The organism is Aequorivita sublithincola DSM 14238 (assembly GCF_000265385.1).
Lineage (GTDB): Bacteria > Bacteroidota > Bacteroidia > Flavobacteriales > Flavobacteriaceae > Aequorivita > Aequorivita sublithincola.
On the sequence record NC_018013.1, the window covers coordinates 3,082,501 to 3,140,171 of the forward strand.

A 57,671-nucleotide genomic window follows, 5' to 3' on the forward strand; every position below is an offset into this window, starting at 1 on the left:
AATCCGATTTCGCTCGCCGCTACTATCGGAATCACTATTGTTTTCTCTTCCTCCGGGTACTTAGATGTTTCAGTTCCCCGGGTTTGCCTCCTTGCGGATAATACATCTTCAATGTACTGGGTTGCCCCATTCGGATACCTGCGGATCAATTTGTATGTGCCAATCCCCGCAGCTTTTCGCAGCTTATCACGTCCTTCTTCGCCTCTGAGAGCCTAGGCATTCCCCATACGCCCTTATTTTGCTTATTGTACTTTTTGCTCTTTTAATGAGTTATTCAAATTTTCAGTATTCAGTATTCAGTGGTCAGTATTCAGTTTAAAAACTGCGTACTAATTACTTCGTACTGCGTACTTCTTTAATTATTACTTTTCTCGTATTCTTTGTTTCCAATATGTCAATGAACTGTCTGGACCTCCGCAATATTCACCGCAAGTATTATGAAATAACTCTTTGGTACTCGTATGTTGGATTCTGTCCGTGGTGGAGAATATCGGAGTCGAACCGATGACCTCCTGCGTGCAAGGCAGGCGCTCTAGCCAGCTGAGCTAATCCCCCATTTCTTTAGTTATGAGTTATTAGTTATGAGTTATGAGTATTTAAACTCGCAACAAACCCAACTTCTAAAATTTCCTTCAATATGTATTTAATGAACGTGTTTTGAATGTTTAAAGTGTAATGATTAATGTATAATACTGCTATTATTCATTCGACATTATTCCTTATTCATTCTTTTGTAGTCCCAGGCAGACTCGAACTGCCGACCTCTACATTATCAGTGTAGCGCTCTAACCAGCTGAGCTATGGGACTCTGTGAAAGTCTCCAATGTTCAGTGTTCAGTAATCAGTTTTGATATACCGAAGACTTAACCTGTTGACCATAATATTATAAAATTGACAGCTAAACCAAGCAAGACTCCTTTAATCCTTTATAAGAGTCTTCTCTTTGTTGAATATTCGGTCGTCTTTCTCTAGAAAGGAGGTGTTCCAGCCGCACCTTCCGGTACGGCTACCTTGTTACGACTTAGCCCTAGTTACCAGCTTCACCCTAGGCCGCTCCTTGCGGTGACGGACTTCAGGTGCTTCCAGCTTCCATGGCTTGACGGGCGGTGTGTACAAGGCCCGGGAACGTATTCACCGGATCATGGCTGATATCCGATTACTAGCGATTCCAGCTTCACGGAGTCGAGTTGCAGACTCCGATCCGAACTGAGACAGGTTTTGTGGATTCGCTCCTGCTCACGCAGTGGCTGCCCATTGTACCTGCCATTGTAGCACGTGTGTGGCCCAGGACGTAAGGGCCGTGATGATTTGACGTCATCCCCACCTTCCTCACAGTTTGCACTGGCAGTCTTGTTAGAGTTCCCGACATGACTCGCTGGCAACTAACAACAGGGGTTGCGCTCGTTATAGGACTTAACCTGACACCTCACGGCACGAGCTGACGACAACCATGCAGCACCTTGTAATCTGTCCGAAGAAAAGACTGTTTCCAATCCTGTCAGACTACATTTAAGCCCTGGTAAGGTTCCTCGCGTATCATCGAATTAAACCACATGCTCCACCGCTTGTGCGGGCCCCCGTCAATTCCTTTGAGTTTCATTCTTGCGAACGTACTCCCCAGGTGGGATACTTATCACTTTCGCTTGGCCACCCAGCACACCAATGTGTGCCGGACAGCTAGTATCCATCGTTTACGGCGTGGACTACCAGGGTATCTAATCCTGTTCGCTCCCCACGCTTTCGTCCATCAGCGTCAATACGTTGTTAGTGACCTGCCTTCGCAATCGGTATTCTATGTGATATCTAAGCATTTCACCGCTACACCACATATTCTAGCCACTTCACAACGATTCAAGACGACCAGTATCAATGGCAGTTCTACAGTTGAGCTGCAGAATTTCACCACTGACTTAGACGTCCGCCTACGGACCCTTTAAACCCAATGATTCCGGATAACGCTTGGATCCTCCGTATTACCGCGGCTGCTGGCACGGAGTTAGCCGATCCTTATTCGTACGGTACCGTCAAGCCGCTACACGTAGCGGTGTTTCTTCCCGTAAAAAAGCAGTTTACAACCCATAGGGCAGTCTTCCTGCACGCGGCATGGCTGGATCAGGCTCTCGCCCATTGTCCAATATTCCTCACTGCTGCCTCCCGTAGGAGTCTGGTCCGTGTCTCAGTACCAGTGTGGGGGATCCCCCTCTCAGGGCCCCTAACCATCGTTGCCTTGGTGTGCCGTTACCACACCAACTAGCTAATGGTACGCATGCTCATCTTATACCGATAAATCTTTACTATATATCAAATGCTCTCAATATAGACTATGGGGCATTAATCCAAGTTTCCCTGGGCTATTCCCCTGTATAAGGTAGATTGCATACGCGTTACTCACCCGTGCGCCGGTCTCAAAAGTGCAAGCACTTTCTACCCCTCGACTTGCATGTGTTAGGCCTGCCGCTAGCGTTCATCCTGAGCCAGGATCAAACTCTTCATCGTATAATCTTCAATAATATTGCGACCATACTTCAGTAAGAGCTCGACTCCCTCAAAAAAATCTCAGAAAATCTTACTTAGTTTAGTTTCTTTGTTGATCAACATTCTTTCGAATGTTAATCTACGCTGTCAATTTCAATATCTCAATGAACTTTTCCCTATACTAATACAGAGAGTCAATTTGTCGGTGCTACGGACTCGAACCGCTTCTATCACTACCATTTCACCATTTTTATGAACGCGCCTATCGCTAAGCGGGTGCAAATATAAAACTCTTTTTTAATCCCACAATACTTTTTGTGAAAATAATTGAAAATAATTTTAAAAGAACTTTTTCGCTTCCCTACAAACCATAGCTCGTATTCTAAGCGGGTGCAAATATAGAACCCTTTTCTATTCCAACAAACTTAATTTGAAGTTTTTTTCGTTGGATGTTATCAACACTAAAAAAATCAAAGTGAGTTGCTTTATTACCAGTAAAATAAGCTGAAAAAAATATTTAAAGCAGCTTTTACTTTTTGACTAAGCAATGAGTAAAGCTAAGCCTACAGTATATTAAGCATTTCAATAAATATTCTAGAAAATAAAAGAGCGAACTACAAACATACCATGTTTTGAACTACTCTGCAATAGAATTCGAACTTAGTTATTAACACGTTTCTTATTCCAACGGGCAACTAAGTCTAAATAATTAATTGGAGATGCAGGCGCTTGACGCTCAAGAATGTTGTCACGAAAGGATCTTTCAAGGATATCCTCTATTAAATAGTCTTCTATCACCTCAAAAGGTTTGTATTCTTCTTTCAATGAAATTTCAAAAAGACTGGCGGTAGTGTTGTACCAAAAGGCGCGCCAACCAGTACGTAGTTCCTTTACCAAGTCATAAGTTGTGCGACCAGTTTGCCTATCTATAAGTTTTACTAATATTTGACCTTCAGTATGGGTTAACTTTTTCAGCTTTTCAGAAAATTCTCCTTCAATATAGTTTTGTACTAATTTGGTATATCTTCTTTTATCACTATTCTTCTCTATGGTTTTCAATCTTTCGGTCATTGTCGTCAATCTTTCAGCAGCAAGTTTGGCGTATGGATAAACTTTACGGGTTTTTCGGCGAAGTATTAAATAACGGCGCTGATCCTCTTCCGTCATAAACTTTACTTTCTTCATCAAATAAACTTCGTCCAGATTTATCATTTCGCGCGCAATGGTATCGCCTTCAACAATATAATACATAATTTGGGTGGAGTCTTTTTGCTTTTCCAAAGATCCAGTTTCTACTTGACCATAAATTGCGGCGCTACTAAATAGTAAGACGCCTATATATATAGGTATGATAATTTTCATTAGGCTACTATTTGTTTTCTAAAGTTCAAACGGAACATCATAGTGATCTGGTTACTTTCTTAAAAAATAATTGTGGATGTTTCATTAAAATGATTTATTTAAAGAAAGTTATCCATTATCCAAAAAACGTTCCAAAAATAAGCAAATTGCCTTGTTAGGCTTAATAAGAAATTGCTAATTTTACCGAACATATATCTTTTCAAAATAAATAATTTATGACTACTTCAATTCTGACTGACAATTCCCTTAAATTTTTAGAAGAATACTTAAACAACGCCTCTCCTACTGGCTACGAATGGGACGGACAAAAATTGTGGATGAATTATCTGAAGCCTTACGTTGATGAGTTTTTCACAGATACCTACGGAACCGCAGTAGGTGTTATAAATCCCAAAGCCAAATTTAAGGTTGTAATTGAAGGTCACGCAGATGAAATTTCCTGGTACGTAAACTATATCTGCGACAGCGGACTGCTTTACGTTATTAGAAACGGAGGAAGCGATCACCAAATTGCTCCTTCAAAAATTGTGAATATTCATACCAAAAATGGTATTATAAAAGGTGTTTTTGGATGGCCGGCGATTCACACCCGTAATAAAGCAAAGGAAGAAGCTCCAAAACCCGATAACATTTTTATAGATGTGGGCGCGAAGGATAAAGAAGAAGTGGAAAAAATGGGCATACACGTGGGTTGTGTAATTACCTATCCAGATCAATTCCATATTTTGAACGGTGATAAATTTGTGTGCCGAGCATTAGACAACAGAATGGGTGGGTTTATGATTGCTGAAGTTGCACGATTGCTTCACGAAAACAAAACAAAACTTCCTTTTGGACTTTATATTACGAATTCGGTTCAAGAAGAAATCGGACTTCGTGGTGCCGAAATGATTGCCGAACGCATAAAGCCAAACGTTGCAATCGTTACGGACGTTACCCACGATACCACAACGCCAATGATTGATAAAAAGAAACAAGGACTGGCAGAAATTGGCTGTGGCCCTGTAATTGCCTACGCTCCAGCAGTACAACAAAAACTTCGCGATTTGATAGTTAATACTGCTGAAAAGAAACTGATTCCATTCCAAAGAGCGGCACTTTCTAGAGCTACTGGTACGGATACAGATGCTTTTGCTTATAGTAACGGTGGCGTAGCAAGCGCCTTAATTTCGCTACCATTAAGATATATGCACACTACTGTGGAAATGGTTCATCGTGATGATGTGGAAAATGTAATAAAACTTATTTATGAAACGCTTTTAAACATAAAAGACGGAGAAACTTTCAGTTATTTCGATTAATAAAAAATTCGTTTCTTTTTAATAACAAACCTTTACAATTCTTGAATTGTAAAGGTTTGTTTTTTGTTATGTTCGCCTAAAAATCTAGCATTCTCTGTTATTCAGCACCTTTTTCTTTGGATTGTTTCTTCTCATTAGCTTCCTAAAATATTGGGGTGTCAGGTTTGAAATTTATGACGACTTTTCGAGTTAATCAGACATTGCAATTGGTACCGCACAGCCTTTGGGTTTTAAGCTTAAGGAGAATTTCAACATACCTTATTTAGCTAAAATATTACAGATTTTTTGGCAACGCAGGTACATTAAACTCAACTCTAGTGAAGGTTTAATGAGAATTTTTATTTCCATCTATAATTTCTCTCTCTTCAACTTTTCAAAATAAATCTTCGCTTCCTTTATAACTTTTGGTGCTAAAAGAATGGTCGCTGTCATCGTAGGAATGGCCATTAGCGCAAAGAAAGTATCTATCAAATTAATCATCATACTAAGTGAAGTTGTTGCTCCAACAATAATACTGGCGATATAAAAATAATTATAGATTCCTTTGTTTTTTGCGCCAAATAGAAACGACATACACTTACTGCCGTAATACGAATAGGAAAACAACGAAGAAATACTGAAAACGGCGATACAAACCAATAAGCCATATTTTCCATACACTGGAATACTTTCCTCAAAAGCTGAAGCTGTCAAGCTCACACCATTTGCATCGCTACTTTGCCAAACGCCCGTAACCAAAATTGCCAAAGCCGTGAGCGTACAAATTATCAAAGTATCAATTGCTGGCCCCAACATTGCCACAAGCCCTTCACGAATAGGTTCGTTAGTTTTTGCTGCGCCGTGAGCCATAGGCGCCGTGCCTATCCCCGCTTCGTTGGAAAAAGCACCACGACGAATTCCCAAAAGAATTATTCCGCCAATTGCACCGCCTAAGAAAGCATCACCTTTATAAAAATTTGCGGAGAAAGCATCTGTAAAAATCATTCCCAGATATTTTGGAACTACATCAATATGAGTTCCTAATATAATCAAAACCAAAACGAAATAAAGCGCCACCATTCCAGGAACCATTTTGGAAGCCGTTTTACTAATGCGTCCCAAACCGCCCAAAATAACTATTGATGTGATTACAGCTAAAATCAAACCGATTACTAAATCTGTTTTAAAACCGTAGTACATTCCAGCCGGTTTTAGAAGTATATCGTTTATTGCCTGCGTAAGTTGGTTTACATTGAAAACTGGTAAAGCACCCACCAATCCAGCAACACTAAACATAATTGCCAAAGGCATCCATTTTTTGCCCAAGCCTTCGGTTATAAAATACATTGGTCCACCCTGAATTTTTCCTTCGGAATCTTTTCCTCTGTAAAGAATTGCTAAAGTTGCTGTGAAAAACTTGGTAGACATTCCAATAACGGCGCTCACCCACATCCAAAAAACGGCGCCTGGACCACCAATGGCTATGGCTACGGCTACTCCCGCAATATTCCCCATTCCAACTGTCGCTGAAAGCGCGGTGGTTAAAGCTTGAAAGTGTGTGATTTCGCCAGCATCGCTTTCGTTATCATATTTTCCGCGAAGTACTGCAAGGGCGTGACCTAAATAACGAAAAGGTAAAAATTTAATTCGGATTAAAAGATACAATCCACCGCCAATCAAAAGTATCAAAAGCGGTAAACCCCAAGCTACGGAGGCCATTGCTGCAATAAATTTATCTACTTTTTCCAAGTTTAGTTTTTAAAAGTTTATAATAAATGTAGACAAGTCAAAATCATATTTAGCTAAAAAGGGTGTTACGTTATTTTTCGCCACGAATTCACGAGTCCAGAAAAACCATTGGTTTTTCAATTAAAAAATTAAACATTCGTGAATTCGTGGCAACAATCATAAAAATAAATTTATGCGTTTGCCTTACGAATGTAGTGTTAAAATTTTTAAAATTAACAGGGAAATTGTTACTTGCAACACCAAATGAAAAAACAACTAACCATTTTCTTTCTTTTTGTGTCGTTTTTAAGTTTTGCCCAGTCAGAGCGAGAGTGGAAAAAAAGCGCGCTTACATTTACTCCTGAAATTCTTTTAGGTAAAACGATGGAGGCTAATGGAGGCTTTCCTGAAACGAAACTTCAAAAGCAACTTCTTTTTAATATTGGTCGTTATCACACCAACAATCCACAGGAATGGGCGCAGCGTTTGAAAGGACCAAAAACCGGACTTACCATTGGTGTCACCGATTTTGGAAGTTTGGACAGTTTGGGACTCGGTATTACCGCAATGCCTTTTATTGAATTTCAAGCTTTTGGAAGCCATCGTTGGAAAGTATTGTCGGGGTTGGGCGCTTCCTATTTTACCAAAAAATATGACGAAATATCGAATCCAAGAAACCAAGCGGTAACTACAGATGTAACTTGGGCCTTTAGAACCTATCTCTATTACCAATTTCTTTCAACAAAAAATATCGATTGGCGAGCTGGTTTGGGTTATTCGCACCATTCTAATGGTCATACGCATTTGCTGAACCAGGGTTATAATTCATTTTTGGTAAGTGTTTCCGCAGATATAAAAAATCCTTTAAAACGTGCCGAAATTGTTTCAGATGGAACGATTCCGCAGTATAAAAGAACAGTTTACGATTATTATGCAATTCGCGGCGGACTTGGGCAAAATGTATTTGCCCTGGCATTCAACGATCGAAAAAATGTTTACACCATTGCCGGGGAATACGGACGGGTTTACAACAATACTTTTAAAGTTGGACTTGGGTTTTATTACCGATTTTACCAGCATTACTACGATTATATTAAAAGAAATGAATCCTTAGTTCAGGACGAAAGAGAGTTTGATTATTTTAAGGAGAATCCGTGGTCCAACGCTACCAATTTTGGAGTTAGTCTTCACGGCGAAGTGTTTTTGAACCACGTTGGTATTGATTTGCAAGTGGGCTATAACTTTCACAAACCTGCTTACAAAATGGAGTGGCGCATAAATGAAGGCTGGGACAATACTCCAAAAGATATTCCAGATTATTGGATGCTTGGCGAACTAGATTCAAGTTATAAAAAGAAGAACCGCATTTCTACACGATTGGGTATAAAATATTATTTAATTGGAATGGAAAACGCGCCCAAAAATAATATTTACTTGGGTGCTAACCTCAACTCTAACTTGGGTCAAGCAGATTTTACAGAGCTTAGTATTGGTTATGTTCACAGATTTAAAAAACGTGATAGATAGTGAAAAGAATGAATTTAAACTTTTATAAATAGTATGCATATTGACAATTACTGAACCAAATGAAATTACTTTTTGGTTCTTTATTTATGCTGTGTACGTTACTTTCACAAGGTCAAACTATAAATTGGGTGGAAGATGCGCTTCTCTTCAATCCTGAAATTCTGATTGGAAAAACACTAGAAGCCAACGTTAATTTTCCACAGACAAAACCTCAAAAGCAGCTTATTTTTAATATTGGAAGGTATCAATCCTCAAACAAACAGGAATGGGCGATGCGATTAAAAAGCCCAAAAACAGGGTATTCTTTTGGGATTACAGATTTTGGAAATATAGATAGCTTGGGGCTGGCTTTTTCGCTTATGCCTTTTATAGAATTTAAAGCGTTTAGAAGTAACAGATTCAGTATACTCGCTGGAATGGGGGCTTCATTCGTTACCAAAACATATAATGCTAAAACAAACCCAAGAAATCAAGCTGTAACTACGCACATTACTTGGGCGACTAGAACTTACTTATATTACCAATTTCTTTCCACGAAAAATATAGATTTGCGTTTGGGAGTTGGTTATTCTCATCATTCCAATGGGCACACTCGTTTGCATAACAAGGGCTATAATTCATATTTGTTAAGTTTATCGACAGCTATTAAAAATCCTCAAAATAATCGAGAAATAAAAGATAGCGTAGCTCTTACTGAACCACCAAAAAGTGTTTTTACATACTTTTCAGCACGCGCGGGATTAGGGCAAAATTCGTTTTCCACAGCATTTAACAAAACCAAAGGAGTTTACAGTATTTCAGGGGAATATGGCAAGGTTTATAACAATACCTTAAAAATTGGCTTTGGATTTTACTTTCGATATTACGATCATTATTACGATTATATAAAAGGAAAGGAATGGATGGTGCGAAATGGAAAGGAGTTTGATTATTTCAAAAGTGCGCCAGTTTATTATTCCACAAATCTTGGCGTTAATTTTAATGCTGAAGTGCTAATGAACCACGTTAGCATTGATTTACAAATCGGTTTAAATCTTCACAAACCAGCGTATAAACTTGATTGGCGTATAAATACTGGCTGGGAAAACACTCCAAAAGAAATTCCAGCTGATTGGGTAATGGGGGAATATAATAGACCCTATAAAATAAAACAACTCATTTCAGGACGGTTGGGATTAAAATATTATCTGTTAGGTTTAGAGAAAAAACCTAAAAACAATTTTTACGTCGGTGCTCACATAAATTCAAATGCCGGGCAAGCTGATTTCTCTGAGATTAGTTTGGGATATGTTCACAGCTTTAATTTTCGGGAACGGATATAAAAAAACCCCTTCCGAAGAAGAGGTTTTAGCATTTAGAATTATTTCCGGAGAATTATTTCGCCAAAATCAACCTATGAGTTGAACTTGAAATTTCAGAAACTATTTTGATAACATAAACTCCGTTAGAATAACTGCTGAAGTCCATATCGTTTTCGCCATTTGTGGCTCTGTAATTACGAACTATTTTCCCTGAACCTAATTCAATAATCGTTATTTGCAGATCGTTTCCAAAAGTTTCAGGAATCTTTGCTGTTGCAAAACCTCTTGATGGGTTTGGATAGATTACAATTCCGCTTCCACCTTCCGTAATATCATCAATTGATAATAAAATGGTTTGTGCTTCATAAGCTCCAATGTCGCGAATTCCTTCAAAAACAGCTTGTTCAATTTGATCGTTAAACAAATCTGTAGGATCTCCAGCATTGTATGCTAATGAGCCAAATAAAAGTTCGTGAGTTTCAGTTACACCTCCGTTATTTTGAAGTGGCCCAACTATTGGATCTACTCCTTCAATATCATTAGCTTGCACTGGGAAAGCGTTTGCATCATCATTACCTATTAAATTATAATTGTTTGACGCAAAATTTCCGTTTACATCTGTACCAATACTTCCTGAGTTTACGGCAACTAGCGTGTTTTTCAGTGAAGTACTTGTCATACTTTCAATACCGCCACCTGTAGCTAAAGCATCGTTCATTACAACTGTAACAGCGTTTAAATCAAAACTTGCTCCGTTGTTGTAAATTCCTCCACCAGCACCGTTGGCTGTATTTGTGGAAATAGTACTTCTCAGAACAGTTACATCACCGCCTGCAGCATTGTGGATTCCTCCTCCTGAACTAGTTGCACCACTAGATGTATTGTTTGAAATAGTTGAAGTAAGAACTTCTAACATTCCACCATTGTTGAAAATACCAGCACCACCATCGTCGGCTGCACTTCCAAAAGAACTATTACCATCAATGGTCGAAGAGTCAATACTCATAACCGTTCCGCTTTGGTTCCATAGTCCACCACCTTCTCGGGCAGCTTCATTTCCTGAAACTATACTTCCTGAAATAGTAATCAAACCACTGTTTCCAGTTACGTGAAGACCACCACCGTTTCCTGGAGCAGCTGTTCCAGCTGTTCCATTTACATCGTTATTAGTCATATCAGAATTTGTAAAAGTAAACGTACCATCAATCAATTCAATAGCTCCACCTGCTCTGTTTGCAGAATTTCCATTCAATGAAGAATCTGTAATTGTAACATCACCCGCAGTACTCAACAAACCACCACCAGAACCTGAAGCTCCAGTTGAAAGATTGTTTGTGATTGAAGTTCCGTTTACAACATTTAATGTTCCGCCATTATTGAAAACTCCACCTCCACCGTTATCGGCAGCGGCTCCTTGTGCTGTGTTTCCATCTATCGTCATTCCATCTAATGTCATGATTCCAGCACCATTCCAAAGCGCACCACCTTCAGCAGCAGCAATGTTTCCTGTTGCAGAACCACCTGTGATGTTTGAATCACCAGCGCCAGTAATGTGAAGTCCTCCTCCGTTTCCTGGAGCTGCGGAAGTTGTATTTGAAGTGAAAATTACATTAGTAAGATTCAACTCACTTCCTGCAATTGAATTTTCTTCAATCGCACCACCAGCTCTCATTGACGTGTTTCCAGTTAAATCAGAATCTGAAACAGTTAATGAACCAAGATTATTCAAAATACCTCCACCAGAACCAGAAGCTCCATCAGCCGTGTTATTCAAAATGGTAGCATTCATAACAACTAATGTTCCCATTTCGTTAAAAATACCTCCACCACCTTGATCAGCATCAACGCCACTTGCATTGTTCCCATCAACGGTTGTTCCGTCAATAGTCATCGTTCCTGCGCCATTCCAATATGCACCACCTTCAGCTGAAGCAGTATTTCCACTTGCAGTTCCACCAGTTATATTCGAATCTCCAGCACCTGAAATGTGAAGTCCACCTCCGTTTCCAGGAGCAGAAGCTGTGCTGTTGTTCATCAGATTAACATTTGTCAAAGTCAAAAGACTTCCTGCAACTGATTTTTCTTCAATAGCACCACCGGCACGCATTGAAGTGTTTCCAGTTAAATCTGAATCTGTAACGGTAAGAGTTCCTTCATTGTTAAAAATTCCACCACCAGAACCAGCGGCTCCGTCAGCGATGTTATTCGAAATTATAGCATTTAATACATTTAAAGTACCACCATTGTTGAAAACTCCTGCACCACCATCATCGGCCAAAGGTCCACTAGCAATGTTAGCATCTATTGTAGTTCCATCAACTGTCATAACTCCGGCACCGTTCCAAAGTCCACCACCTTCTCTGGATGCAGTGTTTCCACTTACGTTTCCACCAGTAATGTTTGAATCACCAGCACCAGATATGTGAAGTCCACCACCGTTTCCTGGAGCGGAAGCTGTGCTGTTATTCATTAAATCAGTATTGATTAAAGAAAGAAGGCTTCCTGCAATTGAATTTTCTTCAATAGCACCACCTGCTCTCATTGACGTATTTCCTGATAATTCAGAATCGGTAACCGTCAAAGTTCCGAGGTTATTCAAAATAGCGCCTCCAGAACCCGAAGTTCCGTTTGCAATGTTATTGCTTATTGTGGTTCCGTTTTGAACTATTAAAGTTCCGCCTTCATTAAAAATACCACCACCACCTTGGTCTGCATCATTTCCGCTTGCGGTGTTTCCATCTATTGTAACATTATCAACGGTCATTGTTCCGCCGCCGTTCCACAAACCTCCACCTTCTGCTATGGCTGTATTTCCGTTTACGGTACCATTTGTTAATGTGGCAATTCCAGGACCTGTTATATGAAATCCACCACCGTTTCCAGGGGCATTTCCAACAGTATTGTTATCTAAGTTTGTATTCAAAAGTGTAACAGTTCCAGGAGTTACTGAAGAATTGTCTTCAATACCACCACCTGCTCTTTTAGCTGAATTATTCGAAATATTAGAATCGTTCACAGTTAAAGAACCTCCATCTACATTTTGAATTCCACCACCAGAACCAGCAGTTCCAGTTGCAACATTGTTAGATATAGTTGAAGTATTCTGAACTATTAATGTACCTCCATTATTAAAGATACCTCCACCACCATTTGTGGCGTCATTACCTCTAGCGTTATTACTATCTAATAAAGTACCATCAACAGTCATTGTACTTCCTACTTGGTTCCAAAGACCTCCACCTTCGCTTGCTGCGTCGTTATTAGTTATGGTGCTTCCAGAGATATTTACTGTTGCAACAGCCGTAACGTGTACTCCACCACCGTTTCCAGGGTTTGGTGTACCAGCGGCAATATCTGCTTTGTTTCCAATTAAGGAAGCATTTGTCATATTTAGCGTTCCAGCAACTATTTCAAAACCTCCACCAGCGCGGTTTGCTGCATTGGCATTGATCATTGTACCTGAAACAGTAACAGTACCATCGGTAGTTAAAATTCCACCCCCAGATCCTGATACTCCATTTGCAAGGTTGCTTTGAATGGTTCCATCAGTAACATTTAGATCGCCACCATTGTTGTAAATTCCTCCACCACCTGTTCCGTTGATTGCTTTGTTCAAATCAACCATAGAATTTGTAACATTCATCGTACTTCCGGCTTGATTCCAAAGACCTCCACCTTGATTGAATGCTGTATTTGCAGAAACCGTCGCATTAATAATAGTTGTATTTGTTACTCCTGAAATGTGAATTCCACCACCACTTCCTGGATTGGGAGTTCCTGCAGTTCCATTTACATCATTGAAAGCTAAAATAGATCCGTTTAAATTTAAGGCGCCATCAATTACTTCAATTGCACCTCCTGCGCGATTTGCGTAGTTTTGGGTTATAGAAATTGCAGCGATAGTTACAGTTCCTGCAGTAGATAATATTCCACCACCAGAACCTGAAGTTCCGTTGGCCATATTATTCTTAATAGAAGTTCCTGCTAAAATATCCAAAGTTCCACCGTCATTATAAATTCCACCACCACCATTGTCGGCATTTGCGCCGCTAGCGATGTTATTGGTAACTGGCACTCCATCGACAGTCATAATTCCACCGCCATTCCAAAGACCACCACCTTCGGCAGCTGCAATGTTTGAGTCAACAGTTCCACCAGTAATAGTTGCATTTCCGGTTCCACCAACGTGAAGTCCACCACCGTTTCCGGGGGCAGCAACTGCTGGGGCAACACCTGCATTGTTAGTATCTAAAGTCGTTCCTGACATTGTTAGTGTTCCAGCAGCAATTTCAATTCCACCACCAGCACGGTTTGCTATATTGGTTGTGATAATTGCATCGGTTACGGTTACGTCACCTCCAGTGCTGTGAATTCCACCACCAGAACCAACGGCTCCGTCGGCTTTGTTGTTTGTTATTTCTGTTCCAGCAAGAACATTCATAGTTCCTCCGTTGTTGAACAATGCGCCTCCACCATCATCGGCTAGAGCTCCGCTTGCTGAATTTCCAGACAAAACGGTTGCTTCAACTGTCATAATTCCAGCACTGTTCCAAAGTCCACCACCTTCTTCGGCAGCTTTGTTATTTTGAATTGTAGAGTTTGAAATAACAGCATTTGTAGTTCCTGAAAGGTGAATAGCTCCCCCATTTCCTGGATTTGCCATAGTTCCCAATCCAATATTTACACCTGCTGAATTTCCGCTTAAAGTAACACCATCTAATGTTAAGGTATTTCCTGAAGCGTCTTCAATAGCACCACCAGCGCGACTTGCATAGTTTCCAGAAATAGTACTTCCTGTTGCAACATTCAATGTTCCTCCTGTATTATTGAACAAAGCACCACCACGGCCTCCGGGAGTAGCTCCCATTGCAACGTTAGATGTAAGATTCGTAGCAGCATCAACATTTAGAGTTCCTCCATTATTGAAAATTCCACCACCACCAGTTGCATCACCAGTTGCTTTGTTTCCTGTGATTGTAGTTCCAGAAACGTTCATTATTCCTGAGCCATTCCAAAGTCCGCCACCTTCAAAGGCGATGTTATTGGTAACACTACCACCGTTATAATTTACATTTCCTGGACCGCTAATGTGAAGTCCTCCTCCATTACCTGGAGCTGGTGCATTAGCTACGTTTAGATTCATTATTACATCATTGAATGCATAAGTTTCACCCATAGCAGAATTCAATTCAATTGCACCACCTGCTCTATTCGCTGTGTTTTCTTCAAAATTAACACCATCAACAACTAATGTTCCTGGAGTAAGATTAAAAATTCCACCACCAGAACCAGCAGTTCCACTTGCTACATTTCGCAATACTTGAGTTCCTGGAGCAAGAATAAGTGTTCCTCCGTTATTGAAAACTCCACCACCACCGTTGTCAGAAGCATCTCCTGCGGCAGTATTAAAATCTATAAAAGTATCTGCAAAAATTACATCTCCAGCTTGAACTGTCATTGTTCCACCGTTATTCCACAATCCACCACCTTCAGAAGCGGCTGCATTCAAAAATACAATTCCACTTAAAGTTACGTTTGCGGCATTACCAGTTACGTGAAGGCCACCCCCATTTCCTGGGTTTGGAGTTCCACCTGTAGCAGTTCCGTTTACATCGTTAAAAATTAATTGTAGATCAACAAGGTTTGCTGTTCCATCAATAATTTCAATTCCTCCACCAGCGCGGTTTGCACCGTTTGAAGTAAGTGCTGCTGAATTGATATTCAATGTTCCCGAAGTACTCAAAATAGCACCACCAGAACCGGAAGTTCCCGTTGCTATATTGCTGAAAATATCAGCAAACGAGTCAATATTCATCGTTCCACCATCATTGTAAAGAGCTCCACCACCTTGATTTGCATCATTTCCTGTAGCTTCGTTTTCGCTTAATTCTGTATTACTTCCTGTAACTGTCATAATTCCAGTGCCATTCCAAAGTCCACCGCCTTCAACGGCTGTGTTATTTTGTACAATACAGTTTGTAAACGCAGAATTTCCACCGCCACTTATATGGTAAGCTCCACCATTTCCTGGCGCAGTTGCTCCCGTTGAAGTATTATTTCGAAAAGTTACATTTGAAAAGCTGTATAATTCACCCGGTGCTGAAAGTACTTCAATACCTCCACCAGCTCTGTTGGCTGTGTTTCCTGTAATATTAATTCCATTTATATTTAAAGTTCCAGGAGTAAGGCTAAAAATACCACCTCCAGAACCAGCCATTCCATCTGCTGTATTGTTTGATATTGTAGTTGAAGAAACCATTAATGATCCTCCATTATTGAAAATACCTCCACCACCGTCATCAGCCATATTTCCTGAAGCCATATTTCCTGAAATGGTTGATCCTGTTATAGTCATCATTCCTGCGCTATTCCAAAGACCTCCACCTTCTTGTGCGGCTTGGTTATTTCTTATTGTACTGTTCACAATGGTAACCGAAGTAGTTCCAGATAAATGCAAAGCACCTCCGTTTCCAGGATTTGCCATAGAACCTAAACCGATATCAGAACCTGCGGAATTACCTTCTAAAGTGATTCCTGTTAGTGATAAAGATCCGCCTGAAGCATCTTCAATAGCACCGCCAGCTCTACTTGCATAGTTTCCATTTATAGTAAGACCGGAAGCCAAAGTAAGCGTTCCGCCAGTATTGTTGAAGATTGCACCACCACGACCACCAGGAGTTGTTCCCTTTGCTATGTTTTGTGAAAGTGTTGTTGCTGAATTTACAGAAAGAGTTCCTCCATTATTAAAAAGTGCGCCACCGCCTGTATTCGATCCAAGTGCCGAATTATTCATAAAAGTAACTCCATTAACAGTCATCGTTCCAGTACCATTCCAAAATGCTCCACCTTCATTAGCGGCGGAATTATTAGTAACCATACCGTTAGAAATAGTAGCATTTGCATTTCCAGTAATGTGAAAAGCACCACCATTACCCGGAGGTCCTGTCACAGAATTATCTGTAAAATTGGTATCGTTAAATGTTACTTGACCTGACGATTGCGTTTCTATAGCGCCACCTGCACGAGTTGCAGTATTGTTGTTAAAAATACAAGATTCAATATCCAAAGGATCAATTCCTTCTATATAAATAGCTCCACCACTTCCGGGAGCACCCATTGCTGTATTATTAGAATAGGTACTATTAAGTAAAAACAATGCCATTGAAGAAGCTCTTATAGCTCCTCCGTCTGTGGCTGATGTATTATTAATAAAATTGAGATTGTCAATACTTAAGGTTTGTGGTAATGAAGTACCAACTGCAGTAATTGCTCTTTCAGAGTTTAATGCTCCATCTACAGTACTTCCGTTACCAAAAATAAAAATTGTACTAGTTACATCTAAAGTTCCATCAGTTAAGGTTATCGTTAAACCAGGATCTACCGTGATAAATGAGAGTCCTATAAAATTTGCATTTGCATCTTCAATAGCTGCTCTTAAACTACCAGACGGAGCTGGTGTGCCGTCTGTACCGTTGGTAACGGTAAATTGGCCGTAAGAAATAATACTCACCAGAACAAAGGAAAGGGTAAGTATGAGTTTTCGCGTAAATGTGTTTCTCATAATTTTGAATTTTGGGTTAGTAATGATTTTTGAATTTTATGAAAACTACTTTACGTCAAAAAATAAAACGTGCAACAGGCCGAAGCTTTGTGCACGTTTATATGATTGCTATGAAATTTCTACGTAAAGTTGTCTCCATCTAATTCTGATTAATTAAAAGAATCCCATCGATTATTCTTTGGGACTTACATTACATACGAGGGAAAAGATGGTCTGGTTTTATTTATGTATCAATTAAGCAGTTAAAGCAATTAATCTAAATCATATGTCTATTAGATTCAAGGGGTGAGATTGAAAAATGAATTTAGAAAATAATAAATATTCCTCCTGTTGAATTGACTTTGATCCAAAAAAAAAAGTCTCTGAGAAGAGACTTTTTTAGATCGTGAAACAATAATTTCAGTTTACTTAAAATATTTCAATACATTTTTTTCAATACGTTCGTGAATGTTTGAAACATCTGCTTTTACAAATTTTTCACCCGTAATGTTTTCGTAAAGCTCAATATATCTTTCTGAAACGGTTTCAATATATTCATCGCTCATAAAAGGAACTTTCTGGCCTTCCAAACCTTGAAAATCATTCTGAATTAACCATTGGCGTACAAATTCTTTTGAAAGTTGTTTTTGTGGCTCGTTGTTGTTTTGGCGTGTTTCATAACCTTCAGCATAAAAATAACGTGAGGAATCTGGCGTATGGATTTCGTCTATAAGCACTATTTTACCTCCCGAAGTTTCGGGATTCGTTTTTCCGAATTCATATTTAGTATCAACTAATATAAGTCCTCTTTCCGATGCTATCTCGCTTCCACGCTGAAAAAGCTTTCTAGTGTAATCTTCTAATTGAAGATAATCTTCTTCAGAAACGATTCCTCTTTTCAGAATATCTTCACGCGAAATATCTTCATCGTGATCTCCCATTTCTGCTTTTGTAGCTGGTGTAATTATCGGTTTTGGGAATTTATCGTTTTCCTTCATTCCGTCTGGCATCGCAACACCGCAGAGCATTCGTTTTCCAGCTTTATATTCGCGGGCAGCGTGACCACTCATATAACCGCGGATTACCATTTCAACTTTAAAAGGTTCGCAGGCCTCGCCTATGGCAACGTTTGGATCTGGAGTGGCTATTAACCAATTTGGCACCAAATCCTCAGTGTCAAGCATCATTTTAGTTGCAATCTGGTTTAAGATTTGACCTTTATATGGAATTCCTTTCGGCATCACGACATCAAAAGCGCTTAGCCTGTCAGTGGCTACCATTAAAAGCAAGTTGTTTTCTAAAGTATAAACTTCGCGGACTTTTCCGTGGTAAACATTTTTTTGTCCAGGGAATTTGAAATCTGTTGAAATTATTGTGTTTGGCATTTGGATTCGTTAATTCGGGATTGGTTAATTTGTTAATTCGGGTCCCGATAGCTATTGGGACGGGATTTGTTAATTTGAAAAATGTGCCGTATTTACTGCATACTGCTATTGAACACTGAATACTCTTTTCTTAATCTACGTTTTCAATATTCTTATAAGCCGCTATAACTTCTTTCACCAAACGGTGACGGATTACGTCTTTGTCGTCAAGATAGATCATTCCAACACCTTTTACGTCTTTTAAAACGAGTAAAGCTTCCTTCAAACCAGAAGTTACACGGCGTGGAAGGTCAATTTGTCCAGGATCTCCAGTAATCATAAACTTGGCGTTTTTTCCCATACGGGTTAAAAACATTTTCATTTGGGCGTGGGTTGTGTTTTGGGCTTCATCAAGAATTACGAAAGCGTTGTCCAAAGTTCGGCCACGCATAAATGCCAAAGGTGCAATTTGAATCACACCAGTTTCAATATGTGAAGCAAGCTTTTCCGCAGGAATCATATCGCGTAGAGCATCGTATAAAGGTTGCATATATGGGTCGAGCTTTTCTTTTAAATCGCCTGGAAGAAATCCTAAATTTTCGCCAGCTTCTACCGCAGGTCTTGTTAAGATGATCTTCTTTACTTCTTTTTCTTTCAGCGCTTTAACTGCAAGCGCAACACCAGTATATGTTTTTCCAGTTCCAGCTGGACCAACGGCAAAAACCATATCGTTTTTAGCCATTAATGAAACCAATTTTCTTTGGTTAGCTGTCTGTGCTTTTATGGGTTTTCCGCTAACGCCGTGAACTATTGTTTCGCCACTTCCGTGAGGAGTTTCGTATTCTTCTTTGTTTCGGCTTGTGAGAACGCGCTCAATTACGTTTTCGTCAATTTTGTTATATTTTATGTATTGATCCAACAACATAGTAAGTCGTCTATCAAATTCCTCCAACACATCTTCATCGCCATAAGCCTTGATTTTATTGCCCCGAGCAACGATTTTTAGTTTGGGAAAATATTTTTTAAGAAGATCAATATTAGCATTTTCAAGTCCGAAAAAATCTCTAGGACTAATATCTGTAAGTTCGATTATAAGTTCGTTCAAAAGGCGTTGTTTTAGACGTTAGGTTTTAGACGTGAGACGTTAGATTTCAAAAGTGAAAATTATCACTTTATTGGTAATTTTTATTGGAAATACAATTCCAAATCTTTTCTAAATAGTTTCAAAAAATGTCTAATTAAATACTGTTCGCAAATTGTACTTTATTAATGAATAAATAGTTTTGCTACTAACAAAAGTAACTTATTTTTGTGGGAACTCTTTTAAGAAAATATCAACAATCCATTTATGCCAATAATTACACTTACTACTGACTTCGGAGAGAAGGATCACTTTGCAGGCGCAGTAAAAGGAGCTATTTATTCTGAAATGGAAGATGCAAAAATTGTTGATATCTCGCATTCCGTTTCGCCATTTCATCTTCATGAAGCTGCTTACATAATTCAAAATGCATACAAGAGTTTTCCATCTGGAACCATTCATGTTATCGGTGTAGATTCTGAGTTAAATCCTGAAAATAAACACATTGCAGTACTGATGGATGGTCATTATTTTGTATGTGCAGACAATGGGATTATCTCTATGCTCACTTCAGAAATACGGCCAGAAAAAATTGTTGAAATAAATATTCACGATAGAGTTACGAGTAATTTTCCTGTTCTCGATGTTTTTGTGAAGGTTGCGGGCCACATTGCTCGCGGTGGAACGCTAGACGTAATTGGTAAAAACATTACTGAAATCAAGGAGTTAACTGGCATTCGTCCAGCAGTAAGCAATAAAGACAGTACAATAAGTGGCACCGTGATTTATATTGACAATTACGGAAATGTGATTAGCAACATTACAAAGAAACTATTTGAAGAAGTGGGTCGCGGAAGAGATTTCGTTATAAACGCTAGAAGACACGAATTCAATAAAATACATACCCATTATAGTGACGCTATTAACTTTGACAATAGTCCGGATAAAAGAGAGGAAGACGGAAAAAGACTGGCGCTTTGGAACTCTTCCAACTATCTGGAACTAGCCATTTATAAGAGCAGCTCCAAAACGGTTGGTAGCGCGGCTTCATTGTTCGGCTTGGATTATCGCGATACTATAATGGTTAATTTTACACCATAATTATGTTTACAAGAATTGTCAAGATGGAATTTGAAAAGAAGAATATCCCTACTTTTCTGGCTAATTTTGAATTTGTAAAAGAAAAGATCCGCAATTTTCCAGGATGTAACTTTTTGGAACTTTACAGAGATAAAAATGATGAAACAATCTTTTTCACTTACAGCCGTTGGAATGATGAAGAAGATTTGGAAAACTATAGAACCAGCGAACTTTTCCGAAATGTTTGGAGTGAAACAAAGCCTATGTTTAAATCAAAAGCTGAAGCTTGGAGTGTTGATACGCTTCACAGTTTAAATTAATTAGATCATAATGCTAACAATCATAAAACGCGAAATAAACTCCTTCTTTTCAAGTACCATAGGGTATTTGGTGATTGCTGTATTTTTGGTGATAAATGGTTTGTTTCTTTGGGTTTTTAGCGGAAACTACAACATTCTCGATTCAGGTTTTGCAGACCTTTCACCCTTTTTTGAACTTGCGCCTTGGGTTTTGCTATTTTTAATTCCAGCCGTTTGTATGCGTGCTTTTAGCGATGAAATGAAGATGGGTACCTTGGAGCTTTTACTCACCAAACCTATTTCGTTAAAACAAATAGTTTTGGGGAAATATTTTGGAGCGGTCATACTTATTATTATAGCGCTAATTCCAACAGTTTTATACGTTTTCACAATTTCTGAATTGGGCAATCCTTCAGGAAACTGGGATGTCGGTAGTACAATTGGTTCGTATATTGGCTTGTTGTTTTTGGTTTTTGCATATACTTCCATCGGCATATTTTCATCCACACTTTCGCAGAATCAAATTGTGGCTTTTATAATCGCAGTCTTTTTGTGTTTTGCGCTTTATTATGGTTTTGATGGCTTGTCTTCTTCAACTTTTAATATTTCAAGTTTGGGAATGAAGGCACACTTTGATAGCGTTGCTCGTGGGGTTTTGGACACTAGAGATTTGATTTACTTTTTAAGTATTACAGTGTTTTTTATTGCGTTAACGGTTTTTAAATTGATGAAGCAATGATGAAGTCTTCAATAAAAAAACAAAGCGTTTCTCTGGTAATTTTAGTTGTGGGATTAATTCTGTTGAATCTACTCGGAAACTATGTTTATAAACGCTTCGACCTTACGCAGGATAAGCGTTTCACCCTTTCTGAAGAAGCTAAGGAAATTATAGATCCTATTAATTCTCCCGTAATTGTAGATGTTTTTCTAAAAGGAAACTTTCCGCCAGAATTTCAAAGGCTTCAAAGTGAAACTGAGCAACTTTTGGATGAATTTTCGGCTTACAATTCAAACATTAAATTTGAATTTATAAATCCTACTGAAAAAGGCAACGAAGAATTTCAGTCTCAATTTGAAAAATTTGGATTAACTCCTGCCCAAGTTTCCGTCACTGAAAACGGCAAACAAAGCACCGAACTCGTTTATCCGTGGGCACTTGCGCATCATGATGGTAAATCCGTAAAAATTGGATTGCTGAAAAATCAACTTGGCGCTACTTCAGAAGAAAGAGTGAACAGCTCCCTTCAAAATCTGCAATATGCTTTTGCGGATAGTTTTAAAAAATTAGCATCCCAAAAATCAAAGAAAATAGCAGTATTAAAAGGCAATGGCGAATATGACGACCGTTACATTGCCGATTTCTTTTCAACTTTAAAAGATTATTATTTTATTGCCCCATTCACGTTGGATTCTGTTGCTTCTTATTCAGAAAAAACCTTAAAGGACTTGGAAGGTTTTGACTTAATAGTTGCCGCCCAACCTACAGAAGCTTTTAGTGATTCCGAAAAATATGTGTTGGATCAATACATTATGAACGGTGGAAAATCGCTTTGGTTACTAGACGCAACACAAATGCGAACTGATAGTATTTCAGGAATAACTTATGCTTTAGGAACGGATTTGAATTTGAATGATTTCTTCTTTAAATATGGAATTCGCATCAATCCAAATTTAGTGAAAGATGTATATTCTGCTCCAATCGTTTTGGCAAATGGAGACGAGCGCGAGTCACAGTACAACCGCTATCCGTGGTTTTTTAGTCCGCTAAGTAGTAGCGCGAACAATCATCCTATAGTTTCAAATATTGAAGCTGTAAAGTTTGATTATGCAAGCGCGATTGACACGCTTCCTAACAACATTAAAAAAACTGTTTTACTTTCTACTTCACCTATAAGTAAAATCGTGGGACTCCCCTTCCCTATTGATTTTGATGTGGAAATTCCGAAGAATTTACAAGTAGTGAACGAAGGTCCAAACCCAAACGAATATAACGCAGGAGAAATACCGCTAGCTGTTTTGTTGGAAGGTAACTTCACTTCGGCTTTTAAAAACCGTGTAAAGCCATTAAAACTAACTGGAGAACTTAAAGGTATTGACGATGGAAAGCCTTCAAAAATGGTTGTTATAAGCGATGGCGACATTATTAAAAATCAAATGCAAGGCAACCGTCCGCTGGAATTAGGCTTCGATAAAATGACCAACCAATTCTACGGAAATAAGGAATTTTTGCTGAATACAGTCAATTACCTACTAGACGACAGCGGACTTATAAACATTAGAACACGGCAAATTGCAGTGCCATTTCTTGATCCACAAAAAACTTTAGAACAACGTTCCAAGTGGCAAGCGCTTAACTTATTGTTGCCGTTGGGATTACTGGCACTTTTCGGAATAGCCTTCACATTCTACCGCAAACGCAAATACACGCGTTAAATGTTGATAAGTTTGTTTTAGCAAACACTTCATTTGAAATATATTTGTAGGTATGCTAATTACAAAGCATTTATCATAATTCAGATCAAAAAAATAAATATTCAATGAAATTCATCGTATCGAGTTCGTATTTATTAAAACAACTTCAAGTTTTGGGCGGTATTATCAACAATAACAATACCCTGCCTATTTTAGATAATTTTCTGTTCAATTTGGACAATAAAAGTCTAACCGTTTCAGCTTCAGATTTGGAAACTACTATTTCATCAAAATTAGAAGTAGAAAGTACTGAAAAAGGAATGATTTGTGTTCCCGCAAGACTTCTATTGGAAACACTGAAAACCTTTCCAGAGCAACCATTAACGTTTACTGTTGAAGATAACAATACTATAGAAATCAGTTCCAACCACGGTAAATATGCCCTTGCTTATGCCAGTGGTGAAGAATTTCCAAACGCGGTGGAATTGAAGGATCCTTCTTCAACCGTTGTTCAAGGTGATGTTTTGGCAACAGCAATCAGCAAAACTATTTTTGCTTCAGGAAATGATGATTTAAGACCTGTAATGAGCGGTGTTTTCTTTCAGTTTTCAACAGACAATTTGGTTTTTGTAGCTACCGATGCTCACAAATTAGTAAAATATACCCGTGATGATATTAGCGCTTCACAAACGGCTGAATTCATTATGCCGAAAAAACCACTTACACTTTTAAAAAGCATTCTTGCTGGTGTTGAAGATGATGTGATTATTGAATACAACGAAAGCAACGCCAAGTTCATTTTTGAAAATACTGAAATGGTTTGCCGCTTGATTGATGGGAAATATCCAAACTACGAGGCAGTTATTCCAAAGGAAAACCCAAACAAATTAGTTATCGACAGAAACCAGTTTTTGAATTCTGTTCGTAGGGTTTCAATATTTTCAAGCAAAACCACACATCAAATCCGTTTGAAAATTGCGGGTGCAGAATTGAATATTTCCGCAGAAGATATAGATTACAGCAACAAAGCTGAGGAACGTCTTACTTGTGATTACCAAGGTGATGATATGCAAATAGGTTTCAACAGCCGTTTCCTTACCGAAATGCTAAACAACCTTACAAGCGATGAAGTTTCTTTAGAAATGAGCTTACCAAACAGAGCTGGAATTCTTACGCCAGTTGATGGCCTTGATGAAGGCGAAACCGTTACTATGCTTGTGATGCCGGTTATGTTGAACAACTAGATTACAAACTTTTAAAAACTAAAAAACCTCTTACAAAATTTTGTAAGAGGTTTTTTAGTTTTTAAGGATCGTGTTTTTATTTACCGCTTGGAGTTTCAGAAGCAGCTGGAGCATCAGCCAATACATTTCCTTTAATTTTAAGAAGAACTGTACCTTCACTTGCGTTTGAAGTAACTGTTACTGTTTTAGAAAAAGCACCAATTCGATCGGTAGCATATTTAACGCCAATTTCCGCAGTTTCACCTGGCATAATAGCGTGGTCTGGTTTTGTAGGAACGGTGCAACCACAACTTCCTTTAACGTTTGAAATTACAATTGGAGCTGTACCCACATTTTTAAATACGAAAGCGCGAACTCCGTCTGCATTATGTGCAATGGTTCCGTAATCAATTACTGAAGATTCAAATTTAAAAATACCTTTATCTTCTTTTGCTGCGTCCTGCGCAAATAAAGCAGTGCAAAAAAGAAAACTTGCCATAAAAAATACGTTGCGGAAAAAACTTCTTCCTTTTAATGTTGTTGTTACCATTTTGTGTGGGTTTAATTTAGATTAACAAATTAATTTGAAAACAAATTTCCAATAAAATTTAAAAAAATCTACAACAATTAGGGTTGAATGTGGTACTAGACCCCACTTTTTATGATAATTTTTTAAATAAGCTCCAACTAGTTATACTTAAAAACCCAAAAAAGTGCATTTACAAGTTTTGAATTTTGATGACATTCTCATTATGATTCCGATGTAATGACAATATTAATCCTTTAATCAAAAATTATGAAAACAGTAGTTACTTCTTTAGTTGCCCTATTATTTTTCGGTCTGCTTTCGGCACAGGTTACACAAATTGCCTCAGGACTTAATGAACCGCACAGATTAATTGTATATAATAATTATGTTTATTTCACAGATGCAAACAGTGTGCAAAGAGTTGATTACAACAACCCCACTGCGCCCGAATTGGTTGTGGACGGCCTAAACAATCCGTCAGGAATGGTGCTTAACGGTAATGATCTTTATATTGCTGACTTTAACGGTGGAAGAATTGTGAAAATTGATATAACACTATCAAATCCCACAATTGAAAATTTGATTACAGGTTTAAATACCCCAAATGGTATTGCTATAAGTGGAAATTATTTATACTACTCAGATAATAATTCTGATATAATTGCAAAAGTAGATATTACCAATAGTAATCCGACTGCTGAGATTGTGATTCAAAATGTGGGGAGACCTGCTGGAATTGATATAAGAGGAGATTTTCTCTATTTCGCAATACCTTTTACCAAACGAATACAAAAAATAGATATTACAATAACTAATCCAACCCCGACTTTGGTTGTAGGTAATATTGTCTACCCGCTCGGTATCAAATTCCGTGGAGACGAGCTTTACATTGCAAACCGAAATGGCAATTCAATAGTTAGATATAATGTTGTAACAGATACACGTTCCGACGCTTTAACAAATTTGAACCAACCTTTGGATGTAGCTATGAATTCTGACACTTTATTTTTTGTGAATAGTGGTGATAATTCAATCTATAAAGCCGAAGGAGTTTTGGGCTTAGGTCAATCTGATTTTGAAATAGCTATGAAGTTATATCCGAATCCTACGAAATCTTTTTTGAGTGTAACAAATCTTTTAGAAGAAACCTCTTATGTTATTTACAATACAAATGGTGAACAAGTTGCTACTGGAAACTATAAGCCGGACGATTATATTTTTGTAGAGAACCTTAGCTCTGGAATATATTTATTAAAACTAATTACTGGAAAGACTTTCAAGTTTATAAAAAATTGAAAACTTTTTGATTGATTTATTTTAAAAACTGTGATGACAAAAATTATTTTCATCGATGTAACCATAATTAACCTTAATATTAAAAAAATGAAAAATCTAAAAACAATCTGCATTCTTTTCTTTTCAGTATTAATTATTTCTTGTTCCAAAAAAGATGAAGATGGTGGAGGAATTGCTCCCGAAGCAGAATTTAATGCCATAATCAATGGAGGAGGATTTGGTAGCAATTACGCAGCTCTTATGGATTATTATTCCACTAATTACAGCAACGACAGCGGACTAGACCTTCTAATAAACGATAAAAATACCAATATTGTCCGCATTTTTTTAAACAATACTGGAGGCTTTGGAAGTGGAATCACCAAAGTTATTGGGGACGTAGCTGCAAACGGACTTATAACAAACGTTGTAATTAGGGATCAAAATGCACAAGTTACTTATAACGCTTCTGAGGGAGAAATAAATATCACGGAAAACCGTGAAAATCCCGAAAGCGAAAATGGTCGATTAATATCCGGAAACTTTACCATTACGGCAACTTCTGGCGTAGGTCCAACAATTACTATGACCGGTAACTTTAAGAATTTTGCTTACTAATTAAATAACACATTTAGAGAATCAAAAAAGGGTAGCATTCGTGCCACCCTTTTTTATGGCGGCATCTTTTTCATTTTTACAATTGTTTAAAAGCTTACTAAAGAATCTTACCTTTGCAAACTATGACAAACAATGATACCATAGTTGCATTGGCAACTCCTTCAGGCGCAGGAGCGATTGCAGTTTTACGACTTTCGGGACCAGAAGCTATTAAAATAGCTTCTTCAATATTTAATTCAATTTCTGGGAAAAAACTCGGAAAACAAAAATCCCATACCGTTCATTTAGGCCACATAAAAGATGGCGAGCGCACTATAGATGAGGTGTTAGCTACTATTTTCAAAAATCCAAATAGCTATACAGGCGAAGATGTTGTTGAAATATCCTGTCATGGAAGTAATTATATTCAACAAGAAATAATACAACTATGCCTTCGTAAAGGTTGTAGAATGGCACAAGCTGGCGAATTTACTTTACGCGCATTTCTTCACGGAAAGATGGATTTAAGTCAAGCCGAAGCTGTGGCAGACCTTATTGCGAGTGACAGTGCTGCAAGTCATCAATTGGCAATTCAGCAAATGCGTGGCGGTTTTTCTTCGGAAATAAAAAAACTTCGCGAAGAACTTTTAAACTTTGCTTCGCTAATTGAACTTGAACTGGATTTTGCCGAAGAAGATGTAGAATTCGCAAATAGAGACGATTTCCAGAAACTTATTTCAAAAATAACTACAGTTCTTAAACGCTTGATAGATTCCTTCGCCATAGGAAATGTTTTGAAAAACGGAATTCCCGTTGCCATTGTAGGCGAACCAAATGTTGGAAAATCTACATTATTAAATGTACTTTTAAACGAAGAACGCGCCATCGTTAGCGACATTGCTGGAACCACGCGAGACACTATTGAAGACGAAATAACCATCGGTGGCATTGGTTTCCGCTTTATCGATACCGCCGGAATTCGTGATACCGTAGACGTCATTGAAGGTTTAGGTATCAAGAAAACATTCGAAAAAATTGAAGCTGCACAAGTCGTGATTTATCTTTTTGATGCTGAAAAGTTTCAAGTTTCAGGTTCTAAGTTTCAGTTAGAGATTGAAACTATTAAGAATAAATATCCGCTGAAAAATCTTGTGATTGTTGCTAATAAAATTGATAAGCTTTCAGAAGAAGAAATTACTAAATTAAAAGCTCTTCTACCAACCTCACACTACCAACTACAAACCATTTCAGCCAAAACCAATCAAGGCATAGAAGATCTTCAAAACAAACTTCTCGATTTTGTAAATACTGGTGCACTTCGCAACAACGAAACCATCGTAACTAATTCCCGACATTATGATGCCCTATTGAAATCACTCGAGGAAATCATCAAAGTTCAAGACGGAATCGATTCCAACTTGAGTGGCGATCTGCTCGCCATAGACCTGCGTCAAGCACTGTATCATTTAGGTGAAATCACGGGTAGTGTTAGCAATGATGAACTTCTTGGAAATATTTTCGCTAACTTTTGCATCGGCAAATAAATCATCAATCCACTAAATAATTCCAAGATTTAATTTATAATAAATCTAAAATAAACTTTTCATACCTTAACATTGCTATTTCTTTTTAGTCAAAACAAAGTTATTATGAAAATAAACAAAAAATTACTCGCGCTTTTTTCTGGGATAGGAATTATTACATTGGTCCTGAGTCTATATGCTTTTAAAGCTCATTCCCGAGCCGATCAGGGCTACTCACCGCAACCTCCTTGGGACAATCTGAAAGTCCTTCCGAAGGATATAACAAAGGATAGCTTAATAGGTCTAATGAAAAACTATGAAAATTCCCTTGGTGTAAAATGTAATTATTGTCATGCAACTAGCAAAGTTGACCCAACAAAATTAGATTTTCCGAATGATGATAAAATTGAGAAGGAAATTGCTCGTGGAATGATAAAAATGACCAATGAAATCAATGAGAATTATTTTAAGCCTTACTTCCCCGACCCAAAACCAGAACAAGTGCATGTTGTAAACTGCGTGTTGTGCCATCGCGGAACATCAAATCCTGAAAAGTATTTATCGCAAATGGGAAAGATGTATAAAACCTATGATCCAAATAGGGATAATAGAAAAGAGAAAGCCATGGAAAAAGAATAATCAATAACCAATCTACTTTCCAAAATTTTTAAATGCCTCACTTGATATTTATTTATGTTGATGTTATCTTGAAGAATATATTTGTTGATTTCTTTAGTGTAAAATAAAGAATTTTTAAGCAGTAGTCATATTTTAAAATGGTTTTTGGAAAGGCTGTAACTTTTCTTATTTAGAACTTATTTTTCAATACTGAGTTTGCTTCCTACGCTTCCTCTTCCAAATGTTTTAATTTGTCCAAGCGTATATGGGCTGAAAATCGATCTAACAATAATAGCAATTTTGGATTGATAAAAGTTTTACAAAAAGGCTTTTCAGGATTTTTTTGATAATAATCTTGAATTGATTCTCTAGAAGCTTTAAATGCTTCAAAAGGAAAAACTTGGGTTATCAATTTTTGGTCGAAATCCTTCTGAAACCCTTCTAAAATAAGAGTTACGACCTTAATTTGTGTTTCATAAAAAGTATAAATGGCAGATCTATATTTAGTTCGCATACTATGATCTGAGGTACTTTTATGAGTATGCAAATGAATTTCTATCAAAGTCTTCGACGTTATGATTTCTGAATCAAAATGAACAATTACTGCTTCTGAAAAAGATTCGTTTTCACCACTTGATGCCACATAACCCTGCTCCACTTCTACAACTCCCTTAAGTACTTGAAAAACAGCCTCTGTACACCAATGGCAACCACCGCCCAAGGCTATTTTTTCATTTTGACTTATCATTTTATCACCTCCACTCCTTTCCAGAAAGCTACATGATTTTTAATTCCTTTTGCTTGCGCAGAAATTTCTGGATAATACCAAGCGGCATCTTTATTTTGTTTTCCGTCAACTTCAACGGTATAATAGGATGCTTCACCTTTCCATGGGCAGGTTGAATGAGTATCAGTACTTTTAAAATATTCTTTCTTAATGCTATCGTGCGGAAAGTAATGGTTGTTTTCTATTACAACGGTTTTATCGCTTTCGGCTATGATTTTATTGTTCCAAATCGCTTTCATAATTGAATTTTTAAATAAAACTTGTGTCAAATCGCTCAAAATGACAAGTATAACCATCTGGTTTTTTCACCAAATAATCCTGATGTTCTGGTTCTGCTTGCCAAAATTTTGAATAAGGCTCTAAAGTAGTCATAACTTCCCCATCCCATTTTTTGGAATCATTTACAATTTTTATTACTTCTTTAGCTTCTGCTTTTTCTTCTTCACTTTGAAAAAATATGGCAGAACGATAGCTGGAACCAATGTCGTTTCCTTGTCTGTCCACTGTTGTTGGATTGTGAATTCTAAAAAAATAATCTAAAATCTGCTTAAAAGAAGTTTCATTTGGATCGTAAGTAATTTCAATTCCTTCGGCATGACCTGGATGGCTTCCGTAAGTTGGGTTTTCATTACTACCTCCTATATAACCTACTTCAGTATCTTTAATTCCTGGGCGAGTTCTAAAAAGGTCTTCCATTCCCCAGAAACAACCTCCTGCTATATATGCTTTTTTATTATTATTCATTTTTCATTTTGTTTAAATTAATTTGTAATTGTTTATAAAATCGATGACCTTACTCTCAGACATTTCGCAGGGTTTCAGGTTTTCTCTCATATTGGTAATATAATAATTTAGGCTTACAAAATCATTACCGCCCAATTCTTCAGCATATATTTTAATGCTTCTACCGCTGTTGAAATCGGTTCGAGTAACGCCATACTTTTTATGGTTGTAAAATACTTCTGAATACCCAAGTCGTAAATTCTGAATTTTTGAAAGTATCATTAAGCAATAATTTTACTCCACTTTTCACTGCGTTTTGCAACTGCTTTTACATAGCTGCAAACTGCAACGGCATTATATCCTTCCTCGGTTAATTTCTCGAAGGTTTTTTCAACCAAATCTTTTCCGATTCCTTGTCCGCGCAGATTATATGGTACTTCTGAATGATTCAAATACATCGTATTATCTTTCAATGTATAATCTACTTTTGCAATTTCACCATTTATATCTAACGTAAATCTATTATTTTCTTTGTCGTGTTTTATTTCCAAAATTTCAGGTATTAGTTTATTAATTCATTTTTGTATATGTTCTTTATAAGAATTGCATAACTTCTTTCTGTCAATGGCTATTGTTGGAATAGCGAACATGTTTTTGTTTTTAACTACAAAGCTCAAAGAGGTTTTTCGCAATGTATACAAAGAAGATTCTTTGTGAGCTTTGTGGCTTCTTTGCGCTCTTTGTGGTGAATATTAATTATAAAATTACTTTTAAAACCTCAATTGCACTATCAGTATTCAAATAAAAATCACTGAAAACAAAACATGAAAAAAATAATTTATACTGTTGCTTTTTATTTGATATGTAAATCCAACTGTGGAAAGGAGATAACAATATCATTCTCTGTAAATTTTTTATAGACAATTATTCGAATATCGCTTTTCATTTTTTCAATTCTAAAACTATCTCGACTATAAAAGAGAAGTTTAAAATCCAGTGAGGAGGCGCCAAAACCTACTAGCCTTCCCTCTAAATGTTCCCCTTCATAAATATCAGGATGATCTATAGCACATTCTTCCAAAAGTCTAATTACTTTATCTACATCACTTCCATAAGCCACGCCAACAGTTATTGAAAATCTTGTTTTTTTAGATTGATGGCTCCAGTTAATTACCTTGTTTGTAGTTATTAATGAATTTGGAATTATTATTGAAATATCATTCCGGTCTAGCCCTTTTGAAGTTCGAACACCTATAGTCTGTATTTTTACAATTTCATTGTCAATCTCTAAAACGTCACCAACTTTTATGGATCTTTCTGAAAGTAATATAATTCCTGAAACTACGTCGTTAAAGGTTTGCTGTAAACCCAAACCAATACCAACCAACAAAGCAGCAGAACCGGCCAAAAGCAAAGTTAACTTTACTCCAAAAGCATCTAAAATTAAGGTAAAAGAAATTACCCAAAATATATAACTTATAATTTGGTACACCGCATAAGTTGTTCCGTGATCCACCCTTTGAGAATTATATACCTTAAAAAGTGTTTTTCTAATTAACCACAATACTAACTTGGTAACAATAATAATCAGTAAAACTGTAATAAAATTTGAGACAAGTATTTTATGATCTCCCCACTGAAATACCACTAGATTTAATAATTCCTTAAACTTATCCATACCTTATTTGCAATTTAAGTTACCAATTTCAATTACTTCACGTAAACAGTCTTCCTATTCATAAACTCCATCATGCCGTCTTTAGAAAGTTCACGTCCGTAACCAGAGCGTTTTTCGCCACCAAAAGGAAGTCTTGGATCGCTTTTAACCAATTCGTTTATAAAGTAGGCGCCATCACTCACTTCGCCAGCATATTCCAATGCTTTTTCAATATTCGTGGTGCAGACTGTAACGCCCAGACCATATCTTGATTGTTCTGAAAGTTCAAAGGCTTCTTCAATAGTTTTTACCTTTATCATTGCGGCCAATGGACCGAAGGTTTCCTCACTAAAAGCAGGCATTCCAGGTTTTACGTTTCCTAAAACGGTGGGTTCGTGGTAGGCTCCATTTTGTTTTCCTCCCAAAAGAAGTTCTGCTCCCATTTCAATAGATTTTCTTACTTGCTCCTGAAGTTGGTCTGCCAAATCCTTTCGTGCCAAAGGTCCAACCTGAACACCATCTTCTAAAGGATTGCCAGATTTTAAATTCTTCACTGCAACGGTAAATTTTGAAACAAATTCCTCATAAATATTTTCCATCAAAATAAAGCGTTTTGCAGCGATACAACTTTGTCCACAATTAAGCATTCGGGCTTTGAGTGCTGTTGCCACGGCTTTATCAATATCGGCATCGTCCCAAACGATAAAGGCGTTGTTGCCACCTAATTCGAGCAATGTTTTTTTGATGTATTTACCTGAAATCTGCGCTACTGCCGCTCCTGCCCTTTCACTACCAGTTAGCGTTATTGCTTTTGTAGCGTCGTGTGCTATAATAGTTTCAGTCTTGTCGTGATGCACTATTAAATTCTGAAAGACGCCTTCAGGAAAACCTGATTTTTTAAAAATAGCTTCAATTTGCTCAGCACATCCAAAAACATTTGGAGCGTGTTTCAAAATTGCAACATTACCAGCAATAAGCGTTGGGGCGGCAAATCGAAATACTTGCCAAAAAGGAAAGTTCCAAGGCATAATCGCAAGCACAGCACCTATTGGGTCGTGGCGCACAAAACTTTTTCGAGCATCGGTTTCAATGATTTCATCTGCTAAAAACTTTTCTGCATTTTTGGCGTAATAATCACAAACCGTGGCGCATTTGTTCACTTCTGCACGCGATTCTGATAATGGTTTCCCCATTTCTAAGGAAATCATTTTTGCGTATTCTTCCACATTTTCCTTTAGAATTTCTCCTGCTTTGACCATCATCTCAGCTCGTTTTTGCAACGGAACTTTTCGCCAGGATTTGAAGGCTATCTCGGCATCATCTAACTTTTTTGAAACGCCCTCATCCGTTTCGGCAGTGTAAGTTCCAACTATTGTACCGTTGTAAGGGTTTATACTTTTAAATTCCATTAAATAAGTCTTTATTTACCCGGTGTGCATTTTGACAATAATCCCTCTAGATTTTGGGTAATATTGTCAAATTGCACACCGGAATTTATTTTTTAATTAAACAAACCTCAAAGATTTTGAAACCTTTGAGGTTTGTATTTGAACCATGAATATTAAATCTTGAACCTTGTCCCGAAACTTCGGGATTGAATCTTAAATTACTTAGTAAGGTGTCCAATAATTTCTGGATACTCATTTTTATCTTCCAACACGGTTGAAGTATAATTATTTTGAATAGCCGTAATCCAAGTTTTCGCTCGTTGGGTGAGATTAAAATTATCTGTCATCATCCTACCGCGGGTTACTAAAATACCCATATCTGCACCTTCATATAAATAATCACCAGCATTAGTAATGCGTAGAAAAAACGCTTCACTTTCGCTTTCCACAGCTCTACGGTGCGTATCCATACGGTTAAACCTAATGTGACCGTTGTCAAAAATTTGCCAGATACCAGACCTCGGGGCAGCTGTTACTTGTTCAATAGTTTTTTTAGTATGTTTTATAATTAACTGACTCCAACTATCGGTGTTTTCCTGCTTGGCCCAACGTCTGTTGATGGCTTTTACGTTCAATTTATAATCAACATCCATATATTCTAACATATGAAAAAGGTGGAGCGGCGCATCTGCAAGAGCAAATACAGCGTGATTTGTAATAGAGCTAGCACCTGAAATTCGAGGGTTTAATTCTCCGAGATAGATTTCACCATTGTCTTGGTCTATCAAAAAGTCTAATTCAAAATAGCCTTTATAGCCTTCCTTTCGCAATTGGTCTCCAAAGAGACTAGTATATTCCCGAGCTTTTTTTCTAACAGAAGGTGGAAATGATTCTGGAAAAATTTCATTTCCACACCAACCCCCTTTGTATGGCGTTAGTTCTTTAAAACCAACTAACTCGGTCATCAGCGGTGCCACAATTGTTCCGTGACGCGTAACGCAAGCTTCAATTGCAGTACCACGGCAATTGATGCGTTTCATAATTTTTACTTCTTTTTCAGCTTCAATTTCTTCTGAATGCTCTTTGTATTCTTCTTCGTTTGAAATAAAGAAAGTGGTATGTCCAGAATCACCAAATGGTGTTTGGATCACTAAATCATTTCCTAACTTTTTTGATATTTTTTGAAGGTGTGCGTAATCCTTCACATTCGAAAGAACGTTAGGAACACAAGCCACACCAGCCTTTTCAGCAATACGGTTTGTATTTACCTTATTGTCCAAACCAATACGCATCTTGGCGGAAGGAAACATAACTTCCAATCCAAGTTTTTTTGCTAGTTTTTCCGTTTTTTCAGTAAACATTAGGAACATTACTTTCCCGGCGTTCTTTCCTTTCTTTCTTGATTTTATATATTCCTGAACTTCTGGATGTTGAAGAAGGTAGTTGTTAATGTCTTCAATACTTTCAAATTCATCATGCGGAATTTCTTCCTTAGGTGTAAAAGAATTTGGGTGAAGCCCATCAAAACACTCTATATAGTTAATAAATTTGAATCCCTTAATCCACTCATCCGCTCCCAAAAGATTGAAATTAGTGGCGCTGATAAAATATATCGGTGTTTCGTTTTTATAAAAGAAACGTCTAATATCTGGAATTCCATTGAGCACAGGAACGGGTTTTTCAGCCTTTTTTGCAATAGTTACCTTGTCCTTGCTTTTAGCAGAAACTTTCGCTTTCGTCCCGATAGCTTTCGGGATTGGTTTCGATTTAGCTTTTTCTTTATCTTTCGATTTAGTTTTAGCTTTGGTAGTCGGCTTATCTGTACTCATAATTGTTTTGTTTTAATATTAATTCTACTATTTTTTCTTTTTTGAATTTCCCATTCCAATACCTATACCCATTGCGCCTAGGGCGGTTGCGGTTTTCTGACGGTTTAGCACACTGTCACGGAAAATACGCAAACCGAGGTCTGCGCGGTAACCGTGAATTTCCTTTACGTCTAGCGCCAACATAAAGTTGATAATTTCTTCACTTACAACCTGCCCTGGAACCAGTACGGGAAAACCTGGCGGATAAGGGATTACAAAAGATGAAGCTACTAAATCCCTACCCTCTGCCATTGCTTTTTTGCAATCGCGAAGCGGAAAGTATTCGTAATTTTCTTCATTATAGGCCATAAAATAGGCCTCGCGAATATTTCCTCCTGGAACATTTGGAACCGCTCTAAACGAACTGTGAAACATACTGAAATCTGGCAAAGGCGGAACTTCATTTATAAGTGAATTGATTCGCTTTTGTGCAATCTCGTTTTCACGACTGTTCAACGAACGGAATTCTTCATCCAATTGTTCAGAAATTTTCAACAGTGCATTAGTCAAATAGGCAACGCTTCCGCGGGTAGTCCCAATATTTGTCATAAACAGCACCGTGTTTCGTGAGGTTTTGTTAATCTGAATATTAAACTGATCCATCAAATATTTATTTTTGAAGGTATCGCCATCTACTCCCGTTCTTCCTATAAATAATGTAATTTTTGTGGGATCGAGCATAAATTCGTCCTTTTCCCAAGCAGTTTCCATCCTATTCCATCCTGTGTCTGGGGCGTAATATTCTACGAGTCCCGTTTCTTGGTATTCTGAAGGAATAAAATCTTTTACCGTCAGTACGTCAAAATACTTACTCAATTGTGGGTTATTGGTCACTTTTGCGCGAAGTACCATCGCCATTTCAATACTTTTTTCCACCATTTCATAACCTTCAAATTCAGCTTGACGTCTTCCAACATCAAGCGAAGCAAGCATTTGGTAGTTTGGCGAAGTGGAAGTATGCGTCATATAGGCTTCCAAAAAAGTATTCTCAGATTTTTTTCTGAAATCTTCATCCCAGATATGAATCATAGATCCTTGGCGGAAACTGCTCAAAGTTTTGTGTGTACTTTGTGTGGCATAAACTCGAATGCAGACTTTATCTGGATCCGGCATCTTGGATTCTTCCCCTTTCGCGAGCTGTTTTATATGATTTTTGTATTCCTTTCTATACGCTTCACTTCTGTATTTGTCAAAAAGTTTCTTTGCGCAAAACATTGCTGTTCTTTGCTTATATATATAGGTGAAGCCCGCAAAAGCAAACCAAGCTTCATCCCAAAGGAAAATCATATCTGGCTTGATTGCCAAAACTTCTTGCATTACTTTTTCAACATTGTAAACAATACCGTCAAAAGTGCAATTGGTAAGCAACAACATTTTTACTTTATCCAACCTTCCGGCTTCCCGAAGTTGAAGTAATTTTTCTTTAATTTCTTTTAAGGGAACCGCTCCATACATAGAGTATTCCTCAATCGGGTAGGAATCTAAATAAACAGGATAGGCACCAGATAAAACCATTCCATAATGATGACTCTTATGGCAATCACGGTCAATTAGCACCAAGTCTCCAGGTTCAATAATAGCTTGTAAAACAATTTTATTTGCGGTGGAAGTTCCGTTTGTAACAAAAAATGTACGTTGCGCTCCATAAGTTTGGGCGGCCATTTCTTGTGCCTTTTTTAATGGTCCTGTTGGCTGAAGCAAAGAGTCTAATCCACCAGTTGTTGACGAAGTTTCTGCCAAAAACATATTTCTACCATAAAATTCACCAAAGTCTTTTATCCAGCGGGACTTGAAAACAGAGTTTCCACGAGAAATTGGCATCGCGTGAAATATACCAGTGGGTTTCTGACTGTATTCTTTCAGCGCACTAAAAAACGGAGTATCAAAACGTTCACGAACGCCACGAACTATTCCCAAGTGTAATTCTTGTAAATCTTCTTTTCGATAATAGATTCGGCTAAACTGTCGTAAAGTACTGTCTTTTAAATCCGTAAGAGAAGTATCGGTAACATAATATGTGTCTAATTCTGGTCTAAACTGCCTAACCATTTCGCCTAAAAGCGGTCCCAATTCGTATTCAGGTCTATTTTCTAAATCTATTTTAAGAACATTTTGAATATAAGGTTTCAGCAATTCTGAAATATTTGTTGAAGCGTAATGTGGCGCATAACGAATAACCGCAGCCTGCAAATTTGGATTGAAGATTAACGCAATCAAAGCGTCCTGAAAGGATGGTTGCACCAAAAAATTATAAGTGAACTGTTCGTTCGGTTCTCGAATCTCATCCAATTTCTCGTGAAGGGCAACTTCATCTTTGGCAGGAAGGTCTTCTACAAAAAGAACCTCAAAATAGTTTTTCTTTTGTCCAGAGGAAAGCTCACGCATATCGTCCCCAGCGGGCTCACCATCTTCAGAATGAGTAGAAGTGGGATATTTTAAATATTCATCGCTTACTAGTTGTCTGTTTATTTCAGAAATATTGTGCGTTAAGGAAACGTATTCTTCTTTATTGAGTGCTTGGCAAAGCTTCTCAAGCCTTATTTTCCCTGGATATACAAAATATTGTTCAATGGTTTTAATGTCCTTCAAAAAACTCTTTACTGTCTCAACATATTCTTCTTCGGACTTTGATCCTTTTTTTGATTGTGCTAGCGACGCACTTTCTCTTTTCAGATCTCGCCAAGTGGCAAGGCGTAGTTGGCCTATACTGTAATACGGAGCACTAATAGTCTTTTTTTTGTTGGACATCTTTTATTTTTTCGAATTAATTGCAAGCTTATTACCTTCGGAATCTGTGAAAAGAGCAAAATATCCCGCATCATCACTAATTTTCGTTTTTGGCATAATAATGCGGCCGCCAGCTTCTTCCACTTTATCGAGAATGGGCTGAAGGTTTCTCCCACCATTCAAGTAAACTAACGAACCTGTTTCACTGGGAATACAACCTTGCCCCATTACCAAAGCCCCGCCAATACCAGTTGTCACTGGAAAAATTGCCATCGCATAATCTTTTACCTCATTTGTTTTCATCTTTATACCATAAATATGGTTATAAAAGCTCGTTGCTCTTTCCATATTTAGTACTGGTATTTCGAACCAAGTGATAAAATCTTTCATCTTGCTGTTTGCTGGTTTCGGTTTTGTAGACATTGTTCCCATAGTTAGTTTATTTAAGTGTTATTAAAATTTGTTTTGATTGAATTATAAAAACTTATAAGTCATCTAATTATCATTGTGATCACCTTTATAACTCATTACGCTTACGGGAAGTTCTATTTCGCTCTCCAACTTTTTGAGTTTCTCTAGTTTGTCCACCTTTGTTGGCTTAATTAGAGGTCCCAGTGAATCTAAATAGGGATGTTTGGCTCCCGGTGCGTAAATACTGAAATCGCCAAGATTGTCTCGGAAACTTTTAAGCGGTTGCCCCAAACGCATTACACCAAGTTCTCTACTTCGTTTTACGCGTTCCATATCTATTTCAATAGGAAATATCTCTTCAGTAGCACCTGCCTTATACATTATTCTTCCGTCTGGACCACAAACTGTGGAACAGCCAATACCTCCAGTTTCTAAACCATTTATGTCAAAAAAGAAACATTGGTTAACTGCCGCCATTGTTTGCGCGATGGAATGTTCTATTTCTCGATCCATTGTTCCCGTCATTGTGGGGTGAAGAATTACTTCGGCACCCATAACAGCAAGGGTTCTGACTGTTTCTGGGAACCACATATCATAGCAAATGGAAACTCCGAAGATTCCAACATTTGGAACTTCAAAAGTGCAGAATTCATTACCAGGAGTAATGCCTACTTCAAAAGGATAGAAGGGAAACATTTTTCTGTAACGCGTCACAATTTCTCCGTTTGGATTAATTACAGTGGCGGTATTGTAGATTTTATCGCCATCCTTCTCAAAAATTGAGCCCGGCAAAAGCCATATTGCATATTTTTTCGCCATAGCCTGCATTTCCTTTTCAAATGCCCCAGGAACTTCCTGGGCATAATATGTTAAAGGACCGTACGCACATAATTCGCTAAACATAACCATTTGCACGGACGGATAGAGGTGCATTGTAATATCTAGTTTTAATTTCATCATTTCCAGATTGCTCTGGGTGGCGGAAACTCTCATTTGGATTCCTGCAATTGTGAATGGCTTCATATTTTAGTGTTGGGTTGATTTATTTATTACGTTTTCTAGAATGTCAAGGCCTTTGTGAAGTTGTTCATCCGTAATTACTAATGGGCAAAGCACTCTAATTATATTTTTATAAGTTCCTGCGTTAATTATAATAAGGCCTTCTTCGGCACATTCTTTTACAATTTTGCCGCATAGCTCACCATCTGGTTGGTGTGGATCTTTGTCCTTTACAAATTCCATCGCCATCATAGCACCCATTCCACGTACATCGCCTATTTCTGGATGGTTCTGTTGCATTTTTTTAAAGCGTTCCTCTATAATATGACCGACTTCAATACCACGTTGGTTTAGATTTTCATCTTTCATCATTTGGATGGTTGCAAGAGCTGCCGCACAACAAATTGGATTGCCTATATAAGTTCCACCAATGGTACTTGGTCCAGCGGCATCCATTATTTCTGCTCTACCTAAAATGGCGGCAATTGGCATTCCGGAACCAAGAGATTTGGCATAAGTACTAATATCTGGCGTTACGTTGTAATTCTGCCAACTGGACCAATTTCCTACTCTTCCGAAGCCACTTTGTATTTCATCCGCAATAAGCATAATGCCGTAAGTATCACAGAATTTACGAAGTCCTTCAAAATATTTTTGTGGCACAGGATTAAAACCGCCTTCCCCTTGAATTGGTTCTAGAATTACAGCAGCCAAACTATTTGGATCCACTAGATTTTTTGCACTCTCACAAAGTTTTTCTAGCTCTTTAGCTACAAAAGCATCCATATCTAAAGTACCGTGATAACGATAAAAATTCGGGAATGGAAGTCTATAAACTTCTGGAGCAAATGGCCCAGAGTTAATTTTATAATCAATTTTACTGGTAAGCGTCATTGCCATTAACGTTCGGCCGTGAAACGCGTCAGTAAAACAGAGAACGCCCTGTCTTTTGGTAGCTTGGCGTGCTATTTTAATTGCGTTTTCAACAGCTTCGGCCCCTGTGCTAACGAGCATTGCTTTGGTTCGTTCACCATGAGGAAGTATCTCAACCAATTTTTCGCAAAGTTCCAAATAAGGTTCGTAAGTTACTACGTTGAAACTGGTGTGAATATATTTTGCAGCCTGTTCTTGTATTGCTTTTACAACAGGCTCGGGACAATGACCTGCATTCACTACACCTATACCTCCAGCAAAGTCAATCAGCTCGCGACCATCTTCGTCAATAATAATTGCTCCTTTGGCCTCTCTTACAGTTGTGGTGTTGAATAATCCAACTCCGTTAGGCACTACATTTTTTCTTCTTTCCAGAAGTTCTTCAGATTTTGTCAATTGTTTTAACATATAGATTAGGAATTATTTGATAATATACTTAAAATTAAAAAAACTAATATAAGGTTTAGGAATATTTTAATAGGTTGGAAATGTATAAAAATAAAATCTTTTAAAAAATTTATATTCAGGCAACCAAGATTTATAATTAAACACTTTACGAAATAGCAATTGATGTGAGGCCACATTCCAGTATTGATTCTTTCCACTGCCTTGATAATGAACCGCGCAAAAAATATAGGGATGAATAAAAGTGGAAATTTAAACTTGAAAAGTTTAATATTTTAGCCAAATTAAACTAAACAAAGACGTTTATCAATTTTCACTTTAAAAAGTCCAGTATGTAAAATTATTTTTAACTATTGACTTTAATTTGCGTTCGTCAGGCGTTTCGTTCTTTTCAAGAATCGTAGTTATATCATCCAATAAGCTTTTAGTTTCGGCAAAATAACCATGGCCTATAAAATTAGTATCTACTTGGCTTGCGTCTATGGTTTCTATTCCTTTTGCACATACAATGTTTTCTCCTCCGTCACCAGCTCTTCGTAAGTGCTTGCGCAAGTTGCGTGAAAATCCCAAAGCTTTATCTTTGGAAGAAACATAGAGTGTAACTTGACCAGTTGTACTTCCTAAAAGCATGGGAGCAATATCGTTGATGAAAATCTGCGCATCTATATCTGGTGCGGCAAGTATAATTTGAGTGAATTTAGTTTCCTCTTTAAAATAATTTTCTTCTTGAAGTTCAACTAAAGCCCTTGTTAATGCTCGATTGCCCATGCTATGTGCAATTAAGTGTAGTTTTTTGGCCTTTGTTTCTTGCTGTAAATCTTTTAAAAATTGTAGAATGTGTTTGTGACTATATTCTACATTGTCCAAATCACTTATATAACCATCCACGCTTGCTCTTGATGGCCAACTGTAGCATATAGGTGCACCTTTAAAACTCACATCATGGGCTATTTGTGCGGTACGCATAACGGCTTCATCAAAAGATACGTTATAGCCATGCATAAAAACAAAAGCATCTTTTTCATCTGAAGTTGCGATAGTTTCCTTAAGGCTTCTGAAAAATTTATTTCTAGCTATAATTTTCTGCTCCAATATCATTACATATTTATCAGCATTTTCGCGAAATTGCAATTTCCACCATTTAGGACGAGGTATATCCCCTAGTTTCCTATTCCTCGGAATACTAACCGACACAGTGCCATATTTGAGAGCGCCACGCTCCACTCCAAATTTAATTTTGTTCTTTTTTAAGTATGTATTACGGTCTGTGGCAAAAAACACCAAAACATCAAAACTACCATCATCCTTAGCTTCTGGAGGGATGCTCTTTTTATTTTGGCTACGGGTTTGCCTAGAGACTGATGGAGGCCTCTCAGCCATAGAAGGGTACGGTATTGGTGAAGGCATTGCTTCAATATCTTTTTTGAAAATAAACGGATCTGTATATGGCTTATTTATAAATATAACCAGTTTTGTTTCGGCCGTATTGTCTTTTTTTACATTAAGAGAATATGTGCCAATATTCTCACGATCCCCTTTTCTTCTTAATTGTAATGTTGCGGTTTCATTCTGTTCAGCGGTGATAATAATAGTTACAATTATATTCCTTTTTCCTACAATAGAATATTCCATTTCCCATTTGCTGTTCTTCTGCTTTATCCATAGCGCTTGGTCTATTTCAATATTATCTATTGCTATTTGAACGTTCCGAATATTTGTGCAGCCCAATTCAAAAATAAGTTGAGTTTCCATATCTGTATTATAAGAAATTTATAAAATGCTTAACTAATGATGAAAAATTTCAATCAACCGCTCCTAGGTAGAAGAAATTTCCCCAATCACGATACTCTGGATGATTTTTTCTGGTATGTCGCTGTGCTATTTGAAACGATTCCTTTTTACTTTTTCCTTCTTTAATTGCTGTATAAAAACTAACAAAAAAAGTTTCGCAAGACATAGTTTCAGCTTCCCATAAACTACCGATTATAGTAGCTACACCTGCCTTTAGGAAAGCTGCGGGTATACCCTGAAGATTATCCATAACATCAAACCTACCCAAGGCTGTTTCGCAAACACTTAAGGTTAACAAATCTACATTTTCAGCATTCAGATCCATCAATTGCCACGCGGGAAGCCCATCTCCATTATGTTTTGAAGATATTAAAAGTACATTTTGAAATGCGGGTGCCGTTACATTCATTTTACCATGGGCACATAAATGTATTCGTTTTGCAACAGTAAAAGCTTCTATAAAGTTAGCTTCGGTTGCATCGCCATTTTTATCTGTAAGCGCCTTATTTTTAAATATTTTAGCAACTTTTTTGGCTTCTGCAATAGCATTGGCAAGCTTTGGAATATTTAATTTTGAGGCTTTAGCATAACCAAGACCAAAGGATGCCATTTCAACAAATTGTATGTCTGGAGTTGCGTAGTTTTGTTTTAATGTTAATAAATGTAAGTTCGGTAAGCTCGTTACTAACCATTCATCGCAAAGTAAACCGTCTTTATAAGGCAAAAGGTGAAATGGATAATAATGATACGCCCCATGTGGCTGCATCATAAGGTGAGTTTTTCCAGCCAATTTATAGGCTTCCAAATATGGAGTGATTGGTCCTAACAACATTTCGGAATCTGTGGCAAGCAGTTCTAAACCTTTTGTGGTACAGTTTTCATAGCCATAAGGTGTATCTTGAATTTCTTTTCGCACATCAGGCACGTTAAAGGCAAGTACAGAAGTATTTGTTGTTATTCCTTCACTAGAAATTTCCACATTCCCAGCAGGCATATTTTCGTCTACGGCATAATTTGCTTTTACATCTTCTTTAGTAATTAATAAAAAATAATTTGCTGCTTTTCCAAAAGCATCTCCTGCCATAAACTGAATGCAAAGCACCGTGTCCTTACCAATGGCATCTTGTACATCTTTTAAAAAAAGCAACGGATAATCACCATGCTCAATATCTTTCAGCATATAGTTCTTTAGCCAACGATCAAAATCAATTTGAAGGTTTTTAATTTTAGTTTCAAGACTATTTTCCTCCTGCTTTTCTTTTTCACCTAGGTAGGCGGACATCAACATTTCTTCGTCAATTGCAGGAATTACTCCTTCTTGTTGTGAGATTTCTTGTTGACTTTCAACAACTTGAATTTTCTTAAGCAGTTCTACTCCCAAACAATCGGGATTTGGTAATTCCGTGGGAAGTTTCAACATCGCACCATAAGCAAATCCCTTTAAATGCTGCAATAAAAGCAGAAGCGCTTCACTATTAACAGGCTGATTGTCCATATAAATACGAAGAATTCCATTATATAATTGATGTTGTAATTCATTTAAAACAGAACTGCGGAAGGCTTCTAAAACAAAAGCATTGCCAGAAAGTTTAGAAAGTATAGCGTGTGCACTTTTTAAATCAAACTCGGGAATTAGGTTTATAAGTTGTAGCAATAAATTCCTTACAATTTTGTGATCCTTATTTTTAATAGCAACTTGCATTGCTTTAAGGTATTCTTCTATAGCACTTGGCGTTTGGTCTGCATTCAAAAAAGCATTCGCCGTTTTAATATGAATTAGGCTATCCTCTCGTTCTGTCTTCAACAATAAGTTTTCGTCTTCAATTTGATCTTGAATCTTTGATACTTTTGATACTAATTTCAGTAAAAAAAGAGCACGATTATAATACTCCCCCTGCTGTTGATGTCTCCAATCATCCATAATCTGCCAATTGTCTGAGTTTAACAATTGTGGATATTTAACAATAGCTTCCAATACCGAATGTTCTCCGAATTGGGGTTCTTCAATTATGCTATTGAGTATGGACGTTGTCAATTTGTAGTGGCAAATAAAGTTTTATCGGCTATATAAATCTATTTCAGAAATATAATCCCCTACTTTATTCTGAATTAAGGCTAAAACATCATTCCTGTTTTTCGCAAAACTCTCAATATTTAAGGTAGCTCGACGGTTTATGTATTCTAATTTGGTTTTGTCTTGGGCAAATTCAAAAAACAAAATATGCTTCATTTTGGTACTGGACGTAAGCAAGAAGGTGCCAACCTGAAGCATAACCGTATCATTTTTTTCCACAGCAGCGGCCAACTGAAAACAACTTTTCTGCAAAGGCATGCTATTTGCTTCAAAAGCAATGAGATTTTTACTTTCCTTTTTAGTTTTAAGAGCGTTTAGGGTTTTTGTTATTAACCCGATAAAACTATTGCCAAATGCACTAACTAAAATATCTATAACCACATTCTCTACCTTTAAAATACTGCCTTTGGCTTCATAAGTATTTACATCACCGCCTTCTAATACCCATCCCAAATTTGAAAGCACTTTTACATATTCTTTACACCAATTAATAGCATCCTTATCTTCCGAAGAGTATTTTTTATTGGCTACCATCTGCGCAACTAGCGTACAATTCAAAACATCTTTCCGAGATTGTTGACTAACGCCAGCAGCAAAGGAAACTATGGTTTTATCTGCTAAAAAAGATTGCTCACTATCCGATGTCTTTGGCACATCAGAATTTTGACTTCGAGTAACTCGCGGTGCGGGAAAGGCCATTACTGGATCCTGCAATTCAAGAGATTGAATATATTGTTTGGTTGTCATAAAAATTATTTTTTGAATTCAGCCATTAAATTAATCAATATTTCTAAATATTCTTCAAATTTAAAGCAGTAAAACAAACTTCTATATAATTTAAGAAATTGGAAACCAATGAATTCTGAATAAAAAAGACGTTAATATTTCCTTAAACCACCTTATTTATCGCCCTATTTCGTGGAATTGGGCATTGAAACCCATAGTTTTGCCACTTATTGAACAATAATTGAAAAAACAAAATTATGAGTCAAGTACAAGGAAATGAAACCGTAAAACTTCATTACACAGGAAAACTGAACGACGGACAGGTGTTCGACAGTTCAATTCAACGCGAACCACTTGAGGTAAAACTCGGTGAAGGCCGTTTAATACCTGGTTTTGAAAAAGGATTGGTGGATATGAAAGTGAATGAAAAGAAAACCATAACCATCCCTAAAGAAGAAGCTTACGGCGAAGTTCAAAAAGAGCTTTTCCAAAAAATACCTAATGAAAACCTACCACAGGAAATAAAGCCAGAAGTAGGAATGGGACTTATGTCTAAAAACCCTGATGGCTCTGAGCGCCAACTTCGTGTTGCCGATGTAAAAGATGATTTTATAATCGTAGATGCCAATCACCCACTTGCTGGTCAGGATTTAACCTTTGAATTGGAATTGCTAGAGATAAAGTAATTTTTTTCAGAAGAATATATATGAAGGCTGCCGAGAGGTGGCCTTTTTTTTGTGAATAGGTGAATGGGTGAATGGGTGAATAGGTGAAATTAACTTCAAATGTCCTATATATCAGATTTTAAAACTACAAACTCCCGAACTCACGAATTCACTTATTCACATACTCACCTTTTATTAAAAATAGCATCCACACAATTAATCCCATCAATGGCCGCAGAAATAATACCTCCCGCATACCCAGCACCTTCGCCAGAAGGGTATAGCCCTTTTACTTCAACGTGTTCCAAAGTGTCAGGATTTCTTGGAATACTTATAGGTGAAGAAGTCCGACTCTCTGGCGCGTGTAGCACGGCTTGATTTGTATAATATCCATTCATCTTTTTTCCAAAAGCTACGAATGCTTTCTTTAAACGTTTTGAAATAAGTGAAGGAAGCACTTCATTCAAATCTGCGGCAACAATTCCAGGTTGGTAAGATGTCTTCGGAAAATCTTCTGAAATTTTTCCTTCCACAAAATCAATCATTCTTTGGGCAGGAACTTTTTGAGTCTTCCCTCCTGCTTCCCAACAACGTTTTTCAACTTCTTTTTGAAAATCGAGACACACAAACGGATCTCCTTCCTTATAATTCGGCAAATCTTTCGGTTCTACGCTTACTACAATTCCTGAGTTTGCATACGGATTGTTGCGTTTACTAGGACTCCAACCGTTGGTGACCACCTCTTCCTGTTCCGTGGCGCAAGGCGCAATAATTCCGCCGGGACACATACAAAATGAATAAACTCCAAGTTCATCAACCTGTTCTACCAAAGCATAACTTGCTGGTGGGAGATATGGATTGTCATCTTCCCCATGATATTGAATATAGTTTATAAGTTCCTGCTGATGCTCCACCCTAACGCCGATAGCGAAAGGTTTGGCTTCAATTTTAATGTTTTTTTCGTGAAGTAAATAGAAAATATCACGCGCCGAATGACCCGTAGCAAGGATTACATTATCAAACTCAAGCCATTCTTTATTATTTATTTGAATGGCTTCAATAGCATCATCTCTCAACCTTATATCTGTCATTTTCGTATTGAAATGCACTTCCCCTCCATTTTCAATAATTGTTTCTCGCATTGAAGTAATAATTTTAGGAAGTTTATTTGTACCAATGTGCGGATGCGCATCTACTAATATATCTTCATCTGCGCCAAAGTGAACAAACCATTCCAAAGCTTTAAGCACGTTGCCACGCTTTTTTGAACGCGTATAAAGTTTTCCGTCGGAATAGGTTCCTGCACCGCCTTCGCCAAAACAATAATTGCTTTCTGGATTTACAATTTGTTCCTTGTTTATTGCAGCAAGATCTCTTCTACGTTCGCGAACGTCTTTTCCGCGTTCAAAAATGATAGGTTTCAACCCTGCTTCAATTGCTCTAAGTGCAGCATAAAGGCCCGCAGGGCCCGCACCAATGATTGCTATTTCTTTAGCAGAAGAAACATTTTGCGGAATAAACGGCGGAATGATTTCTCGCTTTTCATCCTTCAACCATAATTCAATCTGAAGATTTAGTTTTATCGGTTTTCGTCTTGCATCAATAGATCGCTTGCGGATTCTCCAATCACTAATTCCATCTTTACGAAGTTTTTCTTTTTCCAAAGCAATCTCCAATATATAATCTAAATCTTCCTGTTGCCGAGGTAAAACCGCTATTTGAACCAATCTACTCATAGAGCGCAAAGATAATTTTTTTAAATGGTGAATTTGTGAATGCGTGAATTTGTTAATCTGTGAATCTGTGAATTCGTAGAATTATATATGAATAAATTCAATTTGAAACAATTAAATATTGTCCACCTACTCACAGTCCCGATAGCTATCGGGACACTTACTCACAGACTCACTTACCCACATACTCACCTACTCACCTATTCACATACTCACCGATTCAATTACTCACCTATTCACTAACTCACCTATTCACTAACTCACCTATTCACTAACTCACCTATTCACTTACTCACCTATTCACCTATTCACCTATTCACTAACTCACCAATTCACCTTTCCATCAAGTTAAAAATTCATTAAACTTTCTACTACTTCCCACTAATCGAATCCTTATTGGCTATTTTTAGTTCAAATTAAAATTATGAAAAAATTTCTCCTATTATCTGTATTACTCTCCATCACTTTCTATTCCTGCAAATCTGAACAAAAAAAATCTCAAGCCATTGCCTCCACTCAAATAATGCAAGAAGCTGATACCGTTCAAACTGCTTTGGGACCAATTATTTTACCCAAACCTTTCGCTACAAAATCAGTCGCCAATACCAATAATATGAAGGATTGGCCAGAAGGCAAGATGCCTAACGCACCCGCAGGTTTTACAGTTACAAAATTTGCCGATGGTTTTAAAAATCCACGTTGGACGTACATTGCTCCAAATGGTGATATGTTTGTATGTGAAGCGAATACTCGTGGCAGCGCAGGTTTAATTACTTTGTTGCGCGATAAAGATGGCGATGGAAAAGCGGAAGTGCGTGAAACATTCTTAGAAGATTTAAAACAACCTTTCGGGATGTTGGTTATTGGTAATAGCTTTTACGTTGCCAATACAGACGGACTTTATAAATATCCATACAAAGAAGGGCAGCTTTCTCTTAAAGATTCCAAAGGTGAAAAAATTGTTGAACTTCCTGCGGGTGGTTACAATAATCATTGGACTCGAAATATTATAATGAATCAAGCCAAAGACAAGATATATATTTCTGTAGGTTCTGCCAGTAATGTTGCGGAACACGGTATGGACGAAGAATTTCGTCGTGCGAATATTCTGGTCGTTGATCTTGACGGTAAAAACGAAAAAATATATGCTAGTGGCTTGCGAAATCCAGTGGGAATGGACTGGAATCCTATAACGGGTGAGCTTTGGACCGCTGTGAATGAACGGGACAAACTTGGCGACAATTTGGTCCCAGATTACGTTACTAGTGTTAAGGAAGGCGGATTTTACGGCTGGCCTTATTCTTATTTTGGTCAGTTAAAAGATCCACGAATGGATGGAAAAGGTTTAGATTTAGTTGCAAAGGCAATAGTTCCTGATGTTTCCGTTGGACCGCATACAGCTTCCTTGGGATTGACTTTTTACGATGCGGAAACTTTTCCTGCCAAATATAAAAATGGTTTGTTTGTGGGGCAACATGGCTCTTGGAATCGTTCTATACTTTCAGGTTATAAAGTTGTTTTCATTCCATTTGAAAATGGAAAACCGGCTTCACAACCTGAAGATTTCCTCACAGGATTTATAGCTGATAAAAATAAAAGTGATGTTTACGGCCGTCCAGTGGATGTAACCGTTACCCCAAAGGGTGATTTGCTGGTAAATGATGATGCTGGAAATGTTATTTGGAAAGTTAGTTATTCTAAGTAGTGAATTTGTGAATCAGTGAATTTTGGAATCAGTGAATTTGTGAATTTGGGAATAAGTAAATAAGCCTTGGCTCCTGATTCTTGACTCTTCGCTTTTCGCTAAATAAAAAATAAAAAAAATGAAGTTCCTTCTTCAAAAAACAATAGCGGTTATGTTTGTAACCGCTTTTTTTAATTGCTTGCAGGCACAGGTTTTACAGGGTTTTGTATTTGATTCATCAAATGAGCCTATTAATAAGGTTTGGGTTTTTGTTAATGGGAACAAAATTTCCGAAACAAATCCAGACGGAATGTTCGTTATTCACGGAAATTATAAACTGCCTCTCAAAATAAGTTTAGAACATCCAGATTTCTATGTTGGCATCTTCAATATAACTGCAAACAATATGGTGTTTGAACTTGCTCCACTTTCAAAATCTGAAAAGCTTGAGGAAGTAATTCTTTCCTCAACCTATCAAAAAGAAAGTAAGGTTATCATTCCCACGGACAAAGTAACTGCTGAAAAGTTTGAACAATACAGCCCTATAGATATCAATTCGGCAATTAATGAAGTGCCTGGAGTTTTTATTCAAAGTGGCGCAATCAATACCAATAGAATCGTGATTCGCGGTGTAGGCTCGCGTACACTTTATGGCACTAATAAAATCCGTGCCTATTTCAACGGAATCCCAATAACCAACGGCATTGGCGAAACAGCAATCGACGTCTTTGATCCCGAAGATTTACAATCCCTTGAAATCGTAAAAGGTCCAAAAGCCACACAATACGGCACCAATTTAGGAGGTACATTATTACTCAACTCGAAAACAGCGAAAATTGACGAAACTACTTTCAATAGTAATTTAACGGTTGGTTCTTTCGGCTTGATTAAAAATTCAATTTCTGCTGCAACTTCCACAGAAAAATTTTCCTTAAATATTAACTACGATCATCTGCAAACAGAAGGGTTTCGGGAGAATAGTGATTATAATAGAAAAACGTTTTTGTTGAACTCCAAGTATTCATTCAATCCTAAAAATGAAATAAGTCTTTTAATAAACTATGTAGATTATTTTGCGCAAATACCTAGTTCTATTGGCAAAACCGCTTTTGAGGAAGATCCTTCGCAAGCAGCTTTTACGTGGAAGGAAGCCCAAGGCTTTGAGGACAATAAACAATTATTGACAGGGCTAAGTTTTACGCATCTCTTTTCTGAAAACTTCAGTAATACAAGCTCTGTTTTCTATACCTACTTAGATCATTACGAGCCGCGACCTTTTAATATTTTAGATGAATTCACCAATGGCTACGGCGCTCGAACGGTTTTTGCTAAAGATTTCATATTTCTAAAAAACAAGGCGAACCTCAGTTTTGGTGGTGAGTTTTATAAAGATGAATACATCTGGAAAACCATTGCAAACCTATATAAGGAAAACAATGGCAACGGCAGTCTTAAAGGCGATTTGCTTAGTGATAATATTGAAAAGAGAGATAACTTGAATGTATTTGCAACTGTAACTTTACCCTTTACTGAAAAATTTAAAGCTCAGTTTGGCCTTAACTTCAACAAAACAAATTATCAGTTTAATGATGTTTTCAATCTAGGAGAAGCAAATAAAAGCGCCAATCGAGATTTCAATCCTATCCTTGCTCCCAACGTAAATCTTAGCTATCAATTCACTGAAAATGTAATTTCATTTTTCAATTTCAGCCGTGGATTTAATTATCCATCCATCGAAGAAACTTTAACTCCAGAAGGCATTATAAATCCAGAGTTGGGACCCGAAAAAGGTTTTAATTATGAAGTGGGTAGCGAGCTATTCCTCTTTAAAAGAAAGCTTCACTTTCAAGTGAACGCCTACCTTTTAGATATTGACGATTTGCTGGTTGCAGACCGTGTGGGCGACGACCAATATATTGGCCGAAATGCAGGAAAAACTGAACACAAAGGAATTGAATTTCAGCTTTCCTATTTTCAACCTATTGATGAATTTATTTATATTTCACCCTACTTCAATGCTGAATTCACCAATCATAGATTTATAGATTTTGTGGATGCAGAAGATGATTATTCAGGAAACCAACTTACCGGAGTACCTAACAAAAAGATCAATGGCGGATTCAATTTTGGTTTTAGAAATTTTAAACTCAACACCAACTTTCTTCATATTGGTGAGATTCCTCTAAACGATGCCAATCTACTATATTCAGAGAAATACATCGTTCTAAATGCAAAAGCTTCCTATAAAAAAGAACTTTCAAAAAGACTTTCCTTAAACCTGAACGTAGGAATTAACAACTTTACAAATGAAAAATACGCTTCTTCAATATTGATAAACGCAACCGCCTTCGGAAACGCAGAACCACGATACTACTATCCCGGCACACCACGAAATTGGTTTGGAGGAATTAAACTCGATTATAAATTTTAAAATCAAACTTCAATATTTCTTGTTTCGCGTTTCTTGGTTCTCTTTTCTTAGTTCTTGGTTCCTTTGTCTTTTTTCTTTTTTCTTGTTTCTTATCTCTTATTCCTAGTTACTCATTACAAAATCCCGAATTAACAAACTCACACATTCACAAACTCACAAACTCACAAACTCACAAACTCACAAACTCACAAACTCACAAACTCACAAACTCACAAACTCACAAACTCACAAACTCACAAACTCACAAACTCACAAACTCACAAACTCACAAATTAACAAATTCACTAACTCACAAATTCACCATTTAAAAAATTACCTTTGCTAAAACTAAAAAATCATGATTTTCTTAGAAAACGAAGGCAACACCAACCCACGTCTCAACCTAGCTTTGGAAGAATATGCACTACGTAATTTTAGCGCAGAAAATGACTATCTGTTATTCTACATAAATGAACCCTCTATCATTATTGGCCGTAACCAGAACACTCTGGAAGAAATAAATCACGAATACGTTAATAAAAACAACATTCACGTAGTGAGAAGAGTTTCCGGCGGTGGCGCAGTCTATCACGATTTTGGGAATCTAAATTTCAGTTTCATCACCAACCACGATATAAAAAGTCTAAATAATTTTAAGAAGTTCACAGCTCCTGTAATCAAGGTTTTAAACAACCTCGGACTTAATGCCGAACTAAAAGGTCGCAACGATATCCAAGTGGACGAAAAGAAAATTTCAGGCACAGCGCAATTTTCAACAGGAAAACGAATGGTAAGCCACGGCACACTTTTACTAAATACAGATTTAGGCGAAGTTGTAAACGCGCTAAACGTAAAGATGAGTAAGATAGAATCCAAAGGTCACAAATCGGTTCGGAGTCGCGTTGCTAATATTTCTGAATTCCTAAAGCAGCCATTGAAGATTGAGGAATTTAGACAGCTTCTATTGGAAGGACTTTACGAAGAAAGCGAGCCTTTTGAAAGCTATCATTTAACTGAAGAAGAATGGAAAGCCGTTCATAAGCTAAAAGAAGAGAAATATGACACTTGGGATTGGAACTTCGGGCGTTCACCCAAATTCAACATTCAACGCAGCAAACGCTTCCCTATTGGGGAAATAGATCTTCGGATTTTTGTTGAAAAAGGCCACATCAAAGAATTTAAAATATTTGGAGATTTCTTCGGAAAAGAACCCGTTGAAAATCTTGAAAAACTTTTAGAAGGAGCCCGTTATGAAAAGGAAGATGTTTCAGATTTATTAAAGGATATCGAGATAAATGAATATTTCGGCGATATCCCAAAAATAGATTTTATTGAATTAATCTATGGAGACGACGAGGCTTAAATTACCCCAAACCTAATGCCTAATGCCTAATCAAAAAAATCAAAGTCAATTTCGAATAACTAATAATTCTTAATGAAAGGAAGTACAAAGATTTATCTAATGGTTGCCGCAGCAATAGTTACAATCATTGGGTTGATAACGGGATGGTATCTTTTTATATTTCTGATATTACCTCTTGGTTTTCTGTTTAAGAAAGCTAATAAATGAAAAAAGCTACAATAAAAATTGCAGCTTTTTAATTTATTAGGTACTTCTTATTTCGTACCTCGTACTTCTAACCTTACGTCTATTCCACAATAAACTTTCCTTGCATCAAAGCATAGTGTCCTGGAAAAGTACACATAAATGTATAGGTTCCTGGAGCTGGAGCATCAAACTCGATAGTATCACTCTCACCACCACCTAGCATTTTTGTGTGGGCTATAAATTTATCTTTCATATCAGCAGGGATATAATCAGTGTCAGCTGCAGTTGCAGAAGCTTGTCCCACAGCGGCCATATCAGCATCTTGAGTAAGAAGTGCCCAATTGTGACCCATTACAGTTTTCTGCATTGTACCAACATGCTTTAAAGTGAGTTTTACTTTTTGACCAGCTTTAACGCGAATCTCGGTCATGTTATATTTCATCTGGTCATTACCAGTAATGTTAATGATGGCTTCCGAAGCATCAGTTGTTTGAGCTGGAGCGGCTTCTTCTACTTGAGTACCGATTTTCAACTCAGTTTTTTCTTCTTTTTTGTTGTCGCCACAGCTAATTGCCAAAACGGCTGCAAACACTAAAATCAATTTTTTCATTGTTTTGTTATTTATATTAATTTTAAATTAAGGACAAAATTAACCTCTATTTTCAGTATTACCAAATGAAACAGCAACCATTTTTTAAAAAAGATAGGAAGACCTAAACTTTCGAGAAAATTAAAGAATAACAAAAGTTTAAAATGAATAGGAATATTCAATTCCACCGCCAACTACTGTACTTGAAACATTTGAAAAATCGACCCCACCCATCACTTTAAAGGTACCTAATTTTTCATTTTTATAGGCTAAAGAGCCGTAATTGTAATACGCTTTTAATTCAGGATTTAATGGTCTTCCGTAAGTACCCAAATATTTTGTATAAGTAGTTTTAAGTTGCCATTCTAGCATTTTTAATTTGCCTGCAATACCAATATGATGCGTCTTCGATCTATTGCTGATAAACCTTGAACTAATTGTGGATAATGGCAAGTTTTTGTCATACAACATAAAAGGAATACCGATTATATTCCCTTCATAAGTCCAGCCACTTCTATAAATTGAATTACTAAAATAGTTGTCTCTCCCACTCCCAACGGAAATACCACTTTGATCCACAGTATCTATATATTCATACAGAATTGAAGCTATGATTTTCTGATTATTAGGTTTAAAATATAGACCCCAAAGACCATCTGGAAAATTTGCAAACCGAGTCCCCGAACCGTCCTCAATATAATGATCGTGATAAATAGAAAACTCCCCGAACTTATTTTTTAATTCATAATTCATAAATAGGCTTCCCAAATGATTACCCAATTTATTGATAGTTTCATTTTCAACACCAATTTCTTCCGTATTATGGGCAAAAAAGACATTTACAAAATCCTTAAACCCACTTTTCAGTTTCCCGATTTCTGGAGAGGTGCCTCCCCATTGCGCAAAATGCTGAACCCTTAGCGTTAGCTTTTGCTTTTCATTAAAGTTGGTTATTATTCCGAGTCTTTTATAGTGAAGATTAGGGTTTTTTACATAACGGGTATCGTTTAACTGATAATGGGCAATTCCCCAATCCACAGAAAAAGTTTTTGAAATTTTAAACGGATTGTTCGCTTCCAAAATAAGCCCAGGCAAGGGTCTTGCGTTTCCAGACCACAAAAAATTCTGATTTGTAGAGGAAAGACCGTCAAGTAAAACTGCTCGCTTTTTTGCTCCAACTGTTACTAAAAGCCAAGAATTTTCAAATTGGGCATACAAATCTCTACGTTGCACAGCATCTTCCACACCGTCTCTACCATAAACTGCTCCACCAGCATTAATTTTGAAAGAGGAAAACGTCAAGCTACCAGCAAGCTCGGCAGTTGCAGAAAAATTAGTAAGTTCGCTTACTGAGTAGTCGGTATTTGTGTGAAACCAAAAAGGATTTTCGTCTTCGTTGGCAAGAATTGTTTTTGCTTCCACTTTACCTTTTATATCCAATTCTTGTGACCAGATTAAAGTAGGTATAAATAAAAAAAAAATAATTTTTAATGTTTTTAACTTACCAATAAATTGCATTTTAATAATATTTTTAAAAGTTTGCAAAACAGATATTATTGGAACACTAAAAATTAGGCGTCAAAAAATAAATTAACAAACTAACATATCTGTCATCCTGAGATTTAAGCGCACAAATTAAAAGACTCACAATCCCGATAGCGATCGGGACACAAATTCACTAACTCACTAACTCACTAACTCACTAATTAAAAAACCTACCTATTAAAAATTTTCTGCCAAAAGCTAACTTTTTGCTGTCCGTATGTATACCCGTATTTATTGCCATAACCAAAATTGGCCATACTTACGTTATTAAGCACAAAAGCCACATTCTTTAATTTCTTGTTGCGTTCATTTTCCAATGGGAAGCCAAGAAGTTTTTTCTCTGTATACCCCGCTCTTAGAGTGTATAGGGTTATATCAGCATATTGGTTAATAAGCAAAGTATCTGTCACCAACATCGAAGGTGCCGTATCTACTACCACATAATCAAAATCCTTTACAAGCTCTGCAAAAAGTTCGCCTGCCCTATCCTGCATCCAAAGTTCCGCCGGATTGGGAGGGATGGTTCCCGATACCATTAACCATAAATTCTTTATAGTTTTAGAAGGCTGTAAATAATTATGGATATCCGTATCCTTATAGACCAAATACTCTACAACTCCCTTATTTTCAAAACTTCCGTCAATATAACGTTGCAATTGCGGATTCCGAATATCGGCGCCCACCAAAATTACCTTCGCCCCGCTATTTGCCAATGTGATTGCGAGATTGGCAGATACAAATGTCTTTCCTTCCCCTTTTACGGTTGACGTAACAAAAATTGCCTTCCCGTTAGCTGTCTTCTCCTGCTTATTAAGAACCAAATATTGTAAGTTTGTCCTTAAAATCCTAAAGGATTCGGCCAATACGGAGTAGTCATTCTCTTTTATCAATTCCTCGTCCTTCTTGCTCAATTCTGGAATTTCCCCAACTATCGGAATACTACCACCCTTGCGCTCCACATAAGCACGGTTTCTAATTTTATTATCAAGTAATTGCTTAATATAAATTACCAGGAAAGGAAGTATCAGTCCTAATATTAAAGCTGCCAAAAGGATAATTTGCCGTTTTGGAGATACTGGACCTCCTTGGCTATAAGCACTATCCACAACCTTTGCCTTTGGCGTGGTTACTGCAAGCGAAATTGCAGTTTCCTCCCTTTTCTGTAATAAGTAAAGATAGAGCGCCTCCTTTATTTCCTGCTGCCTGCTTATGCTTCTAAACTGTTTCTCCTTCCTTGGTATAGCAGATATTTCTCCGCCAATCCTTGCTTCCTGTCCTCGCAGTCTGCCTCTTTGTATTTGCAGCCCGTTTTTAACGTTGCTAAGGCTCGCTCTTATATTCTGGCGCATTTCGCCTATTTGTTTGTCTAATCCTATCACCAAAGGGTTTTTAGCGGTACTGCTCTGCATCAGCTTATTGCGCTCCAATATTAATTGGTTGTAATTTGCTACCTGCGATGTAAAGCCCTCTTTTTCAACTCCCAAATTGGCTGGTAATAAATCCGCCGTATTCCCATTTTTTAGATACTCTTCCATGGTATTTACCAAGGCAATTTGGGTCTCTACCTCCAGCTGCAATTTGTTGAACGTGCTTGCATCTTGTAAAAACATTTGACCCTCGGCCGTAATATCAGTAAGACGATTTTCCTCTTTAAATTCTACCTTGCCTGTTTCAACGCTATCTAACTCGCCCGTAATAATTTCCAATCGACTTTGGATAAAATTTGCAGTATTTCTGGATACCATATTCCTATCGTTTATGGCATCCTCATTGTATTGTTGTATTAATTCGTT

General features: G+C 37.3%; 41 protein-coding genes, 2 tRNA genes and 2 rRNA genes (2 of these 45 only partly in view). 16 read left to right on the forward strand and 29 right to left on the reverse strand.

Going from position 1 to position 57,671, the window contains the following annotated elements; all coding sequences use genetic code 11:
* The 5 genes from AEQSU_RS14120 to AEQSU_RS14140 all read right to left on the reverse strand — a co-directional run.
* A 23S ribosomal RNA gene (locus AEQSU_RS14120) occupies nucleotides 1-248 on the reverse strand (it extends 2,587 nt beyond the left edge of the window).
* A 230-nt stretch (nucleotides 249-478) separates the two neighbouring features.
* Nucleotides 479-555, reverse strand: a tRNA-Ala gene (locus AEQSU_RS14125).
* Between the two features lie 179 nt (nucleotides 556-734).
* Nucleotides 735-808: transfer RNA gene (locus tag AEQSU_RS14130), tRNA-Ile, on the reverse strand.
* A gap of 164 nt (nucleotides 809-972) precedes the next feature.
* A 16S ribosomal RNA gene (locus AEQSU_RS14135) occupies nucleotides 973-2,496 on the reverse strand.
* Together the 16S and 23S rRNA genes with 2 tRNA genes alongside form the textbook arrangement of a ribosomal RNA operon.
* A 639-nt stretch (nucleotides 2,497-3,135) precedes the next feature.
* Nucleotides 3,136-3,837 (reverse strand): DUF4294 domain-containing protein, encoded by a 702-nt coding sequence (locus tag AEQSU_RS14140; RefSeq protein ID WP_014783553.1) that lies wholly within the window; start codon nucleotides 3,835-3,837, stop codon nucleotides 3,136-3,138.
* Nucleotides 3,838-4,052: 215 nt separating this feature from the next.
* Between AEQSU_RS14140 and AEQSU_RS14145 the strand changes: the two genes are divergently transcribed.
* Nucleotides 4,053-5,138, forward strand: a complete 1,086-nt coding sequence (locus AEQSU_RS14145; protein WP_014783554.1) for a M42 family metallopeptidase — start codon at nucleotides 4,053-4,055, stop codon at nucleotides 5,136-5,138.
* Between the two features lie 348 nt (nucleotides 5,139-5,486).
* Here the strand turns inward: AEQSU_RS14145 and AEQSU_RS14150 are convergent, their stop codons facing one another.
* Nucleotides 5,487-6,866, reverse strand: a complete 1,380-nt coding sequence (locus tag AEQSU_RS14150; RefSeq protein ID WP_014783555.1) for an alanine/glycine:cation symporter family protein — start codon at nucleotides 6,864-6,866, stop codon at nucleotides 5,487-5,489.
* Nucleotides 6,867-7,109: 243 nt separating this feature from the next.
* On the opposite strand from AEQSU_RS14150, the gene AEQSU_RS14155 reads away from it, so the two are divergent.
* Entirely contained in the window at nucleotides 7,110-8,372 is a 1,263-nt protein-coding gene (locus AEQSU_RS14155) for an acyloxyacyl hydrolase (RefSeq protein ID WP_014783556.1), read from the forward strand.
* A 59-nt stretch (nucleotides 8,373-8,431) separates the two neighbouring features.
* Nucleotides 8,432-9,694, forward strand: a complete 1,263-nt coding sequence (locus AEQSU_RS14160; RefSeq protein ID WP_014783557.1) for an acyloxyacyl hydrolase — start codon at nucleotides 8,432-8,434, stop codon at nucleotides 9,692-9,694.
* A gap of 52 nt (nucleotides 9,695-9,746) precedes the next feature.
* On the opposite strand, the gene AEQSU_RS16695 is transcribed toward AEQSU_RS14160, so the two are convergent.
* The 3 genes from AEQSU_RS16695 to AEQSU_RS14180 all read right to left on the reverse strand — a co-directional run bounded on the left by AEQSU_RS16695 (nucleotide 9,747) and on the right by AEQSU_RS14180 (nucleotide 19,682).
* Complete coding sequence (locus AEQSU_RS16695) at nucleotides 9,747-17,234, reverse strand: choice-of-anchor Q domain-containing protein (protein WP_014783558.1); 7,488 nt, start codon at nucleotides 17,232-17,234, stop codon at nucleotides 9,747-9,749.
* A 404-nt stretch (nucleotides 17,235-17,638) separates the two neighbouring features.
* Nucleotides 17,639-18,598: a phosphoribosylaminoimidazolesuccinocarboxamide synthase gene (locus AEQSU_RS14175; RefSeq protein ID WP_014783559.1), complete on the reverse strand. Its 960-nt coding sequence runs from the start codon at nucleotides 18,596-18,598 to the stop codon at nucleotides 17,639-17,641.
* A gap of 130 nt (nucleotides 18,599-18,728) precedes the next feature.
* The gene (locus AEQSU_RS14180; protein WP_014783560.1) at nucleotides 18,729-19,682 is read right to left on the reverse strand and encodes a PhoH family protein; all 954 of its coding nucleotides are present in this window, start codon (nucleotides 19,680-19,682) and stop codon (nucleotides 18,729-18,731) included.
* A 243-nt stretch (nucleotides 19,683-19,925) separates the two neighbouring features.
* On the opposite strand from AEQSU_RS14180, the gene AEQSU_RS14185 reads away from it, so the two are divergent.
* From AEQSU_RS14185 to dnaN, 5 genes are all read left to right on the forward strand, one after another.
* Nucleotides 19,926-20,759 carry an SAM hydrolase/SAM-dependent halogenase family protein gene (locus AEQSU_RS14185; RefSeq protein ID WP_014783561.1) on the forward strand — a complete coding sequence of 278 codons (834 nt, stop codon included), beginning with the start codon at nucleotides 19,926-19,928 and terminating at the stop codon, nucleotides 20,757-20,759.
* 2 nt (nucleotides 20,760-20,761) lie between these two features.
* Nucleotides 20,762-21,058 (forward strand): putative quinol monooxygenase, encoded by a 297-nt coding sequence (locus tag AEQSU_RS14190; protein WP_014783562.1) that lies wholly within the window; start codon nucleotides 20,762-20,764, stop codon nucleotides 21,056-21,058.
* 10 nt (nucleotides 21,059-21,068) lie between these two features.
* Nucleotides 21,069-21,776 carry a gliding motility-associated ABC transporter permease subunit GldF gene (gldF, locus tag AEQSU_RS14195; protein WP_014783563.1) on the forward strand — a complete coding sequence of 236 codons (708 nt, stop codon included), beginning with the start codon at nucleotides 21,069-21,071 and terminating at the stop codon, nucleotides 21,774-21,776.
* Nucleotides 21,773-23,470, forward strand: coding sequence for a gliding motility-associated ABC transporter substrate-binding protein GldG (gene gldG, locus AEQSU_RS14200; RefSeq protein WP_014783564.1), 1,698 nt, complete (start codon nucleotides 21,773-21,775; stop codon nucleotides 23,468-23,470). The genes gldF and gldG overlap by 4 nt, the downstream gene beginning before the upstream one ends.
* Nucleotides 23,471-23,574: 104 nt before the next feature.
* Nucleotides 23,575-24,693, forward strand: coding sequence for a DNA polymerase III subunit beta (gene dnaN / locus AEQSU_RS14205; protein ID WP_014783565.1), 1,119 nt, complete (start codon nucleotides 23,575-23,577; stop codon nucleotides 24,691-24,693).
* A 76-nt stretch (nucleotides 24,694-24,769) separates the two neighbouring features.
* Here dnaN and AEQSU_RS14210 read toward each other — a convergent pair whose 3' ends face one another.
* Nucleotides 24,770-25,222, reverse strand: coding sequence for a DUF1573 domain-containing protein (locus AEQSU_RS14210; RefSeq protein ID WP_014783566.1), 453 nt, complete (start codon nucleotides 25,220-25,222; stop codon nucleotides 24,770-24,772).
* A 246-nt stretch (nucleotides 25,223-25,468) separates the two neighbouring features.
* On the opposite strand from AEQSU_RS14210, the gene AEQSU_RS16265 reads away from it, so the two are divergent.
* From AEQSU_RS16265 to AEQSU_RS14230, 4 genes are all read left to right on the forward strand, one after another.
* Nucleotides 25,469-26,497 carry a T9SS type A sorting domain-containing protein gene (locus AEQSU_RS16265; protein ID WP_014783567.1) on the forward strand — a complete coding sequence of 343 codons (1,029 nt, stop codon included), beginning with the start codon at nucleotides 25,469-25,471 and terminating at the stop codon, nucleotides 26,495-26,497.
* Nucleotides 26,498-26,584: 87 nt separating this feature from the next.
* Nucleotides 26,585-27,094 (forward strand): hypothetical protein, encoded by a 510-nt coding sequence (locus tag AEQSU_RS14220; RefSeq protein ID WP_157429289.1) that lies wholly within the window; start codon nucleotides 26,585-26,587, stop codon nucleotides 27,092-27,094.
* A gap of 122 nt (nucleotides 27,095-27,216) precedes the next feature.
* Complete coding sequence (gene mnmE / locus AEQSU_RS14225) at nucleotides 27,217-28,617, forward strand: tRNA uridine-5-carboxymethylaminomethyl(34) synthesis GTPase MnmE (RefSeq protein ID WP_042492080.1); 1,401 nt, start codon at nucleotides 27,217-27,219, stop codon at nucleotides 28,615-28,617.
* A 105-nt stretch (nucleotides 28,618-28,722) separates the two neighbouring features.
* Nucleotides 28,723-29,235, forward strand: a complete 513-nt coding sequence (locus AEQSU_RS14230) for a c-type cytochrome (protein ID WP_014783570.1) — start codon at nucleotides 28,723-28,725, stop codon at nucleotides 29,233-29,235.
* A 202-nt stretch (nucleotides 29,236-29,437) separates the two neighbouring features.
* Here the strand turns inward: AEQSU_RS14230 and AEQSU_RS14235 are convergent, their stop codons facing one another.
* The 15 genes from AEQSU_RS14235 to AEQSU_RS14305 form a co-directional block, all read right to left on the reverse strand.
* Nucleotides 29,438-29,962, reverse strand: coding sequence for a peptide-methionine (S)-S-oxide reductase (locus AEQSU_RS14235; RefSeq protein WP_014783571.1), 525 nt, complete (start codon nucleotides 29,960-29,962; stop codon nucleotides 29,438-29,440).
* Entirely contained in the window at nucleotides 29,959-30,240 is a 282-nt protein-coding gene (locus AEQSU_RS14240) for a DUF427 domain-containing protein (RefSeq protein WP_014783572.1), read from the reverse strand. Before AEQSU_RS14240 ends, AEQSU_RS14235 begins: the two co-directional genes overlap by 4 nt.
* Before the next feature lie 10 nt (nucleotides 30,241-30,250).
* A complete protein-coding gene (gene msrA / locus AEQSU_RS14245; protein WP_014783573.1) occupies nucleotides 30,251-30,745 on the reverse strand; it encodes a peptide-methionine (S)-S-oxide reductase MsrA in 495 nt (164 codons plus the stop codon).
* 12 nt (nucleotides 30,746-30,757) lie between these two features.
* Nucleotides 30,758-31,006 (reverse strand): hypothetical protein, encoded by a 249-nt coding sequence (locus AEQSU_RS14250; protein WP_014783574.1) that lies wholly within the window; start codon nucleotides 31,004-31,006, stop codon nucleotides 30,758-30,760.
* Nucleotides 31,006-31,275 (reverse strand): GNAT family N-acetyltransferase, encoded by a 270-nt coding sequence (locus AEQSU_RS14255; RefSeq protein WP_014783575.1) that lies wholly within the window; start codon nucleotides 31,273-31,275, stop codon nucleotides 31,006-31,008. The genes AEQSU_RS14250 and AEQSU_RS14255 overlap by 1 nt, the downstream gene beginning before the upstream one ends.
* A 302-nt stretch (nucleotides 31,276-31,577) precedes the next feature.
* Entirely contained in the window at nucleotides 31,578-32,402 is an 825-nt protein-coding gene (locus AEQSU_RS14260) for a mechanosensitive ion channel family protein (protein WP_014783576.1), read from the reverse strand.
* 32 nt (nucleotides 32,403-32,434) lie between these two features.
* Nucleotides 32,435-33,790, reverse strand: coding sequence for an NAD-dependent succinate-semialdehyde dehydrogenase (locus tag AEQSU_RS14265; RefSeq protein ID WP_014783577.1), 1,356 nt, complete (start codon nucleotides 33,788-33,790; stop codon nucleotides 32,435-32,437).
* A 197-nt stretch (nucleotides 33,791-33,987) separates the two neighbouring features.
* Nucleotides 33,988-35,598 carry a biotin carboxylase gene (locus AEQSU_RS14270; RefSeq protein ID WP_014783578.1) on the reverse strand — a complete coding sequence of 537 codons (1,611 nt, stop codon included), beginning with the start codon at nucleotides 35,596-35,598 and terminating at the stop codon, nucleotides 33,988-33,990.
* A gap of 27 nt (nucleotides 35,599-35,625) precedes the next feature.
* A complete protein-coding gene (locus tag AEQSU_RS14275; protein ID WP_014783579.1) occupies nucleotides 35,626-38,385 on the reverse strand; it encodes an aminotransferase class I/II-fold pyridoxal phosphate-dependent enzyme in 2,760 nt (919 codons plus the stop codon).
* Between the two features lie 3 nt (nucleotides 38,386-38,388).
* Nucleotides 38,389-38,796, reverse strand: coding sequence for a VOC family protein (locus tag AEQSU_RS14280; RefSeq protein WP_014783580.1), 408 nt, complete (start codon nucleotides 38,794-38,796; stop codon nucleotides 38,389-38,391).
* A 63-nt stretch (nucleotides 38,797-38,859) separates the two neighbouring features.
* Nucleotides 38,860-39,798, reverse strand: a complete 939-nt coding sequence (locus tag AEQSU_RS14285) for a carbon-nitrogen hydrolase family protein (protein ID WP_014783581.1) — start codon at nucleotides 39,796-39,798, stop codon at nucleotides 38,860-38,862.
* A gap of 3 nt (nucleotides 39,799-39,801) precedes the next feature.
* Nucleotides 39,802-41,115, reverse strand: coding sequence for an aspartate aminotransferase family protein (locus AEQSU_RS14290; protein ID WP_014783582.1), 1,314 nt, complete (start codon nucleotides 41,113-41,115; stop codon nucleotides 39,802-39,804).
* 315 nt (nucleotides 41,116-41,430) lie between these two features.
* Nucleotides 41,431-42,864, reverse strand: coding sequence for an alpha/beta hydrolase (locus AEQSU_RS16270; protein WP_014783583.1), 1,434 nt, complete (start codon nucleotides 42,862-42,864; stop codon nucleotides 41,431-41,433).
* A 49-nt stretch (nucleotides 42,865-42,913) separates the two neighbouring features.
* On the reverse strand, nucleotides 42,914-44,938 hold the full coding sequence (locus tag AEQSU_RS14300) for a CHAT domain-containing protein (RefSeq protein WP_014783584.1): 2,025 nt from the start codon (nucleotides 44,936-44,938) through the stop codon (nucleotides 42,914-42,916).
* 21 nt (nucleotides 44,939-44,959) lie between these two features.
* Nucleotides 44,960-45,724, reverse strand: coding sequence for a hypothetical protein (locus AEQSU_RS14305; RefSeq protein ID WP_014783585.1), 765 nt, complete (start codon nucleotides 45,722-45,724; stop codon nucleotides 44,960-44,962).
* A gap of 236 nt (nucleotides 45,725-45,960) precedes the next feature.
* Here AEQSU_RS14305 and AEQSU_RS14310 point away from each other — a divergent pair, with 236 nt between their 5' ends.
* A complete protein-coding gene (locus AEQSU_RS14310) occupies nucleotides 45,961-46,389 on the forward strand; it encodes an FKBP-type peptidyl-prolyl cis-trans isomerase (RefSeq protein WP_014783586.1) in 429 nt (142 codons plus the stop codon).
* A 164-nt stretch (nucleotides 46,390-46,553) separates the two neighbouring features.
* Here the strand turns inward: AEQSU_RS14310 and AEQSU_RS14315 are convergent, their stop codons facing one another.
* Nucleotides 46,554-48,104, reverse strand: coding sequence for an NAD(P)/FAD-dependent oxidoreductase (locus tag AEQSU_RS14315; protein ID WP_014783587.1), 1,551 nt, complete (start codon nucleotides 48,102-48,104; stop codon nucleotides 46,554-46,556).
* A gap of 421 nt (nucleotides 48,105-48,525) precedes the next feature.
* Between AEQSU_RS14315 and AEQSU_RS14320 the strand changes: the two genes are divergently transcribed.
* The 3 genes from AEQSU_RS14320 (at nucleotide 48,526) to lplA (ending at nucleotide 53,558) form a co-directional block, all read left to right on the forward strand.
* A complete protein-coding gene (locus AEQSU_RS14320; protein ID WP_014783588.1) occupies nucleotides 48,526-49,806 on the forward strand; it encodes a PQQ-dependent sugar dehydrogenase in 1,281 nt (426 codons plus the stop codon).
* Between the two features lie 118 nt (nucleotides 49,807-49,924).
* Nucleotides 49,925-52,216: a TonB-dependent receptor family protein gene (locus AEQSU_RS14325; protein ID WP_014783589.1), complete on the forward strand. Its 2,292-nt coding sequence runs from the start codon at nucleotides 49,925-49,927 to the stop codon at nucleotides 52,214-52,216.
* 337 nt (nucleotides 52,217-52,553) lie between these two features.
* Nucleotides 52,554-53,558 carry a lipoate--protein ligase gene (gene lplA / locus AEQSU_RS14330; protein WP_014783590.1) on the forward strand — a complete coding sequence of 335 codons (1,005 nt, stop codon included), beginning with the start codon at nucleotides 52,554-52,556 and terminating at the stop codon, nucleotides 53,556-53,558.
* 286 nt (nucleotides 53,559-53,844) lie between these two features.
* Here lplA and azu read toward each other — a convergent pair whose 3' ends face one another.
* The 3 genes from azu to AEQSU_RS14350 form a co-directional block, all read right to left on the reverse strand.
* On the reverse strand, nucleotides 53,845-54,354 hold the full coding sequence (azu, locus tag AEQSU_RS14340) for an azurin (RefSeq protein WP_014783592.1): 510 nt from the start codon (nucleotides 54,352-54,354) through the stop codon (nucleotides 53,845-53,847).
* Nucleotides 54,355-54,492: 138 nt separating this feature from the next.
* Nucleotides 54,493-55,773, reverse strand: coding sequence for a capsule assembly Wzi family protein (locus tag AEQSU_RS14345; RefSeq protein WP_211206519.1), 1,281 nt, complete (start codon nucleotides 55,771-55,773; stop codon nucleotides 54,493-54,495).
* A 275-nt stretch (nucleotides 55,774-56,048) separates the two neighbouring features.
* Nucleotides 56,049-57,671: the 3' portion of a GumC family protein gene (locus tag AEQSU_RS14350; RefSeq protein ID WP_014783594.1), read on the reverse strand. The gene runs 738 nt beyond the window's last position; the window shows 1,623 of its 2,361 coding nt (coding positions 739-2,361); its start codon lies beyond the right edge, outside the window — the gene reads right to left on this strand; it ends in the stop codon at nucleotides 56,049-56,051.

Bases quoted from the DNA above. Each gene is read 5' to 3' on its own strand.
- AEQSU_RS14140 (WP_014783553.1), bottom strand. From the start codon at position 3,837: ATGAAAATTATCATACCTATATATATAGGCGTCTTACTATTTAGTAGC.
- AEQSU_RS14145 (WP_014783554.1), top strand. From the start codon at position 4,053: ATGACTACTTCAATTCTGACTGACAATTCCCTTAAATTTTTAGAAGAA.
- AEQSU_RS14155 (WP_014783556.1), top strand. From the start codon at position 7,110: ATGAAAAAACAACTAACCATTTTCTTTCTTTTTGTGTCGTTTTTAAGT.
- AEQSU_RS14160 (WP_014783557.1), top strand. From the start codon at position 8,432: ATGAAATTACTTTTTGGTTCTTTATTTATGCTGTGTACGTTACTTTCA.
- AEQSU_RS16695 (WP_014783558.1), bottom strand. From the start codon at position 17,234: ATGAGAAACACATTTACGCGAAAACTCATACTTACCCTTTCCTTTGTT.
- AEQSU_RS14175 (WP_014783559.1), bottom strand. From the start codon at position 18,598: ATGCCAAACACAATAATTTCAACAGATTTCAAATTCCCTGGACAAAAA.
- AEQSU_RS14185 (WP_014783561.1), top strand. From the start codon at position 19,926: ATGCCAATAATTACACTTACTACTGACTTCGGAGAGAAGGATCACTTT.
- AEQSU_RS14190 (WP_014783562.1), top strand. From the start codon at position 20,762: ATGTTTACAAGAATTGTCAAGATGGAATTTGAAAAGAAGAATATCCCT.
- gldF (WP_014783563.1), top strand. From the start codon at position 21,069: ATGCTAACAATCATAAAACGCGAAATAAACTCCTTCTTTTCAAGTACC.
- gldG (WP_014783564.1), top strand. From the start codon at position 21,773: ATGATGAAGTCTTCAATAAAAAAACAAAGCGTTTCTCTGGTAATTTTA.
- dnaN (WP_014783565.1), top strand. From the start codon at position 23,575: ATGAAATTCATCGTATCGAGTTCGTATTTATTAAAACAACTTCAAGTT.
- AEQSU_RS14210 (WP_014783566.1), bottom strand. From the start codon at position 25,222: ATGGTAACAACAACATTAAAAGGAAGAAGTTTTTTCCGCAACGTATTT.
- AEQSU_RS16265 (WP_014783567.1), top strand. From the start codon at position 25,469: ATGAAAACAGTAGTTACTTCTTTAGTTGCCCTATTATTTTTCGGTCTG.
- AEQSU_RS14220 (WP_157429289.1), top strand. From the start codon at position 26,585: ATGAAAAATCTAAAAACAATCTGCATTCTTTTCTTTTCAGTATTAATT.
- mnmE (WP_042492080.1), top strand. From the start codon at position 27,217: ATGACAAACAATGATACCATAGTTGCATTGGCAACTCCTTCAGGCGCA.
- AEQSU_RS14230 (WP_014783570.1), top strand. From the start codon at position 28,723: ATGAAAATAAACAAAAAATTACTCGCGCTTTTTTCTGGGATAGGAATT.
- AEQSU_RS14235 (WP_014783571.1), bottom strand. From the start codon at position 29,962: ATGATAAGTCAAAATGAAAAAATAGCCTTGGGCGGTGGTTGCCATTGG.
- AEQSU_RS14240 (WP_014783572.1), bottom strand. From the start codon at position 30,240: ATGAAAGCGATTTGGAACAATAAAATCATAGCCGAAAGCGATAAAACC.
- msrA (WP_014783573.1), bottom strand. From the start codon at position 30,745: ATGAATAATAATAAAAAAGCATATATAGCAGGAGGTTGTTTCTGGGGA.
- AEQSU_RS14250 (WP_014783574.1), bottom strand. From the start codon at position 31,006: ATGATACTTTCAAAAATTCAGAATTTACGACTTGGGTATTCAGAAGTA.
- AEQSU_RS14260 (WP_014783576.1), bottom strand. From the start codon at position 32,402: ATGGATAAGTTTAAGGAATTATTAAATCTAGTGGTATTTCAGTGGGGA.
- AEQSU_RS14265 (WP_014783577.1), bottom strand. From the start codon at position 33,790: ATGGAATTTAAAAGTATAAACCCTTACAACGGTACAATAGTTGGAACT.
- AEQSU_RS14270 (WP_014783578.1), bottom strand. From the start codon at position 35,598: ATGAGTACAGATAAGCCGACTACCAAAGCTAAAACTAAATCGAAAGAT.
- AEQSU_RS14275 (WP_014783579.1), bottom strand. From the start codon at position 38,385: ATGTCCAACAAAAAAAAGACTATTAGTGCTCCGTATTACAGTATAGGC.
- AEQSU_RS14280 (WP_014783580.1), bottom strand. From the start codon at position 38,796: ATGGGAACAATGTCTACAAAACCGAAACCAGCAAACAGCAAGATGAAA.
- AEQSU_RS14285 (WP_014783581.1), bottom strand. From the start codon at position 39,798: ATGAAGCCATTCACAATTGCAGGAATCCAAATGAGAGTTTCCGCCACC.
- AEQSU_RS14290 (WP_014783582.1), bottom strand. From the start codon at position 41,115: ATGTTAAAACAATTGACAAAATCTGAAGAACTTCTGGAAAGAAGAAAA.
- AEQSU_RS16270 (WP_014783583.1), bottom strand. From the start codon at position 42,864: ATGGAAACTCAACTTATTTTTGAATTGGGCTGCACAAATATTCGGAAC.
- AEQSU_RS14305 (WP_014783585.1), bottom strand. From the start codon at position 45,724: ATGACAACCAAACAATATATTCAATCTCTTGAATTGCAGGATCCAGTA.
- AEQSU_RS14310 (WP_014783586.1), top strand. From the start codon at position 45,961: ATGAGTCAAGTACAAGGAAATGAAACCGTAAAACTTCATTACACAGGA.
- AEQSU_RS14315 (WP_014783587.1), bottom strand. From the start codon at position 48,104: ATGAGTAGATTGGTTCAAATAGCGGTTTTACCTCGGCAACAGGAAGAT.
- AEQSU_RS14320 (WP_014783588.1), top strand. From the start codon at position 48,526: ATGAAAAAATTTCTCCTATTATCTGTATTACTCTCCATCACTTTCTAT.
- AEQSU_RS14325 (WP_014783589.1), top strand. From the start codon at position 49,925: ATGAAGTTCCTTCTTCAAAAAACAATAGCGGTTATGTTTGTAACCGCT.
- lplA (WP_014783590.1), top strand. From the start codon at position 52,554: ATGATTTTCTTAGAAAACGAAGGCAACACCAACCCACGTCTCAACCTA.
- azu (WP_014783592.1), bottom strand. From the start codon at position 54,354: ATGAAAAAATTGATTTTAGTGTTTGCAGCCGTTTTGGCAATTAGCTGT.